49 protein-coding genes and 4 pseudogenes (1 of these 53 cut by a window edge) are annotated in these 55,806 nt (G+C 71.8%); 25 read left to right on the plus strand and 28 right to left on the minus strand.

Translation table 11 applies throughout. The features are described 5' to 3' along the window. A protein-coding gene (locus JGS22_RS24785; protein WP_211039919.1) for a carboxylate-amine ligase crosses the window boundary here: on the minus strand, window positions 1-287 show its beginning. 916 nt of this gene lie to the left of the window's left edge; only the first 287 of its 1,203 coding nucleotides appear in the window; its start codon is at window positions 285-287; the stop codon falls past the left edge of the window. Next, window positions 284-610 (minus strand): hypothetical protein, encoded by a 327-nt coding sequence (locus JGS22_RS24790; protein ID WP_211039920.1) that lies wholly within the window; start codon window positions 608-610, stop codon window positions 284-286. The genes JGS22_RS24785 and JGS22_RS24790 overlap by 4 nt, the downstream gene beginning before the upstream one ends. A gap of 422 nt (window positions 611-1,032) precedes the next feature. Between JGS22_RS24790 and JGS22_RS24795 the strand changes: the two genes are divergently transcribed. Then, window positions 1,033-2,274, plus strand: coding sequence for a PP2C family protein-serine/threonine phosphatase (locus JGS22_RS24795; RefSeq protein WP_211039921.1), 1,242 nt, complete (start codon window positions 1,033-1,035; stop codon window positions 2,272-2,274). Window positions 2,275-2,407: 133 nt separating this feature from the next. On the opposite strand, the gene JGS22_RS24800 is transcribed toward JGS22_RS24795, so the two are convergent. After that, entirely contained in the window at window positions 2,408-3,517 is a 1,110-nt protein-coding gene (locus JGS22_RS24800; protein WP_211039922.1) for an NAD-dependent epimerase/dehydratase family protein, read from the minus strand. 655 nt (window positions 3,518-4,172) lie between these two features. Here JGS22_RS24800 and JGS22_RS24805 point away from each other — a divergent pair. From JGS22_RS24805 to JGS22_RS24830, 6 genes are all read left to right on the plus strand, one after another. After that, window positions 4,173-4,610, plus strand: a complete 438-nt coding sequence (locus JGS22_RS24805; RefSeq protein ID WP_211039923.1) for a VOC family protein — start codon at window positions 4,173-4,175, stop codon at window positions 4,608-4,610. 902 nt (window positions 4,611-5,512) lie between these two features. Next, complete coding sequence (locus tag JGS22_RS24810) at window positions 5,513-6,274, plus strand: DeoR/GlpR family DNA-binding transcription regulator (RefSeq protein ID WP_211039924.1); 762 nt, start codon at window positions 5,513-5,515, stop codon at window positions 6,272-6,274. Between the two features lie 268 nt (window positions 6,275-6,542). After that, window positions 6,543-7,907 carry an ABC transporter substrate-binding protein gene (locus JGS22_RS24815; protein ID WP_211039925.1) on the plus strand — a complete coding sequence of 455 codons (1,365 nt, stop codon included), beginning with the start codon at window positions 6,543-6,545 and terminating at the stop codon, window positions 7,905-7,907. Beyond that, window positions 7,904-8,905, plus strand: coding sequence for a carbohydrate ABC transporter permease (locus tag JGS22_RS24820; RefSeq protein ID WP_211039926.1), 1,002 nt, complete (start codon window positions 7,904-7,906; stop codon window positions 8,903-8,905). Before JGS22_RS24815 ends, JGS22_RS24820 begins: the two co-directional genes overlap by 4 nt. Next, window positions 8,905-9,798 carry a carbohydrate ABC transporter permease gene (locus JGS22_RS24825; RefSeq protein WP_211039927.1) on the plus strand — a complete coding sequence of 298 codons (894 nt, stop codon included), beginning with the start codon at window positions 8,905-8,907 and terminating at the stop codon, window positions 9,796-9,798. Before JGS22_RS24820 ends, JGS22_RS24825 begins: the two co-directional genes overlap by 1 nt. Further along, window positions 9,795-10,784, plus strand: coding sequence for a zinc-dependent alcohol dehydrogenase family protein (locus JGS22_RS24830; RefSeq protein WP_211039928.1), 990 nt, complete (start codon window positions 9,795-9,797; stop codon window positions 10,782-10,784). Before JGS22_RS24825 ends, JGS22_RS24830 begins: the two co-directional genes overlap by 4 nt. A gap of 201 nt (window positions 10,785-10,985) precedes the next feature. Here JGS22_RS24830 and JGS22_RS24835 read toward each other — a convergent pair whose 3' ends face one another. Further along, a complete protein-coding gene (locus tag JGS22_RS24835; protein ID WP_211039929.1) occupies window positions 10,986-12,182 on the minus strand; it encodes a thiolase family protein in 1,197 nt (398 codons plus the stop codon). A 119-nt stretch (window positions 12,183-12,301) separates the two neighbouring features. Here JGS22_RS24835 and JGS22_RS24840 point away from each other — a divergent pair, with 119 nt between their 5' ends. The 4 genes from JGS22_RS24840 to JGS22_RS24855 all read left to right on the plus strand — a co-directional run bounded on the left by JGS22_RS24840 (window position 12,302) and on the right by JGS22_RS24855 (window position 15,691). Continuing rightward, on the plus strand, window positions 12,302-13,327 hold the full coding sequence (locus tag JGS22_RS24840; RefSeq protein ID WP_211039930.1) for an NAD-dependent epimerase/dehydratase family protein: 1,026 nt from the start codon (window positions 12,302-12,304) through the stop codon (window positions 13,325-13,327). A gap of 212 nt (window positions 13,328-13,539) precedes the next feature. Further along, the gene (locus JGS22_RS24845) at window positions 13,540-14,205 is read left to right on the plus strand and encodes a glycosyltransferase family 2 protein (protein ID WP_211039931.1); all 666 of its coding nucleotides are present in this window, start codon (window positions 13,540-13,542) and stop codon (window positions 14,203-14,205) included. Then, on the plus strand, window positions 14,202-14,996 hold the full coding sequence (locus JGS22_RS24850; RefSeq protein ID WP_211039932.1) for a TIGR04282 family arsenosugar biosynthesis glycosyltransferase: 795 nt from the start codon (window positions 14,202-14,204) through the stop codon (window positions 14,994-14,996). Before JGS22_RS24845 ends, JGS22_RS24850 begins: the two co-directional genes overlap by 4 nt. Continuing rightward, on the plus strand, window positions 14,993-15,691 hold the full coding sequence (locus tag JGS22_RS24855) for a class I SAM-dependent methyltransferase (protein WP_211039933.1): 699 nt from the start codon (window positions 14,993-14,995) through the stop codon (window positions 15,689-15,691). The genes JGS22_RS24850 and JGS22_RS24855 overlap by 4 nt, the downstream gene beginning before the upstream one ends. 182 nt (window positions 15,692-15,873) lie before the next feature. Here the strand turns inward: JGS22_RS24855 and JGS22_RS24860 are convergent, their stop codons facing one another. Together JGS22_RS24860 and JGS22_RS24865 are read right to left on the minus strand one after the other, a co-directional pair. Beyond that, entirely contained in the window at window positions 15,874-17,247 is a 1,374-nt protein-coding gene (locus JGS22_RS24860; RefSeq protein WP_372454357.1) for a hypothetical protein, read from the minus strand. Window positions 17,248-17,335: 88 nt separating this feature from the next. Beyond that, window positions 17,336-17,539 (minus strand): hypothetical protein, encoded by a 204-nt coding sequence (locus tag JGS22_RS24865; protein WP_211039934.1) that lies wholly within the window; start codon window positions 17,537-17,539, stop codon window positions 17,336-17,338. Between the two features lie 197 nt (window positions 17,540-17,736). Between JGS22_RS24865 and JGS22_RS24870 the strand changes: the two genes are divergently transcribed. Further along, entirely contained in the window at window positions 17,737-18,798 is a 1,062-nt protein-coding gene (locus JGS22_RS24870) for an MsnO8 family LLM class oxidoreductase (protein ID WP_211039935.1), read from the plus strand. Here the strand turns inward: JGS22_RS24870 and JGS22_RS24875 are convergent. The 6 genes from JGS22_RS24875 to xylB all read right to left on the minus strand — a co-directional run bounded on the left by JGS22_RS24875 (window position 18,738) and on the right by xylB (window position 26,700). Next, on the minus strand, window positions 18,738-20,099 hold the full coding sequence (locus JGS22_RS24875; RefSeq protein WP_211039936.1) for a carboxyl transferase domain-containing protein: 1,362 nt from the start codon (window positions 20,097-20,099) through the stop codon (window positions 18,738-18,740). The genes JGS22_RS24870 and JGS22_RS24875 overlap by 61 nt on opposite strands. Further along, window positions 20,096-21,547: an acyl-CoA synthetase gene (locus JGS22_RS24880; protein ID WP_211039937.1), complete on the minus strand. Its 1,452-nt coding sequence runs from the start codon at window positions 21,545-21,547 to the stop codon at window positions 20,096-20,098. The genes JGS22_RS24875 and JGS22_RS24880 overlap by 4 nt, the downstream gene beginning before the upstream one ends. 295 nt (window positions 21,548-21,842) lie before the next feature. Next, window positions 21,843-22,613: a bestrophin-like domain gene (locus JGS22_RS24885; protein ID WP_211039938.1), complete on the minus strand. Its 771-nt coding sequence runs from the start codon at window positions 22,611-22,613 to the stop codon at window positions 21,843-21,845. Window positions 22,614-22,776: 163 nt separating this feature from the next. Beyond that, window positions 22,777-23,352, minus strand: a complete 576-nt coding sequence (locus tag JGS22_RS24890) for a hypothetical protein (protein WP_211039945.1) — start codon at window positions 23,350-23,352, stop codon at window positions 22,777-22,779. Window positions 23,353-23,736: 384 nt separating this feature from the next. After that, on the minus strand, window positions 23,737-25,083 hold the full coding sequence (locus tag JGS22_RS24895) for an ROK family transcriptional regulator (RefSeq protein ID WP_211039939.1): 1,347 nt from the start codon (window positions 25,081-25,083) through the stop codon (window positions 23,737-23,739). A gap of 189 nt (window positions 25,084-25,272) precedes the next feature. Then, a complete protein-coding gene (gene xylB / locus JGS22_RS24900) occupies window positions 25,273-26,700 on the minus strand; it encodes a xylulokinase (RefSeq protein ID WP_211039940.1) in 1,428 nt (475 codons plus the stop codon). Window positions 26,701-26,832: 132 nt separating this feature from the next. Here xylB and xylA point away from each other — a divergent pair, with 132 nt between their 5' ends. The 4 genes from xylA to JGS22_RS24920 all read left to right on the plus strand — a co-directional run bounded on the left by xylA (window position 26,833) and on the right by JGS22_RS24920 (window position 31,099). Next, window positions 26,833-28,029 (plus strand): xylose isomerase, encoded by a 1,197-nt coding sequence (gene xylA, locus JGS22_RS24905; protein WP_211039944.1) that lies wholly within the window; start codon window positions 26,833-26,835, stop codon window positions 28,027-28,029. Window positions 28,030-28,400: 371 nt separating this feature from the next. Beyond that, on the plus strand, window positions 28,401-28,700 hold the full coding sequence (locus JGS22_RS24910; protein WP_211043865.1) for an SGM_3592 family protein: 300 nt from the start codon (window positions 28,401-28,403) through the stop codon (window positions 28,698-28,700). 442 nt (window positions 28,701-29,142) lie between these two features. Then, complete coding sequence (locus JGS22_RS24915; protein ID WP_216815157.1) at window positions 29,143-30,039, plus strand: septum formation family protein; 897 nt, start codon at window positions 29,143-29,145, stop codon at window positions 30,037-30,039. A gap of 262 nt (window positions 30,040-30,301) precedes the next feature. Beyond that, window positions 30,302-31,099, plus strand: a complete 798-nt coding sequence (locus tag JGS22_RS24920) for an SGNH/GDSL hydrolase family protein (RefSeq protein WP_211041084.1) — start codon at window positions 30,302-30,304, stop codon at window positions 31,097-31,099. Between the two features lie 263 nt (window positions 31,100-31,362). Here the strand turns inward: JGS22_RS24920 and JGS22_RS24925 are convergent, their stop codons facing one another. Both JGS22_RS24925 and JGS22_RS24930 read right to left on the minus strand, forming a co-directional pair. Beyond that, window positions 31,363-32,679: an SWIM zinc finger family protein gene (locus tag JGS22_RS24925; protein ID WP_211041085.1), complete on the minus strand. Its 1,317-nt coding sequence runs from the start codon at window positions 32,677-32,679 to the stop codon at window positions 31,363-31,365. Beyond that, entirely contained in the window at window positions 32,676-35,699 is a 3,024-nt protein-coding gene (locus JGS22_RS24930; protein WP_211041086.1) for an SCO1167/SCO6262 family helicase, read from the minus strand. The genes JGS22_RS24925 and JGS22_RS24930 overlap by 4 nt, the downstream gene beginning before the upstream one ends. A 319-nt stretch (window positions 35,700-36,018) precedes the next feature. Between JGS22_RS24930 and JGS22_RS24935 the strand changes: the two genes are divergently transcribed. Both JGS22_RS24935 and JGS22_RS24940 read left to right on the plus strand, forming a co-directional pair. Continuing rightward, the gene (locus tag JGS22_RS24935) at window positions 36,019-36,201 is read left to right on the plus strand and encodes a tail-anchor membrane protein (RefSeq protein ID WP_211041087.1); all 183 of its coding nucleotides are present in this window, start codon (window positions 36,019-36,021) and stop codon (window positions 36,199-36,201) included. Between the two features lie 82 nt (window positions 36,202-36,283). Further along, window positions 36,284-37,288: an oxygenase MpaB family protein gene (locus JGS22_RS24940; protein ID WP_211041088.1), complete on the plus strand. Its 1,005-nt coding sequence runs from the start codon at window positions 36,284-36,286 to the stop codon at window positions 37,286-37,288. A 72-nt stretch (window positions 37,289-37,360) separates the two neighbouring features. Here JGS22_RS24940 and JGS22_RS24945 read toward each other — a convergent pair whose 3' ends face one another. Continuing rightward, window positions 37,361-37,789: a PPOX class F420-dependent oxidoreductase gene (locus JGS22_RS24945; protein ID WP_211041089.1), complete on the minus strand. Its 429-nt coding sequence runs from the start codon at window positions 37,787-37,789 to the stop codon at window positions 37,361-37,363. A gap of 128 nt (window positions 37,790-37,917) precedes the next feature. Here JGS22_RS24945 and JGS22_RS24950 point away from each other — a divergent pair, with 128 nt between their 5' ends. After that, the gene (locus tag JGS22_RS24950; RefSeq protein ID WP_211041102.1) at window positions 37,918-38,310 is read left to right on the plus strand and encodes a roadblock/LC7 domain-containing protein; all 393 of its coding nucleotides are present in this window, start codon (window positions 37,918-37,920) and stop codon (window positions 38,308-38,310) included. Between the two features lie 791 nt (window positions 38,311-39,101). On the opposite strand, the gene JGS22_RS24955 is transcribed toward JGS22_RS24950, so the two are convergent. Beyond that, a complete protein-coding gene (locus tag JGS22_RS24955; protein WP_211041090.1) occupies window positions 39,102-41,615 on the minus strand; it encodes a DEAD/DEAH box helicase in 2,514 nt (837 codons plus the stop codon). 156 nt (window positions 41,616-41,771) lie between these two features. Between JGS22_RS24955 and JGS22_RS24960 the strand changes: the two genes are divergently transcribed. Continuing rightward, on the plus strand, window positions 41,772-42,566 hold the full coding sequence (locus tag JGS22_RS24960; protein ID WP_211041091.1) for a metal-dependent hydrolase: 795 nt from the start codon (window positions 41,772-41,774) through the stop codon (window positions 42,564-42,566). Window positions 42,567-42,745: 179 nt separating this feature from the next. On the opposite strand, the gene JGS22_RS24965 is transcribed toward JGS22_RS24960, so the two are convergent. Next, window positions 42,746-43,201, minus strand: a complete 456-nt coding sequence (locus JGS22_RS24965; RefSeq protein WP_211041092.1) for a MarR family winged helix-turn-helix transcriptional regulator — start codon at window positions 43,199-43,201, stop codon at window positions 42,746-42,748. Window positions 43,202-43,386: 185 nt separating this feature from the next. Between JGS22_RS24965 and JGS22_RS24970 the strand changes: the two genes are divergently transcribed. Continuing rightward, the gene (locus JGS22_RS24970; RefSeq protein WP_211041103.1) at window positions 43,387-45,228 is read left to right on the plus strand and encodes an ABC transporter ATP-binding protein; all 1,842 of its coding nucleotides are present in this window, start codon (window positions 43,387-43,389) and stop codon (window positions 45,226-45,228) included. A gap of 108 nt (window positions 45,229-45,336) precedes the next feature. On the opposite strand, the gene JGS22_RS24975 is transcribed toward JGS22_RS24970, so the two are convergent. Continuing rightward, on the minus strand, window positions 45,337-45,741 hold the full coding sequence (locus JGS22_RS24975) for an NUDIX hydrolase (protein WP_211041093.1): 405 nt from the start codon (window positions 45,739-45,741) through the stop codon (window positions 45,337-45,339). 194 nt (window positions 45,742-45,935) lie between these two features. Between JGS22_RS24975 and JGS22_RS24980 the strand changes: the two genes are divergently transcribed. Then, window positions 45,936-46,595, plus strand: a complete 660-nt coding sequence (locus JGS22_RS24980; RefSeq protein ID WP_236074335.1) for a nuclease-related domain-containing protein — start codon at window positions 45,936-45,938, stop codon at window positions 46,593-46,595. Between the two features lie 157 nt (window positions 46,596-46,752). On the opposite strand, the gene JGS22_RS24985 is transcribed toward JGS22_RS24980, so the two are convergent. Continuing rightward, entirely contained in the window at window positions 46,753-47,148 is a 396-nt protein-coding gene (locus tag JGS22_RS24985) for a VOC family protein (protein WP_211041095.1), read from the minus strand. Between the two features lie 410 nt (window positions 47,149-47,558). Between JGS22_RS24985 and JGS22_RS24990 the strand changes: the two are divergent. After that, window positions 47,559-48,101, plus strand: a pseudogene (locus JGS22_RS24990) (O-acetyl-ADP-ribose deacetylase). Window positions 48,102-48,186: 85 nt separating this feature from the next. Here the strand turns inward: JGS22_RS24990 and JGS22_RS24995 are convergent. From JGS22_RS24995 to JGS22_RS25005, 4 genes and pseudogenes are all read right to left on the minus strand, one after another. Beyond that, complete coding sequence (locus tag JGS22_RS24995) at window positions 48,187-48,483, minus strand: YiaA/YiaB family inner membrane protein (protein WP_211041096.1); 297 nt, start codon at window positions 48,481-48,483, stop codon at window positions 48,187-48,189. 255 nt (window positions 48,484-48,738) lie between these two features. After that, window positions 48,739-49,536 carry a maleylpyruvate isomerase N-terminal domain-containing protein gene (locus JGS22_RS25000; protein ID WP_211041097.1) on the minus strand — a complete coding sequence of 266 codons (798 nt, stop codon included), beginning with the start codon at window positions 49,534-49,536 and terminating at the stop codon, window positions 48,739-48,741. A 680-nt stretch (window positions 49,537-50,216) separates the two neighbouring features. After that, a complete protein-coding gene (locus tag JGS22_RS27615; RefSeq protein WP_505011424.1) occupies window positions 50,217-50,615 on the minus strand; it encodes a dCTP deaminase domain-containing protein in 399 nt (132 codons plus the stop codon). After that, a pseudogene (locus JGS22_RS25005) lies at window positions 50,521-51,627 on the minus strand (NAD(P)-binding domain-containing protein); the annotation flags it as partial. The pseudogene JGS22_RS25005 and the gene JGS22_RS27615, both read right to left, overlap by 95 nt. Before the next feature lie 59 nt (window positions 51,628-51,686). On the opposite strand from JGS22_RS25005, the gene JGS22_RS25010 reads away from it, so the two are divergent. Beyond that, window positions 51,687-52,109: a secondary thiamine-phosphate synthase enzyme YjbQ gene (locus JGS22_RS25010; RefSeq protein ID WP_211041099.1), complete on the plus strand. Its 423-nt coding sequence runs from the start codon at window positions 51,687-51,689 to the stop codon at window positions 52,107-52,109. Between the two features lie 171 nt (window positions 52,110-52,280). On the opposite strand, the gene JGS22_RS25015 is transcribed toward JGS22_RS25010, so the two are convergent. From JGS22_RS25015 to JGS22_RS25030, 5 genes and pseudogenes are all read right to left on the minus strand, one after another. After that, on the minus strand, window positions 52,281-53,048 hold the full coding sequence (locus tag JGS22_RS25015) for an SDR family NAD(P)-dependent oxidoreductase (RefSeq protein WP_211041100.1): 768 nt from the start codon (window positions 53,046-53,048) through the stop codon (window positions 52,281-52,283). After that, window positions 53,045-53,713, minus strand: a complete 669-nt coding sequence (locus JGS22_RS26650) for an MFS transporter (RefSeq protein WP_372454359.1) — start codon at window positions 53,711-53,713, stop codon at window positions 53,045-53,047. The genes JGS22_RS25015 and JGS22_RS26650 overlap by 4 nt, the downstream gene beginning before the upstream one ends. Continuing rightward, complete coding sequence (locus JGS22_RS26655; protein ID WP_236074336.1) at window positions 53,683-54,111, minus strand: MFS transporter; 429 nt, start codon at window positions 54,109-54,111, stop codon at window positions 53,683-53,685. The genes JGS22_RS26650 and JGS22_RS26655 overlap by 31 nt, the downstream gene beginning before the upstream one ends. A 127-nt stretch (window positions 54,112-54,238) precedes the next feature. Beyond that, a pseudogene (locus tag JGS22_RS27515) lies at window positions 54,239-54,780 on the minus strand (cyclophilin-like fold protein). Further along, window positions 54,777-55,496, minus strand: a complete 720-nt coding sequence (locus JGS22_RS25030) for an SDR family oxidoreductase (RefSeq protein ID WP_216815159.1) — start codon at window positions 55,494-55,496, stop codon at window positions 54,777-54,779. The pseudogene JGS22_RS27515 and the gene JGS22_RS25030 overlap by 4 nt, the downstream one beginning before the upstream one ends. On the opposite strand from JGS22_RS25030, the pseudogene JGS22_RS25035 reads away from it, so the two are divergent. After that, a pseudogene (locus JGS22_RS25035) lies at window positions 55,477-55,612 on the plus strand (glycerophosphodiester phosphodiesterase family protein); the annotation flags it as partial. The gene JGS22_RS25030 and the pseudogene JGS22_RS25035 sit on opposite strands and share 20 nt — an antisense overlap. Window positions 55,613-55,806 lie beyond the last annotated feature (194 nt).

Below are 55,806 nucleotides of genomic sequence, written 5' to 3' on the forward strand. Positions count from 1 at the left end.
GCCACTCCCGCACTCCGCGCGGCCTCCGCGAGGGCACGCCTGTTGTCCCACAACTGCCCGGCTGCCTCGGCGGTGTCCTCGCAGACGGCCGTGGTCGACTCCACCTGGCTGGTCAGCAGCTCTCGTTGGAAGCGGTCCGGGTCGCCGCCGGCCTGCCGCACCCGCTCCAGCACCTGCGCCGCCTTCCCACAGGGCCGACCGGTCTCCGGGTCCACCAGCAGGAACTCCTCCTCGACGCCGAGCGTCGGGCTTCCTGCCGGGGCCGCTGCCGGGCCTGCGGTCGTCATCGAGCCGTCTCGTGCGCACCGAGGGTCTTGTCGCCCCACGGCCGGATGTCGAACGCGATGCGTGCCGTCCCCAACGGGCCGCCGTCGGCCTCCAGTTCGAGCGTCTGAGGCCGATCGATGCGCCGTACGACCGTGCGGGAGGCGAACTCCTTCGGGCCGAGACGGAGGCTGTGTGCGAGGGAGGAGCCCTTCTCGGGCCAGTTGCCCTCGTCGGCGCGTGAATCCGAGGCGCCGACGACCCACCGGCCGTACGGGTGCTCGCCTTCCAGCACGGCCCACACGTCGGTGGGCGAAGGGTCGATGAGGTGCTTCCGTACGGCCATCGCGGTCTCGATTCCTGCGGTCGGGCGTGCCCTCGCTGCTGTGGCTCACCTGCCGGCGAGCCGGGGCCCACGGGTACCTGGCTCGCCGGCAGGTGAAACCACCCCGGCGCGAACGGCCTGCTCGTCGACCGGCGGGCAAGCGCACTCCGTCCAGCCGGCCCTTCGAACGCCGTACGGCCTTGCGCAGCGCCTCGGAGTCGGCCTCGAAGTCGTCCTCGGCGGGTCGAGGTCGAAGACCGGACGTGCGCCCGGCCCTTTCCTCGGGGGTACCGCACGCCGTTTCCCGCGCGCTCTCGCTCCGCGCCCGTGCGCCTTCTCGGCGGACTTGGGACGATGTACACGCTACGGAGCGCCTGCGGCGGTGACCGCTCTCGCCACGTCCGCCGGCAGGCCGCGGTTCCTTCTGAGGAGGTAGCGCGCAGATGAGCGAAGCCTCGACGAGCATGGCGCGATTGCTGGCGGCGGTGGAGCAGGCGCCGCCGGTCGACTCGGTGCTGGTGGTGGCCGGGTTGCTGGCCGAACAACTGCGTGCCACCGAAGTGTGCTTCCTGATCACCGACGTCGGGGGGAGCGTGGCCTGGCGGCTGCCGGCAGCGTGGGCCAACAGGCACACGGACGGCAACCCCGAGTCGTTGCGCGGAACGCTGTACGACGAGGTGATCCGCTCCCAGCAGCTGCGCGTCACGACCGAAGCGTCCCTCGGCGGCAGGGGGGAGGTGAGCCGGGCGGTGGCGCCGGTGACTGCCCGCGGCGACTCCATCGGGGTGCTGGAGTTGCTGATGCCCGGGAGGCCGAGCGTGCGGGACGAGCAGCACATCGCGCAGGCCGCTCACGCGCTGGCGTACGTGGTGACGAGCAATCGCCGCTTCACCGACCTGTACGAATGGGGCCGCCGCAGCGTGACTCCCACCCTGGCCGCCGAGATCCAGCAGAACCTCCTGCCTCCCGTACTGACCGTGGAGGCGGGTCAGGCAACGGTCGCCGCAGCGCTGGAGCCGTCCGCCGAGGTCGCGGGGGACACCTACGACTTCAGTCTGGACGAGGGCACACTGCACGTGGCCGTCACCGATGCCATGGGCCACAACGAGGACGCTGCCCTCCTCGCCACCCTGGTGACCGGCGCGCTGCGCCAGTCCCGCCGGTCCGGCGCCGCTTTGGCCGAGCAGGCCCGTGCCGCCCACCGGGCCCTCCTGGAGCACAGGCCGGACGCCACCGCCACCGGTCTGCTGCTGCGCCTCGACCTGACCACCGGCGGCGCACTCATGGTCAACGCCGGCCACCCGTGGCCGCTGCGCTTGCGCAACGGCAGATCGCAGGAGATCGAGCCCGAGGTCGACCTTCCTTTCGGCTCCCCCTGGGGCGGCGAGTACCGGACACAGGTGGTGGATCTGGAACCCGGCGATCGGCTGCTCCTGTTCACGGACGGCATGACCGAGCGCAACACCGAGGCTCTGGACCTGCCGGCTCTGCTGGAGCGAGATGCGCAGGTGCACCCCCGCGAAGCTGTCCGCTTCCTCGCCCGCGCACTGCGGGAGGCGACCGACGATCACATCATCGACGACGCCACCGTCGTCTGCCTGGACTACCACGGCCCCGGCTCCAGCCGGCGAGACAGCAGCACCGGCGTCGAGGAGAGGCAGGCGCCGGGCGGGCCCGGCGCCTGACGAGGTGCGCGGGCACTCGCGAGAGTTCCGCGCCGCTGCTCGGATCGACCTCCCGTCACGTCGGCCCACGAGGGCTCGGGCCGGCCCGAGCGCCGTCCTCCGCGAGGCTGCCGGCTCACGGAGACTCGCCGGCTCACGGCCGCTTGCCGACGCCGGTGGCGAACTCCCCCCAACGGCCACCGGGCGCGCGGGGAAGGAGCGGCGGTGTGGTTCCTCCAGCGCCCTCTCCGAGCCCTTCGAGCAGCTCGCCCACCGCCTCCGCGCCGCTGAACTGCGGGTGCCAGCCCAACTCTCGGGCGGCTCGGGCGGAGCTCATCAGGGGGAGCCGCAGCAGGGCGGAGAAGAGTTCCGGATCCGTCGGAACCAGTCGGAGCAGCCACGCCAGGCCCAGTGCCGCCCTGGCGGGGCGGACGGGGACGGGGATCGTTCGGGCGTCGAGCAGCAGGGCCAGTTCCCGGGCGCGTACGGTGCCCTCGCCGGCGAGGTTGAACGCGCCCCGGGCGCCCGCGTGCACCGCCCGTACGAAGGCATCTGCCACGTCGTCAGCGTGCACCGCCTGGAACCGCAGTCCCGGTATGTCCGGCACCACCGGTACGACTCCGCGGCGCACCAATCGGTTCGGCAACAGCGGTCCGGCGAACAGCCGCCGCTGTTCCATCGCCGCGGCGCGCTGGAAGATGAAGGAGGGCCGCATCCGGGCCACCCGGATCTCGGGATGCCGTGCGTCGAATCCGTCCAGAAGGCGCTCCACATAGGCCTTCTCGCGGCTGTAGGGGGCGGTCGGGCGTCCGTGGGTGGGCCACGACTCGCTCACCGGCGGGTCCTGGCCCGAGGTCGGGCCGGCGGAGTAGGCGGCCACCGAGGAGGCGTACACGAGCTGCGGAACGCGGGCGGCGGCCACCGCCCGCAGAACCCGCTCGCTGCCGAGCACGTTCGCGGCCCAGGTGGTGTGCGGGTCGCGACTCGGCTGGATCAGCCAAGCGAGATGGATCACGGCGTCGACGCCCCGGAAGGCCGCGGTGAGCCGGCTTTCCGATTCCGCTCTGCCGAGGTCGGTGGTGACCCAGGTGGTCTTGGGCGGGGCGGTGTCCGGAGCGCGCCGGGAGAGTCCGACGATCGTGTCGATACGAGGGTCGGCGCCGAGCGCGTTCACCACCCGTGTCCCCACGTTGCCGCTCGCGCCGGTCACCGCGACCCGCAACCCGGCGGAGGAACTGTTCTGAGGTGAGGGGGTGTCGACCATGGGGCCTCCTTGTGACGGTGTTCTGAAAATTCGGGGCTCACGCGTCTGCCCTCGCCGAGCGAGAGGGTCCTGCCGAGGAGCGGCGGCACCTCTGCGGGATGTGACTTCCTCGCGAGTACGTGCTGACACGTGCCGCACGCCGGCGCTGGCAGCAGGGGGCGTCGCGGGTGGGCGCCGTACCGGGCCGGTCGCAGCCTTGGATGCCCGGGCGTCATATGGACGTCCGGGGTCACGGCGCCGCGGACGCTCCTCGAGCTGGCGGCTCGGACGTACCCCGTCGGTTGGTGAACGTGCACCCGCCGCGTCCGGGCGCCGTGACGGGAGTCGGCGTCCTCGGTGTTTCTCCCCTCCACGGTGCCACCTCTGTTCTGTGCGCACCTCCCGACCACCATTGGTGGGCCGTGCGCGGCCGGGTTCTCGTCGCGGGGCGGTGATGTGCAGCGGGCAGGGGTTGGCGATGCCCTGGCCCGCCCGATCCGTGGCTCACCTCCGTGTCGGGGGCGTCGGCGTCGGAGGACGGCGGCAGGCAAGGGACCGTCGGTCGCGGCGGGCGGCGTCGGGGGTGACGGCGTGCCCGGCCAACTGGCCGGTGCGCCGGGGCGGTTCGGAGGTTTGCCCGGTTCTGGTCATGGGTGCGCTCGGTAGCATGCCGAGCATGGCCATCAGACTTGAGAATGTCGGTATCGCGGTGCGAGACATCGAAGCCGCGATCTCCTTCTTCACCGATCTCGGTCTCGAGGTCGTCGGCCGGGACACCGTCAGCGGCGAATGGGCCGACACCGCTGTCGGGCTCGACGGCAATCACGCGAAGATCGCGATGCTTCGTACGCCGGACGGCCACGGCGTTCTGGAGCTCTTCGAGTACATCCACCCCGAAGCCGTCGAGACGGAGCCCACGCGGCCCCACGAGATCGGCATGCACCGCGTCGCCTTCTCCGTCGACGACATCGACGAGGCGCTGGAGATCGCGGCAGGGCACGGATGTCGCCCGCTTCGAGGGGTGGCGAACTACGAGGAGGTGTACCGGCTCGCGTACGTCCGCGGACCCAGCGGGATCATCGTGATGCTCGCCGAGAACCTCGGGCGGAGCTGACCGCTCGCCGCCTGCCTGCCTCCTGCCTGCGCGAGGGACGTGCCCGAGACGGGTGGCGTCACGGCTCGGTGCGAGCGGCGGGGGGCTTTCGGGTGGCCGCCCGCCCGTTCCCGACTCCCCGAGACCTGCGCGCTCCCGGGCGTACGGGATTCGGAGTGCCGTGCGGGTGGACGCGGCAGGTTCGAGCGGGCCCGGCGGATCGGTGACCGCGGCGGGCAGGTCCGGCCGGAGTCCGGCTGCGCGACCGGCAGCGCTCCGCCCCTCCGCGGTGGTGTGGACGAGGCCTCCGGCGCTGTCGGCCGGGGCTCCGCTTGTGCGGCGGAAGTGTTGGCGCGTTGAGGCCCGAGGGAGGGTGGACCAACTCCGGTTCGGGGCGCGTCGATTCGGGCATGTCGGGACCGTGGGGCGCCGAAGCGTTGTCGAACCGTTGCCTGTGGCGCGACGGGCCCGGGGCGTCGCTCGGGGTGTGCCGGTGTGCGTCTTGTGCCCGGGCGGGCGGGTCGGTGCCCGCCTCGCGGGCAGGGAACGGGCGGCTGCGGATGGCTGAACGGGCGCTTCGCTGGAAGGGGTGTCGGATCGGGAGACCCTTGTCAGCGCTGGGTTTCTGCGGTTCGCGGCATTACTTGCTCGTACGGAAACGGGCACACTCGGGCATGATCGATCTCACTGTGTGTCTGGTGACGCCCGTCACTGCACGGTAAAACTCTGAGGCAAGGAGCCCGAACGGGCACGAACGGTCGAACGCGGCCCGTACGTGCCCCACCCGGCGACCGGCCGTACCGCGCACAGCGCCGGGCAGCGGCGGTCGCGGGCCGGTTGGGCGGTCGGACGGCGTCAGCACGCGGACCGGCCGAGCGACCGGCGGGCGCAACGAAAGTCGCGAAGAAAAACCGAGGTGGCCGGTGAGCGCGGAGGACAGACAGCGGGCGATCGTTGCCGCTGCACGCAGCGCCGGCTCAGTGGACGTCGGCGAGCTGGCGACCGAGCTGGGCGTCGCGAAGGAGACGGTCCGCCGCGATCTGCGGCTGCTGGAGGACCACGGGCTGGTACGCCGCACCCACGGCGGCGCCTACCCGGTGGAGAGTGCCGGATTCGAGACGACCCTCGCTTTCCGCACCACCATGAACGTCCCGGAGAAGCGCCGGATCGCCAGTGCCGCGGCCGGACTACTCGGCGATGCGGAGACCGTCTACATCGACGAGGGGTACACGCCCCAACTGATCGCCGAGGAACTGCCCGTCGGGCGCCCGCTGACCATCGTGACGACCTCGCTGGCGACGGCGGGCGTGCTCGCCGAGCGCGAGGAGTGCACTGTGCTGCTGCTCGGCGGTCGGGTGCGCGGCGGAACGTTGGCCACTGTCGAGCACTGGGCGGTGCGGATGCTCTCCGGCTTCGTCATCGACCTTGCCTTCCTCGGGGCCAACGGCATCTCCCGCGAACTGGGTCTGACCACTCCGGACCCGGCCGTCGGCGAGGTCAAGGCCCAGGCGATCAAGGTCTCCCGGCGCCGGGTCCTGGTCGGGATGCACACCAAGTTCGCCGCGGTGAGCTTCGCGAGGTTCGCGGAGGTCTCCGACTTCGAGGCGATCGTCACCAGCAGCGGCCTGTCCACCGCCGAGGCGCAGCGCTACTCCCTGCTGGGACCGCAGGTCATCCGAGTCTGAACCGGCCGGACGTCCGGGCCGCACCACCCCTCCGCGGCCCGGCGGACGTCCGACCGGTGAGCGCCCGGGCACCTCGTGCCGCAGATCCGGTGCGCCGGCACCCCACGCGCCGGCGACGTCCGCGCCGGACACCGCACCATCCGTACGAGAAGGCGTACCCGCAGTTTCACGACGACCCGTCCGGACGAGACCGGGTCGTCGGTCCGACTCCCCAGCCGGCAGACGGCGTTGTTCCGTCTGCCTGAGAGAAATGTGAACGGAGCTCTCGATGCGCAGTCAGAGCCGACATCGCAACCGCGCAGCACTCGCCCTCCTGACCGCCGGTGGGCTTGTGGTCGTCAGCGGCTGTGCGGGCGCGGGAGACCTGTTGGGCGGTGGTGGTGACACGATCAACGTGCTGATGGTCAACAACCCGCAGATGACCGACCTTCAGAAACTCACCGCCAAGCACTTCACGAAGAAGACCGGCATCAAGGTGCAGTTCACCGTGCTGCCGGAGAACGACGTGCGGGACAAGATCGGGCAGGACTTCGCCAACCAGGCGGGCCAGTACGACGTCGCGACGATCAGCAACTACGAGACGCCGATCTACGCCCGCAACGGCTGGCTGCACGAGCTGGACCCGTATCTGGGCAAGGACAAGAAGTACGACGAGAAGGACGTCCTCGATCCGATGCGCCAGTCCCTCACGGGGGACGACGGGAAGATGTACGCGCAGCCGTTCTACGGCGAGTCGTCGTTCCTCATGTACCGCAAGGACATCTTCGAGAAGGCCGGCCTGGAGATGCCGGACAAGCCCACCTGGAAGCAGGTCGCCGGTCTGGCGGCGGAGGTGGACGGCGAGCAGAAGGGCATGAAGGGCATCTGCCTGCGCGGGCTGCCCGGTTGGGGCGAGCTGACGGCGCCGCTGACGACGGTGGTCAACACCTTCGGCGGCACCTGGTTCGACGAGAACTGGGAGGCGCAGCTGACCTCGCCGGAGTTCACCAGGGCGACCGAGTTCTACGTCGACCTGCTGCGCAAGCACGGTCAGGCCGGCGCCGCGCAGTCCGGCTACGCCGAGTGCCTCAACAACATGACGCAGGGCAAGAGCGCGATGTGGTACGACGCGACCGCCGGCGCCGGTTCGCTGGAGGACGGCAAGTCCCCGGTCAAGGGCAAGATCGGTTATGTTCCCGCGCCGGTGGAGAAGACCGAGAGCTCGGGCTGGCTCTACACCTGGGCCTGGGCCATGCAGAAGGCGTCGAACAACAGCGACAAGGCGTGGAAGTTCATCTCCTGGGCGTCCAGCAAGGAGTACGAGGAGCTGGTCGGCAAGGAGCGCGGCTGGGCCAACGTACCGGCCGGCAAGCGTGCTTCGACGTATCGGAACGAGGAGTACAAGAAGGCCGCGGACGGGTTCTCCGAGGTGACCTTCCAGGCCATCAACCAGGCCAAACCGCGTGAGCCCGGAGTCCAGAAGCGTCCCGCCCCCGGCATCCAGTTCGTCGGAATCCCGGAGTTCACGGATCTGGGCACCAAGGTCTCGCAGGAGATCAGCGCGGCCATAGCCGGCCGGCAGTCCGTCGCCAGTGCGCTGAAGAAGTCGCAGGAGCTGGCCGACAAGGTGGGCAAGGAGTACCAGAACCGATGACAGCCACATCCACCTCCACCGAGGCCACCGATCCGGCACCCGAGTCGCCTCCGGGCGGCGGGAGTTCGGGACGCGGCCGCAAGAGCGCCGAGGGCGGGGGAGCCCGCCGGCTCAGCCGCTGGTCGACCAGGGCACCGCTGCTGCCCGCGCTGGTGTTCCTGATCGTGATGACCCAGCTGCCGTTCGTGGCGACGCTGGTCATCTCGCTCTTCGACTGGAACTCGCTCTATCCCGACGCCCGCGAGTTCAGCGGACTCGGCAACTACGGCACGGTGCTGAGCGACGAGGCCATGCGCGGCTCGGTCCTCAACACGGTGCTGCTCACCGCGACCGTCGTCATCGTCTCGCTGGCCCTCGGCCTGGCGATCGCGCTGCTGCTGGACCGCAAGTTCCGCGGCCGGGGCCTGGTGCGCACGATGATGATCGCGCCCTTCCTGATCGTCCCGGTCGCCGCGGCGCTGCTGTGGAAGCACGTGCTGTACAACCCGGAGTACGGGCTGTTCAACGGCGCCATCAACTGGCTGGCCTCGCTGGTCGGGGTCGAGGATCCGGTACAGCCCGACTGGGTCTCGGAAATGCCGCTGGTGGCGGTGCAGGCCTCGCTGATCTGGCAGTGGACGCCGTTCATGATGCTGATCCTGCTGGCCGGCCTCCAGAGCCGACCGCTGGACGTCATCGAGGCGGCCCGCATCGACGGCGCGAGCAACTGGCAGATCTTTCGCTACATCACCCTGCCGCATCTGCGCCGCTACCTGGAGCTCGGCGGACTGCTCGGCTCGATCTACGTCGTGCAGAACTTCGACGCCGTCTACACCATCACCCGCGGTGGCCTGGACACCGCGAACCTGCCCTACACCATCTACGAGACCTTCTACCAGGCGCACGAGTACGGACTGGCCTCCGCGGCGGGCGTACTGGTCGTCATCGGTTCGATCATCCTCGCCACCTTCGCGCTGCGAGTGGTTTCGTCCCTGTTCAGTGAGGAGGCGTCCCGGTGATGAGTACCGCGACAGTCACCCGTAAACCTCGCGGCGCGGACAAGGTCCGCCCCGACCTCCGGACCCGGTCCCAGCGCAGGCGCAACGCGGCGCTCGGTCTGCTGGCCTGGGCCGTGGCCCTGATGTTCTTCCTGCCCGTGGCGTGGATGGTGCTGACCTCCTTCCACGCCGAGGCGGACGCCGCGACCAACCCGCCCTCGCTGACCGCCCCGTTGACCCTGGACAGCTACCGGGAGTTCTTCGGCGCGGGCGGCGGTGCCAGCCCCTGGCCGCCGCTGCTGAACTCGGTCGGCGCCTCGCTCATCTCCACCGCCCTGGTGCTGCTGCTGGCCATCCCGGCGGCGTACGCGCTGGCGATCCGTCCGGTGGAGAAGTGGCGCGACGTCCTGTTCTTCTTCCTGTCCACCAAGATGCTGCCGGTGGTCGCCGGTCTGCTGCCGATCTACCTCTTCGCCCGCAACGCCGGGATGCTGGACAACATCTGGCTGCTCATCCTGCTCTACACCTCGATGAACCTGCCGATCGCGGTGTGGATGACGCACTCCTTCCTCGCGGAGGTGCCGGTGTCGCTGATCGAGGCCGCGCAGCTGGACGGTGCCAAGCTGTGGACGATCCTGCTCCGGGTCATCGCGCCCATCGCCGGCCCTGGCATCGCTGCGACGGCGCTGATCTGCTTCATCTTCAGCTGGAACGAGATGCTGTTCGCGCGGGTGCTGACCGGTGTCACCGCCCAGACCGCGCCGGCCTTCCTGACGATGTTCATCACCAGTCAGGGGCTCTTCCTCGCGCAGCTGTGCGCAGCCTCGTTCATCATCTCCCTGCCGGTGCTCGCCGCGGGGTTCGCCGCCCAGGACAAGCTGGTCCAGGGCCTGTCGCTTGGAGCCGTGAAATGAAAGCCGCCCTCATCGAAGCCCCTGGCGTCGTCACCGTCACCGAGGTGCCCGACCCGACGCCCGGTCCGAGAGAGGTGGTCGTCAAGGTCGCCTCCTGCGGGCTGTGCGGGACCGATCTCCACATCATGGAGGGCGAGTTCGCGCCGACCCTGCCGGTCGTACCGGGCCACGAGTTCGCCGGCGAGGTCGCGGCGGTCGGCACCGGGGTGACCGAGCTGGCGGTCGGCGACCGGGTCGCGGTGGACCCCTCGCTGTACTGCCACGAGTGCCGCTACTGCCGTGAGGGCCACAACAACCTCTGCGACCGCTGGAACGCCATCGGCGTGACCACCGCGGGCGGGGCGGCCGAGTACGCCGTCGCGCCGGTGGCCAACTGCGTGCGCCTGCCCGACCACGTCGGCCTCCAGGACGCCGCGCTGATCGAGCCGCTCTCCTGCGCGGTGCGCGGCTACGACATCCTGTCGGCCAAGATGGCCTCCAAGGTGCTGATCTACGGATCGGGAACCATGGGCCTGATGATGCTGGAGCTGGCCAAGCGCACCGGCGCGGCCTCGGTCGAGATGGTCGACATCAACGCCGAACGCCTCACCACCGCCGAGAAGTTGGGGTGCAGCGCCAGCGCGACCAGCGCAGACGAGCTGGACCGGCCCAACGGCTGGGACATCGTCATCGACGCCACCGGCAACGCCAAGGCCATCCAGGACGGTCTCGGCCGAGTGGCGAAGGCGGGCACCTTCCTCCAGTTCGGTGTCTCCGACTACGCCACGACCGCCACCATCGAGCCGTACAAGATCTACAACCAGGAGATCACCATCACCGGCTCGATGGCGGTCCTGCACAGCTACGAGCGGGCGGCCGAGCTGTTCGCGACCGGGGTCATCGACCCGAAGGTCTTCATCAGCGACCGCATTCCGCTGGCCGAGTACCCGCGGGCGATCGACCAGTTCAAGGCCGGTATCGGCCGCAAGGTGCTGGTGGTGCCGTGAACCGTCGCCGCCCTGCCGCAGGGTGGGCAGCGAGCAGGTGAACGGGGAGCGGGACCCGGTCGGCGCATGTCGACCGGGGCCCGCTCCTCGTTTCCGCGAGGGGTGGGCAGCCGTTCCGCGACGGGCTTCCGCGACGGGCTTCCGCGACGGGCCCGCTCCTTGTCCCGCACGAGGGCTGTTCGGCGTTGTCCGCGGGCGGGTTCAGCGTTCCAGTACGAGGGCCTGGCCCTGGCCCACGCCGATGCACAGGGCGGCCAGACCGGTGCCCGAGCCGGCAGCGGCGAGCTGGTGCGCGACCGCGCCCGCGATGCGCGCACCCGAGGCACCGAGCGGGTGGCCGAGAGCCAGCGCACCGCCGCGCGGATTGACCGACTCCGGGTCCAGCTCGGGCCATTCGGCGAGACAGCCCAGCACCTGCGCGGCGAACGCCTCGTTGAGCTCCACGGTGGTCAGCGCGGCGAAGTCGGTGTGCGCCCGCGCCAGCGCGCGCCGTACCGCCTCCACCGGGCCGAGCCCGAAGAGCTGCGGCTCGACACCGGTGGTGGCCGAGGCACGGATCCGAGCCAGCGGCTCTCGCCCGGTGGCGGCGAGCCCGTCCTCGTCGGTCAGCAGAAGCGCCGCCGCGCCGTCGTTGAGCGGTGAGGAGTTGCCCGCGGTGACGGTGCCGTTCTCCTTGCGGAAGACCGGCTTCAGCCTGCCGAGGGCCTGCGGGGTGCTGCCGTCGCGCACGCTCTCGTCGCGCGGCAGCTCCACTCCCGGCAGCGCCACCGTCTCCGCGTCGTACAGCCCCTCCTGCCATGCCCGCACCGCTTTGCGGTGGCTGGCGGCGGCGTACGCGTCCTGCTGCGCACGGGTGATCGAGTGGCGGTCGGCGACGAGCTCGGCCCCCTCGCCCAGGGAGACCGTCCACTCCGGCGGCATCGCCGGGTTGGTCATCCGCCAGCCCAGCGTGGTGGAGTGCATCTGCGGGGCGGCAGCCGGAAACGCCCGTTCTGGCTTGGGCACCACCCAGGGGGCGCGGCTCATCGACTCCACTCCGCCCGCGACCACCACGGACGCGTCGCCGCAGGCCACCGTACGGGCCGCCTGGATCACGGCCTCCATCCCGGAGGCGCAGAGCCGGTTGACCGTCACTCCGGGAACGGAGACGGGCAGCCCCGCGAGCAGCACCGCCATGCGTCCGACGTTGCGGTTCTCCTCGCCCGCGCCGTTGGCGTTGCCGAACACCACATCGTCGATCCGGCCCGGGTCCAGGTCGGGGGTCCGGTCCACCAGGGACCGCAGTACGTGCGCGGCCAGATCGTCGGGCCGCACCCCCGACAGCGCGCCGCCGTACTTGCCCACCGGGGTGCGGACGGCGTCGACTACATAGACATCGCGAAGACGGTCGTTGGTCATGGAACCGGATCGTGTCAGCAGCGGGAGGAGTTGACCAGACGCCCTGGTGGAAACGCACCGGGCGACGGAGCACCCGCGCGCTTCCCGGCGCAGCGGGCGCGCGGTCCTAGCGTGGAGCGATGGACGTACTGGTCACCGGAGGAGCGGGCTTCATCGGCTCGCACATCGTCAACGCACTGCGAGAGGCAGGCCATCGCACCGTCGTACTGGATCTGCGGCCCTCGCCGCCGGACGCGCGCGCCGATCGCGAGGTGAGCGGGGACGTGCGCGATCCGGACACCGTCCGCAGGGCGCTGGAAGGCGTCGACGCCGTCTGCCACCAGGCCGCGAAAGTGGGGTTGGGCAAGGGGCTCTCGGACGCCGCGGACTATGTGTCGACCAACGACCTGGGCACCGCTGTACTGCTGGAGCGGCTGGCGGACGGGCAGCCGCGCCCGCTGGTGCTCGCCGGATCGATGGTGGTGTACGGGGAGGGGCGCTACGAGTGCGCCGAACACGGCGTACAGCGTCCCGGGCCGCGTCCTGAACAGGCTCTGAGCCGGGGGGAGTTCGAGCCTGCCTGCCCGCGCTGCTCGGCGCCGTTGAGCCCCGGACTGGTCGGCGAGGGTGCCCCGGTGGACCCGCGCAACGTGTACGCCACCACCAAGCTCGCCCAGGAGCACCTGGCAGCCGCCTGGGCGCGTTTCACCGGCGGCGGCGCGATCAGCCTGCGCTACCACAACGTCTACGGCCCGCGCATGCCCAGGGACACCCCGTACGCCGGCGTCGCCTCCTTCTTCCGGTCGGCGCTTGCCCGCGGCGAGGCGCCCACGGTCTTCGAGGACGGCGGCCAGCGGCGGGACTTCGTCCACGTCGCGGACATCGCCCGCGCCAACGTCGCGGCCCTGGAGGAACTGGTGGCCGGCGGCGCGGGCGGGCTGCGCGCGTACAACGCCGGCAGCGGCGATCCGCACACCGTGGGGGAGATGGCGACCGCGCTCGCCGAAGCCCACGGTGGCCCCGCCCCGGTGGTGACCGGCGAGTACCGGCTCGGCGACGTACGGCACATCACCGCGGACTCCGCCCGGTTGCGCCAGGAGCTGGGTTGGCGGCCCGAAGTGGGCTTCCGCGAGGGGATGGAGGACTTCGCGGCGGCGCGGCACTGAACGGATTCGGTACACCCGCAGCCCTCCGCGGGTCGCGCGCAGACTGCGTGCCACCCGCCCGCGCCGCAGGTCCGGGCGGGCCCGGTTCGGTGCACCGGAGGCCCGACGGGGCGACCCGGGAGGAGCCGGTAGGCGCTGTGCGGGCGGCCCGTCCGCGTTTTGCACGCCCTTACGTCCTGATTATGACGTTGTGTCCTCGTACTCTGAGGGAGATGAACACCACGCCAACACCCCGAGGAAATCTGGTGCTGCCGTGCTTGGACGAGGCGGCGGCGCTGCCCTGGGTCCTGGCGCGGGTGCCGGTCGACTGGCAGGCGATCGTCGTCGACAACGGTTCGACCGACGGCTCCGCGCGGATCGCCGCCGAGCTGGGCGCCACTGTCGTCCACGAGTCCAGACGCGGTTTCGGCGCGGCCTGCCACGCCGGGCTGCTGGCGGCCAAGGCCGAGCTGGTCGCGTTCTGCGACTGCGACGGTTCACTCGATCCGAGTGAGGTGAACCGGGTCGCCGAACCGGTCGCCGCGGGCCGTGCCGATCTCGTACTCGCCCGGCGCAGGCCCACCGGGCGCGGCGCGTGGCCGGTGCACGCCCGCGCCGGAAACCTGGCGCTCTCCCGCATGGTCCGAAGGCGCACCGGAGTACGGCTGCACGACCTGGGCCCGCTGCGTGCCGCCCGGCGGCTCGAACTGCTGGAGCTGGGGCTGAACGACAGGCGCAGCGGCTACCCGCTGGAGATGGTCGTACGCGCCGCCGACCGGGGCTGGCGGATCAGCGAGACCGCCGTGCCCTATCGGCCGCGAACCGGCCGTTCGAAGGTCACCGGGACCTGGCGCGGGACGTACCACGCGGTGCGCGACATGCGGGCGGTGCTGCGATGACCTCCCCTCCGCCGCACCACCGCACCGGGCCCGTACCGCACGCCCCGTTGTCTGCACGCCGCGCGGGCGAGGGCGAGGGCCTGACGGTGCTGGTCATCGCCAAGGAACCGGTGCCGGGCCGGGTGAAGACCCGCCTCACCCCGTGTTTCACCGCGGAACAGGCTGCGCTGCTCGCCCGCGCCGCCCTGGCCGACACCCTGGCCACCGTGCGCGCACTGCCGTGCACCCACCGCATCGTGGCACTCCAGGGGCGGCCCGGCCCCTGGCTGCCGGACGGCTTCGACGTGGTGCCGCAGGGCACCGGCGGACTCGACGAACGCATCGAGCGCGCCTTCGCCCGCTGCACCGGGCCGACCCTGCTGCTCGGCATGGACACCCCACAGCTGCACGCCGGGCACCTCGCCCCGCTGCTGGCCGCCAACGCCTGGGAGCACTGCGACGCCTGGTACGGGCCGGCCACCGACGGCGGGTTCTGGGCGTTGGCCCTGCGGGAGCCGCGCCCCGGCCTGGTGATCGGCGTACCGATGTCGCGGCCGGACACGGGCGCGCACCAGCGGTCGCGGCTGACCGGGCACGGGCTGCGCGTCGCGGACCTGCCGGCGCTCACCGACGTCGACACCGCGGCCGACGCGGCCGACGTCGCACCCTTGTGCGCGGGCGAGTTCGCCGCTGTGCACCGTGCGCTGCTCGCCGACAGTCCCGGCGCTCCCGGACCCGAGCAGCCGGCCAACCGTTCCACCCGGGCCAAAGCCCCGCACCCAGCCGGCGAGACCACCTCGGAGACCCGATGACCGCCACCTCGCCGCAGCAGCCGGGCGACGAACTCTCCTGGCGCACCGACCCCTACTCCGACGCCTTGCGCGAGGGGCGGGGCCCGCTGTACCTGCGCCGTACCGACGGCTGGCTGCTGCCGCTGGAGGTCGAGCGCTGGTGCGGGGGTGCGGACGCCGCCGACATGACGGTCCTGCGACGCTGCCGCGGATCGGTGGTCGACCTGGGCTGCGGGCCCGGACGGCTGGTCGCCGCGCTCGCCGCGCTCGGTCACCCCGCACTCGGCATCGATGCCTCACCGGCCGCGGTGCACAGGGCGAGGCGCCGGGGAGGTGCCGCGCTGTGCCGTTCCGTATTCGATCCGCTGCCGGCCGAGGGCGGTTGGGGCAGCGCGATCCTCCTGGACGGGAACATCGGTATCGGCGGCGACCCCGAGGCGCTGCTCGGGCGGGTGCGCGACATCCTCGCGCCGGAGGGCACCCTGCTGGCGGAGGCGGCTCCCACCGAGGTCGAGGAGCGCGTCGAGGTGCGTCTGGACGACGGCAACGGAGGCAGCGGGCCGGTCTTCCCGTGGGCCCGAATCGGCGTACCGGCTCTTCGCAAGCGCGCGCTCGCGGCGGGCTGGGAGGTACTGGAGGAGTGGTCCTGCCGCGAGCGGTACTTCTTCAACCTCCGGCCGCTCGACGACGCCGGGGGCGCGGCCGAACCCGGGTGACCGCCGCGGAGCCGTCCGGGAGCCCGCACCGCACGGGCTCCCGGACGGCTCCGGGCCACGGCGGAGGTCGTCGGGGGCCCGGGGCCTGCCGACGTACGGCGCCTGACCCTCCCGGTCCCGACTCGGACTCGCCGGGACTCAACAGTGCAGCCCTTGCCGTCCGCTGTGCTCGGGCCGGGGTCTCACCAGCCGGTGAACAGCAGATGGTTGACCGCCAGGGCGAGGGCCGCTTGCGCCGCCAGCCACCAGCGGTGGTCGCGGCGCGGTAGCAGGGCTGCCGCGGGCAGCAGCCACAGCGCGAACGGCAGCCAGATCCGTTCGGTCTCCGCCTTGCTCATGCCGGAGAGGTCGGCCGCCAGCATGGTGCACAGCGCTCCGGCGAGCAGTACCACCAGCGGCAGCGCTCTGCGCCAGGACGTGCGGGTCACGGCCCGCCGCAGGCCCGCGACCGTCGCCAGTCCGACGACGACGACCTGCGCGGCGAGGTTGGCCCACACGTAGTAACCGTACGGCCGTACCCTCGCGGCGCCCTGGTAGTACCGCTCGACAAGAGTGAAGTACCCCTCGAACCACCAGAACTCGGCCAGGGCGAACGCCAGCACCACCGGAAGCGCGCCGAGCACCACCCAGCCGACGGGCCGCAGCGTACGGGCGATCCACAGCACGGCCGCGACCAGCAGCACCAACAGGCCCAGCCCGTAGGAGAGATGGAGCACCCAGCCGAAGAGCAGTCCCGACCCGAGCGCGGCCCACCGGGGGCGGCGGGCGGTGCGGGTCGCGGCGAGCGCGAGCAGGGCGACCGCCCACGCCGCGACCGCGGTGAAGTAGCCGTCGGCCGAGACGCCGATCCACACCGCGGCGGGGGCCAGCACGAGGAACGGGGCGGCACGCCTGGCCAGTTGCTCTCCGTCCAGCGCCTCCGGGCCCGGAGGCGGCCGGTGGTTGCCGAGCGCTCGCAGGGTGACCAGGACCGCCGCGGTCGCCGTCGCACCGAGCGTGATGCACCAGACCCCGCCCCAGGCGCCGCCACCCAGTCCGACGCGGTCCAGCCAGACGAAGGTGAGCAGCGCGCCCGGCGGGTGACCGGCCACGTGCGGGGGCCAGTTGTCCGGAGCGTCCATCAGGATGCGCGAGGTGAACTCCCGCAGCATCGCCGGGATGTCGTCGACGCCGCCGACGGACTGGAGGTACTCGTAGCTGGTCGTCAGCCGCCGGGCGACGCCTCGGTGCCAGCCGTCGACGAGCGCCAGCGACCAGATCCACGCCATCGACCCCAGCCAGCTCGCCCACAGCAGCGCGCGCCAGCTCAGCCGCCGGGCGACGGTGGGACCGTACGCCACGACCAGTGCGGCGACGATCAGCGCGGCGGGCGTGCCGGGCCCCACATGGGGGTCGGCGTAGGCGTACAGCGGCGGCCAGTGCAGCCGCAGCGTTCCGTGGTCGTTCTCCAGTGCGTGGCCGACGAGCGCGGCGACGACGAACAGCAGTACGGCCCCGGTGGCCGCCAGCAGATCGGCGACCACCGCGCGGCGGCGGCGGTGGGGAGCGGGCTTCACCCGCCCAAGGTAGGACCGGAGAGCCGTTGGGTCCGGGAGCTCGGGCCGCCGGGGCTGTCGGCGGCGATCCGCGCGAGTGCGTACGCCCTCAGCCGCGGACCCGGTCGGACGCCGTCGCAACCCCCAGCGCCGCCGTCAGCAGCAGCGCCGCGACCAGCACCTCGTGTCCCTCGACGAACGGCAGGTGGTGGGCGAGGGGCATCAGATCGAACCAGCCGACGAAACGGTGCACCAACAGACCGGCCCCCTGCAGAAACAGCACGAGCGCGAGGAACTCCATGATCTTCTTCATGGGACCGAACGGTAGAGAGCGGCGACGGGCCCGGCGTCGGCACAAAGTCGCCGTCGGCGACCGACTTTCGTCGCGCGCCGACCCTGCCCGGCAGGCATGTACCGCGGTCCGTACGGCCACGCAGGCCCGAGAGGTCCGTACTGCGGGGTCGGCCGGTGCGGGGAATGAGAGGAGCCGGTCCCGGCGTTGTGCCGGGCATGACTGGGACGGACGCAGGAGGGGGCCCGCGGCCCGGGTGTGCCTCTTCACCGGGCCTCGCCTCGGCACGGCTTTCGGTGCTGGACCGTTCGCTGGTGCGGGCGGGCAGGTCGCCGGCGCAGGCGGTGCGCGGGACCGTGGCCTTCGCCCGGGAGATCGAGGCGCTGGGGTACCACCGCTTCTGGGTCTCGGAGCACCACGGCGTCCCGGGGGTGGCGGGCTCCGCTCCGACGGTGCTGGCGAGCGCGGTCGCGGCGGCGACCTCGCGCATCCGGGTCGGTACCGCAGGAGTGATGCTGCCCAACCACCAACCCCTCGTGGTCGCCGAGCAGTTCGGCGTGCTGGAGGCGCTCCACCCTGGGCGGGTGGACATGGGGCTGGGGCGCTCGGTCGGCTTCACCGAAGAGGTGCGCAGAGCGCTGCGCACCGACCGCGCCGCCGCCGAGGAGTTCGAGCCGGCGATCAGGGAGCTGCTCGGCTACTTCGACGGCGTCCACCCGGTCCCGGCGCTGCCCGCCGAGGGTGCGCGGGTGCCGGCGTTCGTACTGGCGACCGGTGCCGGAGCGGGGGTCGCGGGGCGGCTGGGGCTGCCCGTCGTCGTCGGCGGGCCCGACCGGGAGACGGTCCTGGCGGCCGTGGAGCGGTACCGCGCGGCCTTCGTTCCGTCCTCCCGGACCGCGGAGCCGTTCGTGGTGGTCGCGGTGAACGCCGCGGTCGGCGCGACCGAGCGCGAGGCCGCGCTCTTGCAGATCCCGGAGGCGTGGGCGATGACGGAGTCCCGCGTACGGGGCGTCTTCCCTCCGCTGCTGTCGCCCGCGCAGGTGCTGGAGCAGCCGCGCGGCGAGCGCGCCGAGCGGTACTTCCGGCAGGCCAGACGCGGCCAGGTGCACGGAACGGCGGAGCAGGTGGTCGAGGAGCTGGACGGTCTGGCGCGGGCCGCCGGCGCCGACGAGCTGATGCTCACGCTCAACACCCACGACCCGGCCGAGCGGCTGGACTCCTACCGGCGGCTGGCGGCGCTCACCACACCTCTCGCCACGCCCAGCTCCACGAGGTCCTGAGGGCGCAGCCGCAGCCGGTCGGCCAGCCGGGGCACCTCCTCCGGCGACAGCTTGAGGATGGCGGCGGCCGACTCCGGGGCGATGACGGAGAAGTAACTGTCGGGCGTCACCCAGGTGTTGCCCGGTGCGGCGAGCGCCAGTGCGCCACCGGACCCGCCCTCGCCCACCACCAGCGTGGTCAGCGGCACGCTCGCCTCGGCGACGGCCGCGAAGCAGTCCGCGATGGCCGCCCCCGCGCCCAGCCGCTCCGCCTCCGCGTCGTTGGCGGCGCCCGGAGTGTCGACAAGGGTGAGCACGGGCAGCCGCAGCCGGTCCGCCAGCCGCAGGAGCCGCGCGGCGGTGCGGAAGCCGGCCGGGGTGTTGGCGGTGCCGCACTGTGCGGCGTAGGCGACCGTACGACCCTCGTGGCGGCCGAAGCCGCAGCGCATACCGGGGTCGATGCCGCCGCTGCGGTCGCCGCTGATCTCGACCCGGTCGGTGAAGTGGGCGTCCAGATACGCTTCGGCGCGCGGCCGGTGCGGAGCGCGGGCTCCGGTGAGCGCCTGCCATCCGTCCGCGGGCAGCGTCTGCCCACCGAGCGCGGCGGGCGGTGGGACCGGTGCCGGTTCGGGGCAGGCCCGATCGCGGACGGCCGGGCCCAGCAGCGAGAGCCACCGGCCCAGCACTTCGGGAAGCTCCTCCTGCGAGACGATCCGGTCCAACTGCCCGGCCCGGTGCCGGCTCTCGGCGAGGTAGGCGAGCGGATCGGCGTCTGCCGGGCGCACCCGGCTGCCGGCGAAGGCGACCTGGGCACCCGGCAGGGCCAGCGTCACATCAGAACCGGCGCCGAGCGTCGCCCAGCCGCCGCCGGTGGCCGGGTCCCGCAGCACCGCGAGCTGCGCCAGGCCGGCGGCCCTGGTGCGGGCCGACTCGGCTGCCACGCGCTGGAGTTGGCCGAGCGCCCGCATGCCTTCCTGCATACGGCTTCCGCCGGTCGCGATGAGCGAGACCACCGGGAGCCGTTCGGCTCTGGCCGTCCGGTGCGCGGCGGCGAGCCGGTGGCCGGTGCGCTCGCCGAGCGAGCCGCCGAGCCAGCCGAACTCGAAAGCGATCAGCACGGTCCGTACCCCGCCGACGGTGGCGACGCCGCAGAGGACCGATTCGCTCTCGCCGGTGCGCTCGGCGGCACGTGCACGCGCGGCGTCGTAACCGGGCCAGCCGAGCGGCCCGTCGGCGGGCTGGGGGAAGGAGTCGACGGGCAGCTCGGTGAACTGCTCGGTCAGCGAGCGCACCAGGCCACGCGCGCCCGTACGTTCGCTCACCGCAGCTCCCGCTTGAGCACCTTGCCCATGTCGTTGCGCGGCAGGCTGTCCAGCAGGCGCACCTCGCGGGGACGCTTGTGCGGCGAGAGCGCACCCGCGACCAGCTCCACCAACTCGGTCGCGGAGACCGGGGCTTCGGCATCCGCGGGGACCACCCAGGCGATGACCCGCTCGCCCAGGTCCGGGTCCGGCTCGCCGGTGACGGCCGCCTCCGCCACTCCGGGGTGCTGGAGGAGCACGTTCTCGATCTCACCGGCGCCGATCTTGAAGCCGCCGCTCTTGATCAGGTCCGTGGAACCGCGCCCGACGATCCGGTAGAAGCCCTCCGTGTTCCTGGTCGCCATGTCGCCAGTGCGGAACCAGCCGCCGGCGAACGCGGCGTCGGTCGCCTCGGGACGGCCCAGGTACTCGGTGAACAACTGCGGGCCGCGGACCTGGATCTCACCGATCGTCACCCCGTCGGACGCCTCGATGCGCTGCCCCTCCTCGTCCACCAGGCGTACGTCGACGCTGGGCAGCGGCAACCCGACACTGCCCGGCAGGTAGGGGCCGCGGGCATGGACGCTGGTGTTCATCAGGGTCTCGGTCATCCCGTAGCGCTCCACCACGTGCCGGCCGGTCGCCGCGGTGATCCGCTCGTGGTCCGACTCCGGCAGCGCGGCCGAGCCGGACACCAGCAGCCGCGCCCCGCGCAGTGCGCGCACCAGCGTGGGCTCGCTGTCCAGCGATTCGGCGATGCGGTGGTACATGGTCGGTACGCCGAAGAGCATCGTGCCGCCGCCGTCCAGTCCGGCGGACACGGCCTCGGTGGAGAACCGGCCCAGATGGTGCACCGTGCCACCGCGCCGCAGCGGTCCCAGCACACCGAGGATCAGCCCGTGCACGTGGTAGAGCGGCAGGGCATGGACCAGTGTGTCGTCCTCCGTCCACTCCCACACCTCGGCGAGGTCGTCCAGCGACGCGGCGATCGCCTCCTGGGACAGCACCACTCCCTTGGGCGCGCCGGTCGTCCCCGAGGTGTACACGATCAGGGCGGGTGTGGCGGAGGCGGCGGCAGCGCCGAACTCCCGGTGGGAAACCGCCTCTTCGGGGCTCACCCGCACCTCCACGTCGACCCTGGAGAGCTCGGCGAGCGGCGCCGGCAGCTGGTCGTCGGCAGCGGCGAGGATCAGCCCCGGCGCGCTGTCGTTGACGAGGTGCGCCAGCTCCTGCTCGCCGGAGCGGGGGTTGATCGGTACGGCGGGCACCCCGGCCAGCAGCGAGGCCACCACCGCGACGACCGTCTCCAGCGACGGGGTCGCCCAGACCGCGACCCTCGCCGGATAGGTGAGGCTGCCGGCCAGAGTCCGCGCGGCGGCGGCGAGTTCGGAGTAGTCCAGTGCCCGGTCCCCGACGCGCACGGCGGTCCTGGCTGGCTCGGTCTCCAGAGTGGGCAGCAGGTGTGACACCTGGACTCCTTCGCTGGTGGTCAGTGTCGCGATGGCTGTGCGTCACGATCTCATCAGCGAGTGCCCGGCGGGGGCAAGGGCCGTCCGTCGCCGGTCGGGCCCCTGCCTTCGCCTGCTCGGGACCCGCGCCGGATCGCCGGGTCCGGCACGGGCCGAACCCGCTCCCGGCGCAGGGAAGGTGCGGGCCCGGGTGTTCGGGTAGGCGTCCCGCGGTGCCTCGGCGGTCCGTCGCCAGCCGCCCGTTGCGTCGGCCTCCGGTCGCCTCAGCCTCCCGTCATGTCGCCCTCCGGTCGCTTCAGCCGCCCGTCACGTCCGGGAAGAGGGTGTGGAACGCCTCGGCCGGATCTGCCAGCCCACGCGCGTACGGCTCGTCGAAGACCCAGATGAGGAAGAGCAGGAAGGCGATGAGCGCGCTGAAGAGGCCGGCGAGCACCAACTCCCGCGCGGAGCGGCGGATCTGGAGCGCGAAGACCATGCCCACGGTCACCACCGCCCCGACCACCAGACCGAACCAGACCACGGCGGGCAGGGTGGGTTCCACGCTCTGCCCGCGCCCGATCCTGGCCTGTTCGGCCGCGGTGATCTGGTCGACCATGCCCTGGTACGCGTGGGACTGGAGCGTCGTACGCGGCTCGAAACCGCTGACGTGGGAACGCACGGCTGTGATCAACTCGTCGCCGCGTGCGGTGAGTTCACCGTCCTCCACCATCCGGGACCACTCGGTGTCCACGACGTGCTCGACGTAGCGGTCGACGTCGCCGCGGATGTCCTCGCGCACCTGCGCCGGGTAGACCTCGGCACGCGCGCTGACCTCGTGCAGCGCCTGTGCCTCCCGTACGACCAGGTCCTCGGCGGCGTTGCGCTCCTCCCAGACGCCGGCGATGGCCAGTCCGAGGACGATCGCGTAGACGACACCGATCATCATGGTGATGTACTCGATCACGTCCGGGGTCTGGGAGGTGTCCTCCTCGGCGTCGCCCAGCCTGCGTTGACGCAGCAGCGCCACGCTCAGTACGACCGCGCAGGAGGCGGTCATGGCCAGTGCGAGGACAAGCCACTCGGACACGGGGGCTCCTTGTCGGCAGGGGAGTGCGCCGGCGCGGGGGCGCCGGGGCCGGTGCGGCGAAGCGGGTGGCGGATGTGCGGTGCGGCAGCGGCGGTGTGGTGGGCTGCCGGAGGACCGCGGAGCCGCGCAACCCGTCACGGCTGAGGGCGGCTGAGGGCGGGGCTCAGGACGACGACGAGCCGCCGCCGCGTGGTTTGAGCGCGGCGGCAGCCAGCACGGCCGGCGCCAGGATCAGCAGCATCCGCCCCATGAGTGAACTCCCCTGCTGCGCCGGCTTGTTCTCCACCGGTGCGTGCAGCGGTGCGGCAAGCGGTGAGGGCGAGCGGCTCGGCGGGGGAGTGGAGGGCGTGGAGGGCGTGGGGCGGACGGTCGGCCTGCTCGCCGAAGGGGTCGGCGCCGGAGTGGTGGCCGGCGGCGGTTCAGGAGGCGGCGGAGGCGGGGTGAGTGCGGGAGGCGCCGGTGGCGTGGGCGTGGGCGCGGGTGGTGTCGGCGGTGTCGGACGTGGCGGTGTGGGCTCCGGTGGCGCCTGCCGGCAGAGCCGGCCCACGGGCTCACCGCTCAGGGCCCGCTCCATCAGCTCCTTGACGGAGCGGTCCGAGTCGGCGAACGCGCAGGCCTCGTGGGGTGCCGCGAACGCCTGTGGGGCGGAGGTGAGGGCGAGGGCGGCCCCGAACACCGCGCCGGCCAGGAGCGTTCCCGGCCGGATCTGCCGCCCGGCTCGCCTCGCACTTGGGGTCATGTGGCTGACCCTGCTCGGTGCGCCGGCGGTTCATGAGGACGATCGGCACTGTTCGCCGGATCCGGTGAAATCACCGCGGAGAGGTGGGAGTTGACCGTGCGGTGGGTACCTACCCGCCTTTGCGGCGGCCGGCTGAGCAGAACGCGTCGGATCAGCGCTGCTTCCGGTCGCTCGTATCGGCGCCCGATCCGACGCCGCGCGCCCGCGTACGCGCCCTCGCGCTCCGGTGGCTCCGGGAAGGTCGCCGGCTCCGGGTGCGCCTCGCGGCGCGTACGGCTCAACGAGGGCGCCTCAACGAGGGCACCACGACGGGGGCACCACGACGAAGGCACCACGACGGAAACGTCCCAGCCGCCTGTCCGCGCCTCGGCGGGCGACTACGGCTCAGCTCTCCTCGGCGACGAGCGGCCTTCGGGTGGCGGTGCCCAGCGGATCGTCCAGGACGGCCCGTACCACCGCGTGTGCGGCGCCGAGCAGCGGTCCGTCCGCGCCGAGCCGGGCGACCGCGACCACCGATCCTCCCGCTGGGCCGCGTGCCAACTCCTCCTCCAGCGAGGGCAGCAGCCACGGCGCCAACCGGGCCATGGCGCCGCCCAGCACGATCGTCCGCGGATCCAGCAGGCTCGCGGCGCCGCTGAGCGCAACTCCCAGATCGCCGCCCGCCGCCCGCAACGCCCTGAGAACCTGGCGGTCGCCGCTCTCGGCCCGGCGCGCGAGCATCTCCACCCGGCCGCCGGGGCCGGGGTGTTCGGCCAGTGCACGGGCGGGGTCCAATCCCACGGCGCGCAGCACCGCCTCCTCGCCGGCGTACTGCTCCAGGCAGCCGTTCCGGCCACATCCGCAGGGACGACCGCGGCGGCGCACGGGTACGTGCCCCAGCTCGCCGGCGAACCCCCGTGAGCCGCGCAGCAGTTCACCATCGACCAGGACGGCCGCACCGATACCGACCTCCGCCGAGACGTGCAGGATCTCGCCCGGCGTCTCCTGCGAGGTGGCCGGTGCCGGGAGCTCCTCCGGGCTCGCGGCGCGCGGCGCGGCCCCGTCGGGGCCTTCGGTCTCGCCGTCGCCGGGGGACCCGGTCCAGACCTCGGCCCGGGCGCCGAGGCGCGCCTCGTTGTCGACGAAGAAGTACGGCGTCCTGCGCTGGGCGGCCGACAGCCCCAACTCCCGGTCCAGCTCCGCGAACCACGGAGCCAGATCGACGTCCTGCCAGCCCAGGTTGGGGGCGCGGACCACCCGCGTCGTTCTGCGTGCCACCAGGCCCGGAACGGCGACGCAGACGCCCGCGGGCCGCAGCCCCTGTGAGGCCGTTTCCTTGGCCAGCCGCGCGGTCAGACCGGCCAGTCTGCGCAGCACCAGCTCCGGTGAGCTCTCCCGGTTGGCGGCGTCCACGGCCGTGCGCGCCCTCACTCGGCCCCGCAGGTCCACCGCGCAGACCGCGAGGTGGTCGACGCCGATCTCGGCGCCGACCCCGCACGGTCCGCGTTCGCTCAGGCCCAGTACGGTCCCGGGTCGACCGACCGTGCCCGACCGGCCGGGTCCCTGCTCCTCCAGCAGAGCGGCCGTCAGCAGCTCGTCCACCAGCGTCGAGACAGCGGCGCGGGTCAGGCCGATCCTCGCAGCGACGCTCGCCCGGGACGCGGGGCCCGCGTCCGCCACGGCGTACAGGACGGCCGCGAGGTTGCGGCGGCGCATGTCCTGCTGGGTGTGGAGCCTGGGCGCGACGGCCATCGGGTGGCTCCCCTTCCTCGGATTCCATGGGGCGTGCTCGGGCTGTTCGGCGGGTTCGGGTGGCCGACCTGTTCGCTTCGTGGCCCCGGCAAGGCCCGTCGGGCGCCCGTCGGGTGTCGGGCCCGCGGGCGAGCGGTGTTCGCCGAGCGGCCCGCCCGCAGCGTCTGACGACAGGCCGTGGCTCCGCGGTCACTGCCGGCGCAGCAGCGTATCCGCGTCGGCGAGAGTGGTGGCGAGCCGGTCGAGAGTGGCACGGTCGGTCTCCACCGCCGGGTGGTACGGACCGTCGGCCGTGCCCCAGCTGCGCGCCAGCGCCGCGGGGTCTTCGCCGAGCACGAGTCCGGCGGCTTGTGCAGCCGCCCCGAGCGCCACCAACTCCTGCGCGTGCGGCACCTGTACGGGCCTGCCGGACAGTCGGCGCACGGTCTCCCGCCAGGCGGTTCCCCGGGCGCCGCCGCCGATCAGCAGGATCGGGGCGTCGGAGGGGCTGTCCGGGTCGAGGACCAGCTCGACGGCGCGCAGCAGCGCGTAGACCGCGCCGTCGTAGGCGGACTGGAGGATCTGGCCGCCGGTGGTGTCGTGGGTCAGCCCGTACAGCAGGCCACCGGCGTAGGGCAGGGCCGGGGTGCGTTCGCCGTCCAGGAACGGCAGGACCGTCGCGCTGCCGCCGGGCTCCACCTCCTCGCGGCCCCGGCCGAGGAGCGCCGCGATGCGGTCGACCGCCAGCGTGCAGTTGAGGGTGCAGGCGAGTGGCAGCCAGCCGTCGAGCGCGTCCGCGAAGCCCGCGACTGTCCCGGAGGGGTCGACGGGGCGCTGACGGCCGACGGCGTAGACCGTTCCGGAGGTGCCGAGGGAGAGCACCGGTTGGCCCGGGCGCAGTCCCAGACCGAGTGCTGCGGCCATGTTGTCCCCGGTCCCGCCGGCGACCAACGCCCCGGCGGGCACGGGCAGTCCGAGCCCGCCCCGTACGGTCCCCGCGGCCTCGCCGCGGCCCACCACGCGGGGCAGCATCGTCCGGTCCAGGCCGAGATGGGCCAGCACCTCGCTGTCGTAGTCGCCGCTCTCGCTCGACCACCAGCCCGTGCCGGAGACATCGCCGCGGTCGGTGGTCGCCGCGCCGGTGAGGCGGCCCGTCAGGTAGTCGTGCGGCAGCCGCACCGAGGCGGTCCGGGCCACGGACTCCGGCTCGTGCTCCGCCAGCCACAGCCACTTGGAGGCGGTGAAGGAGGGGGCGGGCACCAGTCCGGTGCGCCGGGCCCACGCCTGCGGCCCGCCCAACTCTCCCGCCAGCCGCTCGGCCTGGGGCGCCGAGCGCACGTCGTTCCACAGCAGCGCCGGGCGTACGGGGTCGCCGTTCTCGTCGAGGGTGACCAGACCGTGCTGCTGTCCGGCCACCGAGATCGCGGCGGCGCTCTGCGCATGGGGCCCGCACTGCTCGATCGCCGAGACGAGCGCCCGCCACCACTGCTCCGGATCGCTCTCGTGGGTGGCCCCGACCGTGTGCGCGGCCCGGCCCTGGGCCAGCACCTCGCCGGTCGAGGCGTCCACCGCCAGCGCCTTGGTCGACTGGGTCGAACTGTCGACACCGATGACCACGGGGCCCTGCGGTTCGGCCATGCCTGCTCCTTCTTCTGCCTCTTGTGCCACTTGTGCCGCGACGGAGGCCGTCGCGGGGTTTCCTCAGGATGCCTCGCATACTAATTTGTTAACGCCGATGACGAAATAAGCAGAGAGAAGGGCAGCATGCCGATGGCGACGACGGCAGCACACAGCGACTACGTGCCCGTCCCCGAGGACCGGTTCAGCTTCGGGCTGTGGACGGTGGGATGGCAGGGCAGGGACCCCTTCGGTGAGGCCACGCGGCCCGCGCTCGACGCCGTCGAAGCCGTCCACCGGCTCGCCGAACTCGGCGCCTGGGGCATCACCTTCCACGACGACGACCTGATCCCCTTCGGCGCCTCGCACCAGGAGCGGGAGACGCAGCTCGGCCGCTTCCGCAAGGCGCTGGCCGCCACCGGGCTCACCGTGCCGATGGCAACGACCAACCTCTTCGCCCACCCGGTCTTCAAGGACGGTGCCTTCACCGCGAACGACCGCGATGTGCGCCGCTACGCGCTGCGCAAGACCATGCGCAACATCGACCTGGCAGCCGAGCTGGGCGCGCAGACCTACGTCGCCTGGGGCGGCCGGGAGGGCGCCGAGTCCGGCGCGTCCAAGGACATCCGGCTCGCCCTGGACCGGATGAAGGAGGCCTTCGACCTGCTCGGCGAGTACGTCCACGAGCAGGGCTACCCGCTGCGGTTCGCCGTCGAGCCCAAGCCCAACGAGCCGCGCGGCGACCTGCTGCTGCCGACCGTCGGCCACGCACTGGCGTTCATCGAACGGCTGGAGCGGCCGGAGCTCTTCGGCGTCAACCCCGAGGTCGGCCACGAGCAGATGGCGGGGCTCAACTTCCCGCACGGAGCGGCCCAGGCGCTGTGGGCGGGCAAGCTCTTCCACATCGACCTCAACGGCCAGAACGGGGTGAAGTACGACCAGGACCTGCGCTTCGGAGCCGGGGATCTGCGCGCCGCCTTCTGGCTGGTGGACCTGTTGGAGACCGCCGGCTACACCGGGCCGCGGCACTTCGACTTCAAGCCGCCGAGGACCGAGGACGTCGACGGCGTGTGGCAGTCCGCCGCCGGCTGCATGCGCAACTACCTGATCCTGCGTGACCGCGCAGCCTCCTTCCGGGCCGACCCGGATGTCGTCCAGGCGCTGGCGGACTCCCGGCTCGACCAACTCGCCAGGCCCACGCTGGAGCCCGACGAGACGCCCGCCCAACTCCTCGCCGACACCAGCGCCTTCGAGCAGTTCGACCCGGATGCGGCGGCCGAGCGAGGAATGGCCTTCGAGCGGCTCGACCAGCTCGCGATGGATCACCTGCTGGGTGTCCGGGGCGCGTAGCGACCGGCGGCTGCCGCCGGCGGTACGGGGGCGGGCGGTACGGGCGGTACGAGCCCGTACCGCCCGTACCGCCGTGGCCTTTCGTACCGCCGGCCGGCCTGCCGCCCAGCAGTTCCGTGTTCGCCGTGGGCCGGGGCGCCGAGGTCAGCGAGCCCGCCGCGCGTACCCGGATGCTGCCGGTCCTGCCACCTGCTCGTCACTCCCTTCGAAGCCACCCGAGATAGTTTGTTGCTCTCAGCAACTGTACGGGCGGGGGCGGTGGGGACGCGGGCGCCGCGGACCGTGTAGGCCCCCTCTGTGGCGGGAACCATCACGGTGCGCCACACGTTGAAACAGTGTGCGGAAGCCGTGATCGGCGACGGGAGGCTGGAGTGGGCACCGAGCCGCGAGACCAGGGCGACGATGAGAGCTCCGGCGGTGCCGGGGGCAGAGGCGACAGCGCCGACTGGGACGATCTGGTTCTGGACGAGAACTTCATCCGGGGCGCCGAGGTCAGCGAGCCCGCCGCGCGTACCCGGATGCTGCAGGAGCGTTGGCGGAATCAGCCTCCCGAGCCCCAGCCCTGGCGAGCCGACGAGCCGCCCGCGGGCTGGTTCTTCAGCAAGAGCAGACGCAAGGCCCGCAAGACGCGCGGAAGGCGCCGCTGGAGGCGTCGTAAGGACGAGGACTGAGCCCTGAGGGTTCGCTTCGGTTCGCGGTCCTGGGTTGTCGAGGCTCTGCCGCTTCGTCCTGGGGCGGGTGGGAGTCGCTTCGTTGCGTTGCCGGGCCGGTTCGGTCGTTCACCGTCGCCTCGGCGTTACAGGATGCGGCGAACGCTGCGTGCGGTGGGGTGCCTGCGCCCAGCGCTGCTGTTCCGCCGCTGTCCCGTGCACGAGCCCCGTGCAACCGCGTCCGGGCGCCGCGAAGGGACGGCCGCGGTCCAGCGGCGCCGCGGCGCGGGCAATCGGCACGAATGCCAACAAATCGATGTGCGGGGCCCGTTCGTCGCCGTGCGGTCAGAGCCGGAAGCGTCCCGGAGCCTGCTCCACAAGATCCACCGATGATGACACTCTTGTAGCAGAGCTGTGAGGACCTCGATTCCTGCGCCCGTTGGGAACATGACAGAGTTGGCGCATGACGATTCCACCCCCAGGTCAGCAGCCCCCGGCCGGTGGCCCGCCGGGCCCCGGCGGCTTCGGCCCGCCCCAAGGTTATGGATACCCCGGCCCGCCGCAGCCGGGCGGTTTCGGCCCACCCGGCCCGCAGGTGCCGCCCGGCCCGCCCGGCGGTGGCCAGGGTGGTTTCGGTCCGCCGCCGGGCGGCGGCCAGGGCGGCGGTTACGGCCCTCCCGGCCCTCCCGGCCCGCCGTCCGGCGGTTGGCAGCAACCTCCCTCCGGTGGTGACGGCAGCAACCGCAAGGCGGTGATCATCGCCCTGGTTTCGGTGGTGGTCGCGGGTGCGCTGATCATCGGCGGCGCCTTCCTGCTCACCGGTAGTGACGGCGACAAGGACGACGAGTCGAAGAACTCGCCCTCCGCGACGGCGACCAGCGAGTCGCCCACCCCGACTCCCAGCGAGTCGGAGACGGATGACGAGGAGTCGGACGAGCCCTGGGTCGACCCCTCCGAGACCGAGACGGACCTGCCGGACTTCGATCCGGAGGACCGCCCGACCCCGAGCACCGGGCCCCGGCCCGCGTACCAGCTCAAGGTCGGTGAGTGCTTCGACATGTCGGAGAGCCAGGAGGGCTACAACGAGAAGCTCGGCTGCTCCAAGTCGCACGACGGCGAGGTCGTCCACCGCGAGAAGCTGAAGGAGAAGGAGTACGCCTCCGACTCCGCGCTCCAGACGGAGGCGAACAGCATCTGCAAGAGCAAGCTCGAGGCCAAGGCGCGCAAGCAGGCCGCCGGTACCAAGTTCCGTACCCTCTCGCAGTTCCCGAAGCGCACCGGCTACCTGACGGGGCTGCGCACGGTCACGTGCAGCCTGGTGGCCGAGGAGGGCGAGAAGCTCAGCTCGAAGCTGAACTAGGCACGCCAAGGCGGTTGTCGGGCCTGGGGCGTCGGCGCTGACGGTGCGTGGAATCTCATTCCCGCAGTCGCACGGAGCGACGCGGGCAGATGGGGCGGGTGAGGTCACCTCACCCGCCCCATTGGTGTGCAAGAGGATCAATCAGCCCAATCCCAGGGGTCGTTGCACGGAACAACCGGCAGTACTACTTCTCGAAACCGCTGGTTGTTGCTAGAACAAGGGACCACAGCAGTTCTTCTTGACCCCCCACAAGGGAGATCCTGTGCGACCCTCCAGATTCATCAAGGCAACCGCGGTCTTCGCGGCGCTCGTCACGCTGCCACTGGCGAGCAGCGGCACCGCGCTCGCGGACGAGCGTGCGGCCGAGTCCTACGTCGCCGTCGGCGACTCCTACTCCTCGGGCGTGGGCGCGGGCGACTACCAGGACAGCGGCTGCAAGCGCAGCAACAACGCGTACCCCGTGCTGTGGAGCAACGCCAACTCGCCCAGCTCCTTCGACTTCACCGCCTGCTCCGGCGCGACGACCGACGACGTCGTCAACAACCAGCTGGGCCCACTCAGCGGCAGCACCAGCCTGGTCAGCATCAGTGCGGGCGGCAACGACGCCGGGTTCGCCGGCGTCATGACCACCTGCGTCCTGCAGGGCGAGAGCGCCTGCATCAGCGCCGCGGAGGAGGCCCGCGGCTACATCAACAACACGCTGCCCGGGAAGCTCGACACGGCCTACAACGCGATCAGCGCCAAGGCGCCGAACGCCAAGGTCGTCGTGCTCGGCTACTCGCGCCTCTACGAGCTCAACGGCAGCTGCTCCGTCGGCATCAGCGAGGCCGCCCGCGCGGCGCTCAACAAGGTGGCCGACGAGCTGAACGAGGTCACCAACAAGCGTGCCGCCGACCACGGTTTCAGCTTCGGTGACGTGCGCTCGTCCTTCACCGGCCACGAGATCTGCTCCAGCGACTCCTGGCTGCACAGCGTGACCTTCCCGCTGGGCGACTCCTACCACCCGACCGCCGCCGGCCAGTCCGGTGGCTACCTGCCGGTGTTCAAGTCGGCGGTCTGACCGGGAACGTCCGCACAGCGGCGCGGCGGGCGCCCACACGGTGAACCCGCCCTCCGCCACACGGCGTTGAAGTGCCCCGCGACCGGCTCCATGCGGTCGCGGGGCACTTGCGTGTTCTGCCGAAAGCGGCAGAGGGCGGAGTCGGCCGCCGGCTCGGACCAGCGCACCCGACCTGCACCCGACCACCGCACGTAGCCGCCGGAGCCCGCGGGTCACTCGCCACGCCCTGCGAGCCCCCGACTCCCCGCGGGCCACGACTGGGGTCAGTACGGCCGGAGGCCGTCGAGCTCGGCGAGCAGCACCGCCGGATCGTGGCCGGCGGGCCCGCTGAGGAGCCAGCGTTCCCCGTCCCACCGAAGGGGCCACCAGCGGCCGTCGGCCCCACAGCGGAGCTGGACCCCCGCCCCACGGAGAGTCCAGCGGTTGCCCTCCTCGCTGAACTCCGGCATCCGCTCGCCCTCGCCCCACGCCGAGACCAACCTGCTGCGTGCGCGCGCGAGTTGCGCCTCATCGGCCTCCTGCGCGGAGTCCTCCTGCACGCGCAACCCGTCCCGGCCGCCGACCCGCCACGCGTGTACCGCCGTCGCGAACGCAGGCCCGTCGAAACCTCCCTCCGCGAGAATCCTCCGCCGCACCGCATCGGTGCACACCGGGCGTGCCGCGAGCCGCACCGCGTCCTCCCGCATCTCGACCGCAGGCGACGGCGCGCTTGTCGCATGGTCGGGGGAGAGCGCCTCCGTCAGCGCCTCACGAGCCCGCCGGGCGGCGTCCCACACCAGCAGTCCGAGGGCGTCGACATCCAGCCCGGGCGCCGACGGCCCCTCCCGGCGTGCCCACTCGGGCAGCTCCGCGGACTCCCGCACGGCGTCCGGGGGCGCGGGCATCTCCCAGGGCGCCGTACGCGCGTAGGCCTCGGCCGCGGGAACGGTGCCGAACTCGCCGACCGCGCGGGGGCTCGACTCCCGTTCCTCCGTGGAGAGTTCACCCGTCGCCCGGGCGAAGCCCAGCTCGCGCAGCTCCGCCAGGATCCTGTGCTCGCCCCGGCCCAGAAGCAGCAGCAGGATCATCGGATCCTCGTCCAGCAGCCGGGCGAGCTGGTAGCAGACCGCCGCGGTGTGCGTGCAGTGGTCCCACTCGCCGCAGTCGCAGCTGGGCTGGAGATCGCCCATACCGGGCAGCAGCTGGACCTGTACGGCGTCGGCCTCCTCCACCAGTTCCGGCGGCAGCTCCCCGTCGAGCAGCGCGGCCAAATGCCCGGCGGTGCGCGAGATGACCTCGAGCAGCCGCTCCCAGGCGGCGTCGTCCAGCCGGGGCGCCAGCACATCGGCGCGGTGGACCTCGCCGCCCGACTCGCGCACCATCGCGGTGATCCGGCCGGGACGCACCGCGACGGCGCCCACCGCACCCGACCTCGCGTACCGTCGGCCCTTGCGCAACTGACCCGAGTCCAGGGCCGATTCCTCCAGGGCGCGCTGCCACGCGGCGCCCCACGGGGTACGGGCGAAGCCCCGGGTGCGCACCGGTGCGAGCGCCTCGAAGACCCGCTCGACCTCCGTCTCCTGCGTGCCGTCCTCACTCACCCGTGGGCTCCCTTCAGGCTGACCAGCTCCGCCAGCTCACGGTCGTTCAGCTCGGTCAGGGCGGCCTCGCCCGACTCCAGAACCGAATCGGACAGCGCCTGTTTGCGCGCGAGCAGCGCCGCGATGCGGTCCTCGACGGTGCCCTCGGTGATCAACCGGTGGACCTGCACCGGGCGTTGCTGCCCGATACGGTGTGCGCGGTCGGTGGCCTGGGCCTCCACGGCCGGGTTCCACCAGCGGTCGAAGTGGATCACATGCTCTGCCCGGGTCAGGTTGAGACCGGTGCCGGCGGCCTTGAGCGACAGCAGGAAGACCGGCGCCCGGCCCTCCTGGAAATCGCGCACCAGCTGTTCCCGGCGGCGTACCGGCGTTCCGCCGTGCAGCAGCAGCCCGGGCACGCCGCGCTCGGCGAGGTGCCGCTCCAGCAGCCGTGCGAGCTGGACGTACTGGGTGAAGACCAGTACGGAGGCGTCCTCGGCCAGCAGCGTGTCCAGCAGCTCGTCGAACAGCTCCCACTTGCCGGACCTCCCGACCAGAACCGGATCCTCCTCCTTCAGGAACTGTGCCGGGTGGTTGCAGATCTGCTTGAGCGAGGTGAGCAGCTTGATCACCAGTCCGCGTCTGGCCGGCCCGTCCGCGCCGGCGACCTCTGCCAGGCCCTCGCGCACGGTCGCCTCGTAGAGCGCGGCCTGCTCGCGGGTGAGCGAGACGGCCCGGTCGGTCTCCGTCTTGGGCGGCAGCTCCGGCGCCACGCCCGGGTCGCTCTTGCGTCGGCGCAGCAGGAACGGCCGTACCAGACGACCGAGTTGGTCCGCTGCCGCGGCGCTGTCGGGATGCTCAGCCCCGGCCTCGACGAGGTCCGCCCAGCGACGGCGGAAGGCGGTGAGACCGCCGAGGAGCCCCGGCGTCGCCCAGTCCAGGATCGCCCACAGCTCGGTGAGGTTGTTCTCCACCGGGGTCCCGGTCAGCGCCACCCGGGAGCGTGCCGGAACAGTGCGCAACGCTTTGGCGGTCGCGGAGAACGGGTTCTTCACGTGCTGCGCCTCGTCGGCCGCGACCAGCCCCCAGTCGGTGGCGTCCGCGAGCTTCGCCGCGTCCAGGCGCATCGTCCCGTAGGTGGTCAGCACGAACTCGTCCGCGGCCAGCCGGTCCAGGCTGCGCCCCGGGCCGTGGAAGCGCCGTACGGGCGTGCCGGGGGCGAAGCGCTCGATCTCGCGCTGCCAGTTGCCGAGCAGTGAGGCGGGGCAGACGACCAGCGTCGGGCCCGCAGCGCCGTCGGCGAGGGACTGACGGTGCAGATGGAAGGCGATCAGAGTGATCGTCTTGCCCAGGCCCATGTCGTCGGCGAGGCAGCAGCCGAGCCCCCACGAGGTCAGCTGGTGCAGCCAGTTCAGGCCGCGCAGCTGGTAGTCGCGCAACGACGCCCGGAGGAGGTCCGGTTGGGGTACGGGCGGAGCCTCCTCGGGCGACCGGCCCAACTGCTCCCGCAGCTGGGCCGGCCAGCCGCGTGCGGTCACCTCCACCCGCTCGCCGCCGTTCTCCACCTCGCCACTGAGCAGACCGCGCAGCGCCTCGACGGGGGCCACCGAGTGGGCCTTGCGCTCCGCAGCCCGGCGCACCTCCCGCGGATCCAGCAGCACCCACTGGTCGCGCAGCCGTACCAGCGGCCGATCCGCCTCGGCGAGACGGTCCAACTCGGCCCGGGTCAGCTCCAGATCACCCACCGCGAAGCGCCAGTCGAAGCTCAGCAGCGCGTCGGGCCCGAGCAGCGAGGGCATCGCCGACTCCGGGCCCGCTCGGCGGCCCCGGTCGTCGTCGGGGCCCACCACCGCGCGGGTGGTCAGCCGTCGCACCAGGCCCTTGGGCCAGTGCACCCGCATCCCCGCAGCCGTCAGCGCCGCCGTGACCGACGGCGCGAGGAGACCGGCCAGATCCTCGGGGCCGAGTTCCACGCCGTCCGGCACCGTGGCGGCGAGCAGCGGCGACAGCGGCTCCCACACCGCTGCGGCGCGACGCAGCGCGACCAGCACCTCTGGCTGGGCACGGGTCCCGAAGGTGCGCAGCGCGGGGCCGCCCGCCAGCCACAGCTCACGTGCGTCCACCACCACCGAGGGGTCGGAGACGCTGTGCACCTGGAGGACCGCGCTCATCCCGTGGGCCGCAGGAGCGCCGGGCCCCCTCGCTTTCACGGCGGAGCTGTCCGCCCTGCCCCGTGCTCCGTCTGCTCCGTCTGCTCCGTCTGTTCCGTCTGTTCCGTCTGTTCCCGGGGCGCCGAGCAGGGCAGGTGCCTCGATGCGCAGGGAGAGGCGCACCGCGTTGTCGTGGCGTGCCACCACCTCTTCCGCCCACTGCCGCACCGCGGGCGCCCTGCGTACGGCGGGGGAGGCGTAGGCGGGGGAACCCACGGCGAGAGCGGCGGCGGGGGTGCGCGGCAGCCCGTCGGCCACGGCAGCAAGGAACTGTCGCAGCAGCGACTCGGGCTCTGCCAGCTCGACCGCCCCGCCGTCGGCGAGGTCGCGGTCGTTCTCGGGCGTCACGGGGACGGCGTGTGCGAACGGCGGCATGGTCTGCGCGAGTTCCTGGACGCGGCGGAGGTCCTCGGGGTCGAGCGGGGCGAGCCGCCAGACGTCGTGGTCCTCGGCGTCGATCGCGGGCAGCAGCCGTCCGCGCGCGGCGAGTTGGAGCGCGAGAACGGCCGCCGCGCCCCAGTGGGCCGCTGCGGGATGCGCGCCGGACAGGGAGCCGGCCGCCGCAGCTCGGGCTCTGGTCAGCACCGGTACCGCCGCCGCCACCGGCATCCGCAGGGCCGACGTCTCCCGCACCACGATCCCACCCGTGCCGTCCGGGAGGGCCACGGCGAGCGGCGGAGTGCCGCCCATCGCCCCCACCTCCGCGGGCAGCTCCCCGTCCGGATGCCAGAAGGCGATCTGCGAGGTGCGCGGTGGATCGCCGGGCAGCAGTACGGCCGCACACTGAGCGAGAGCGGTGATCTGGGCGGGGGTGGCCCGGGGCGACGACACGGCGCTTCGACTCTCCTCAAATTTGACTATCAGGGGCGCGGGTCGCCGAGGGTACAGCAGCGGACGACGTGAATCACATGGCGTCCTCTCCGCTCCGACCAGGGATTTCTGCGCAGACGGGCCAGGGGCGCTCAGGAGGGGTCGGCCGCCGTGATGCGGGAGCCTCCGGAAGCCGGGAGGTCACGGTCGTGATTCGGTGGGCGCGACGGGGTTGGCGCGACCCCTCGTGCGGGAACGCGAAAGGTGCTGACGGCGTTCAATGGAGGGAGCGGCGCCGGACCGACCGGTCACGGCCCGCGCGCACTGGGAGGCGGAAAGCATGAGCACACAGGGGAAAGTCGCCATCGGAGGCGTCGCGATCGGGCTTCTGCTGCTGATCTGGCTGCCGTTGTGGGCGGTTCTGCTGATCGTCTTCGGCGTGCCGGCGATCGCGTACCTCACTCTCGACCCCTCGCAGCGTTCGAGGCTCAAGCGCGTCTCGCGCAAGCAGATCGGAAGCTGAAGCCTGCTGAAGCAGGACGGCGGGCGAGGGCGGGAAGGTAGCCTTCGTCCGTCCCACTGTGCTGTGCAAAGGAGTTGAGCGGATGCGGCGCTACGACCGGCTCAGGCACATCCTTCGGCTGGACCCGGTCGAGGACTGTGAGGAGATCTTCCGCCTCATCGTCACCCGCGAGTTCCCCTGGGACACCGCGCGCGCCCTGGAGTTCGCGCTCTACCGCACCTACGCCGTGCCCAGCATCGGCCGGCTGCTCGCCGAGACCGCGGAGCTGACCGAGCGCAGCCAGAAGCGGTACGACGACACCGCGCTGCTGCTCGACGCGCTGATCGAGCACGGCCATTCCTCGGAAGAGGGACGGACCGCGATCCGCCGAGTCAACCGGATGCACCGCGCCTACGACATCTCCGACGACGACATGCGGTACGTGCTGTGCACCTTCGTCGTCGTCCCCGTGCGCTGGCTGGAGAGCTACGGCTGGCGCGCCCTCACCGCGCACGAGCGCACCGCGGTGGCGACGGTGTACCGGCAGCTGGGCAAGCTGATGGGCATCCGCGAAGTCCCCGAGGACTACGAGGGCTTCGCGCGCTTCCTGGACGAGTACGAGACCGCGCACTTCGGCTACGACGAGGGCGGTCGCGCGGTCTCCGACGCGACACTCGATCTGATGGCCTCCTGGTACCCGAAGCCCCTCGCGCCGTTCGCCCGCCGAGCCGCCCTCGCCCTGATGGACGAGCCGCTGCTGCGTGCCTTCGACTACCGCACTCCGCCTGGGTGGCTGCGCCGTACCGCGCGCGGTGCGCTGAGGCTGCGCGGCCGAGCAGTCCGCCTTGCGCTGCCGCCCCGCCGCCGCCCCCACTACGCCCGGCAGAAGTCCCAGATCAGGGGTTACCCGAACGGGTACGCGCTGGCCGAGCTCGGCACCTTCCCGGGGGTGTGCCCGGTGCCGCACCCGGCATCCGCCGCCGATCGGGAGGACCGCGCCGTTGGCGAGGACCGCGCCGAGCGCCTCGGTGGGCCCGGGGGCACGAGCCGTGCCGCCGGTTCGGGCGGCGCCGTGGCGACCGGCGGCAGCGAGCACGAGGAGCAGTGACCGCCGCCGCCCTTCGGTGAGGCGCTTGCGCCGGCCCGGACCGCACCCGAGCGGGCCGGCCCGGACTGCCGCTCAGTCGGCGAGGCCGGCCAGCGCCACTGCCTTGTCGATGCGCAGCCGGACGAGGAGCTCGCCGGGTACGCCGTTGCGCGCGCCGAACTCCTCCGCCCGATCCTCGCCCATGTAACGCGCCGCGATGCGCGTCGCCCAGTGGCGCACCTCCTCGAGGTCCTCCACCAGCTCGGCCCGCCCGGTCACCACCGCGAAGGAGAAGGGCGGGGCGTCGTCGTCCACGCACAGGCTCGCCCGCCCGTCGCGGGCGAGATTGCGGCCCTTGACCGTGTCCGCACCGGTGTTGAAGACGATGTCCGCGCCGTCGAGCACGAACCACACGGGCGCGACATGGGGGCTGCCGTCCGCGCGGACCGTCGCGAGCTTGCCGGTCCTGGTTCCCTCGGAGAGGAAGGAACGCAACTGATCCTCGGTCATCTGCTGTGCCATGCGCCCATCCTTGGCCTCTGTCCCAGGTGCCGCAACCGGCACCCCGCACGCCTCAATTGGTTGGACAGGCTTATGAGATGGGTAGGTGAGCCACGGCGGTTGCCATGAGATGGAACGAAGGGGACGGGATGGCGCTGAGCGCGAGCCTTGACTGGCTGCTCGACGACCTGAAGCAGCGCATGTCCAGTGTGCGGCATGCGTTGGTGCTCTCCACCGACGGTCTGGTGACCAGCTCCGATGCGGAGCTGGACCGCGGTGACAGTGAGCATTTGGCGGCGGTGGCCTCGGGGTTGCACAGCCTTGCCTGCGGCGTCGGTACACATTTCGACGCGGGGCGGGTCCAGCAGACGATGATCGAGTTCGAGGAGGGTCTGCTCTTTGTGACGGCTGCGGGGCAGGGGAGTTGCCTGTGCGTGCTGACCGGCGCGCACGCGGACGTCGGGCAGATCGCGTACGAGATGACGCTCCTGGTCAATCGCGTCGGAGAGCATCTGGGAGTGGAGGCGCGCCAGGAACCGTGAGGTGCACGGCCTGCCCCCCGCGCCCGAGTCCCTCCGTCGGGACAGGCGCGGCGGGGCAGGCTGCGCTGGTGAGTGCGGTGGTGCGCCGCGTCGGTCTCGTGCGTGGGTGCGGGTGCGTCTGCGGGTGCGGATGTCGGGCTCGGCCCTGCCCGGCGGCCCGGGCCGGTCGCGTCTGCAGTGGAGCGGTCTCGTCGGCGCGTGGCGGCGGGTGGCGCCGGTGGGCGGAAGCGGCGCGGTGTGGCGTGAGGTGCGGGCCGGTGGAGCGATGTGCCTAGAAGTTTCCGAAGAGACTGGGCAGCGTGAACAGGCCGTGTGGCAAGGCCGGTTTCGGAGTTGTCCACAGGCCCGTGACGGGAAGTTGCGGATTCGGATAGCGTTGCTCTCCAAGGTGCTCTTTCCGCTGTGGAGGTGTCCGACCGTGTCCGCGACCTCGTACCGGTGCGTGTCCCCGTGTGTCTTCCCGTGGCGTGATCGTGCGATGTGTTCCCCGGTTGCTCCCGGTGGTCGGGAGGAGTCGGGGCGCGCCGCGTCCTGCCCGCCGCACGCTGCCCGATCGGTGCATGCGCCGGTGCGAGTACTGGCGCCCGTGTCGGCACCCGCGGGGCGGCGGTGTGCGGGCTCCCGGGCCGGCCGGGGAGAGGAGGGCAAAAGACACCGAGCTGCCTTCTCCCGGCCGCAGTCGGCGGGCCGTACCACCGGCCAGGAAGCCGGAGTTCGGGCCGCCACCGCCACCGCCACCGCCACCGCCACCGCTACTCACCGGGCGCGGCGACGGTGGCAGTCGGGCGGTGCTAGAGGGGCCCGACGCCGGTGACCTGCAGGACCGCGCGGCCCTCTTCGTCCGAGGCGGCGAGGTCCACCTCGGCCGAGATGCCCCAGTCGTGGTCTCCGCGCGGGTCGTCGAAGGTCTGCCGCACCCGCCACAGCCGGTCCTCGGGCACCTCCTCGATCCGCAGGAGCTTGGGGCCGCGCGCGTCGGGGCCGGAGCCGAGCTCGTCGTACTCCTCCCAGTAGGCGTCCATCGCGGCGGCCCAGGCGTCGGAGTCCCAGCCCGATTCGCCGTCCAGCGCACCGAGTTCGTGGACCCGGTCCATCGCGGCCAGCTCGACCCGCCGGAAGAGTGCGTTGCGCACCAGGACCCGGAAGGCGCGGGCGTTTCCCGTGACGGGGCGCACCTGGTCGGCCCGCGCCTGCGCCTCCTCTGCGGTCTCCTCGGCCGGGTTGGCCAGCTGCTCCCACTCGTCGAGCAGGCTGGAGTCGACCTGGCGGACCATCTCGCCCAGCCACGCCACGATGTCCTGGTAGTCCTCGGACTTCAGATCGTCGGGGACGGTGTTCTCGAGTGCCTTGTACGCGCTGGCGAGGTAGCGCAGCACGATGCCCTCGGTCCGGGCGAGTTCGTAGTGGGAGACGAACTCCGAGAAGGACATGGCATGTTCGTACATGTCCCGCACCACGGACTTCGGCGAGAGCGGGTGATCGCTGACCCACGGGTGCGAGCGGCGGTAGAGGTCGTAGGCGTGCCAGAGCAGTTCGTCCAGCGGCTTGGGGTAGCTGATGTCCATCAGCCGCTCCATCCGCTCCTCGTACTCGATACCGTCCGCCTTCATCTCGCCCACGGCCTCGCCCCTGGCCTTGTTCTGCTGAGCGGCGAGGATCTGGCGCGGATCGTCCAGGGTCGACTCCACGACCGAGACCATGTCCAGTGCGTAGGAGGGGGATTCGGGGTCCAGCAGATCGAAGGCGGCCAGGGCGAAGGTGGAGAGCGGCTGGTTGAGTGCGAAGTTCTCCTGGAGGTCCACGGTCAGTCGCACGGTGCGGCCCTGCGCGTCCGGTTCTGCGAGCCGCTCCACCACGCCGCCGTCGAGCAGGGAGCGGAAGATCGCGATGGCCCGCCGGATGTGGCGGAGCTGGGAGCGCCGGTCCTCGTGGTTGTCCTCCAGCAGCCGGCGCATCGAGACGAACGGATCGCCGGGCCGCGCGATGACCGACAGCAGCATTGCGTGGGTGACCCGGAAGCGCGAGTTGAGCGGTTCCGGCTCGGCGGCGATCAGCTTCTCGAAGGTGTTCTGCCCCCAGCCGACGAACCCCTCGGGGGCCTTCTTGCGCACCACCTTCCGGCGCTTCTTCGGGTCGTCGCCCGCCTTCGCCAGCGCCTTCTCGTTCTCCACCACGTGCTCGGGGGCCTGGGCGACGACCAAGCCGGAAGTGTCGAAGCCCGCACGCCCCGCGCGCCCCGCGATCTGGTGGAACTCGCGGGCGCGAAGCACCCGCACCCGGGTCCCGTCGTACTTCGCAAGCGCGGTGAACAGCACGGTGCGGATGGGGACGTTGACGCCCACGCCGAGCGTGTCGGTGCCGCAGATGACCTTGAGCAGGCCGGCCTGTGCCAGCCGTTCGACGAGCCTGCGGTACTTCGGGAGCATGCCCGCGTGGTGCACCCCGATGCCGTGCCGGACATAGCGGGAGAGGTTGCGGCCGAATCGTGTGGTGAAGCGGAAGTTGCCGATCACCTGCGCGATCTCGTCCTTCTCGGCGCGGCTGCACATGTTGATGCTCATCAGCGCCTGCGCCCGTTCCACCGCCTGCGCCTGGGTGAAGTGGACGATGTAGACCGGGGCCTGGTGGGTCTGGAGGAGTTCTGTCAGCGTCTCGGTGAGCGTCGTGGTGCGGTACTCGTAGCTCAGCGGCACCGGCCGCGTGGCCGAGCGCACCACCGCGGTGTCGCGCCCGGTGCGCCGGGTGAGGTCGTCCTTGAAACGAGTGACGTCGCCGAGCGTGGCGGACATCAGCACGAACTGCGCCTGCGGGAGCTCGAGCAGGGGGATCTGCCACGCCCAGCCGCGGTCCGGCTCCGCGTAGAAGTGGAATTCGTCCATCACCACCTGGCCGATGTCGGCGTGCCTGCCGTCGCGCAGCGCGATCGAGGCGAGCACCTCCGCGGTGCAGCAGATCACCGGTGCGTCGCTGTTGACAGAGGCGTCGCCAGTCAGCATGCCGACGTTCTCGGTGCCGAAGATCTTGCAGAGATCGAAGAACTTCTCCGACACCAGGGCCTTGATGGGTGCTGTGTAGAAGGTGACCTTGTCCTGTGCGAGGGCCGCGAAGTGGGCCCCTGCCGCCACCAGAGACTTCCCCGAGCCGGTCGGGGTCGAGAGGATCACGTTCGCCCCGGACACGACCTCGATCAGGGCCTCCTCCTGCGCGGGGTAGAGGCTGATGCCCCGCTCTTCGGCCCAGGACGAGAAAGCGTCGAAGAGGGCGTCGGGGTCTGCGGGCCGGGGGATCTGATCGATAAGGGTCACGGTCCCCATACTGCCCTCCCGAAGCTCCGGGACGGGAACCGGCGGGGAAGGCCGAGAGCGGAGGCGAGGGAGGGGACAAGATCACGCAGCAGTACGCTGTGGCGCCGGCCACGTGTTCGGGGCGGCTCAACTACACAGCGATGGGGTGGAGTACAGATGATGGGACCGGCGCACTCTCTGTCAGGGGCAGCGGCCTGGCTGGGAGCGGGGGCAGTGGCGGCGGCGCTCGATCGCCCCATGCCCTGGACCGTGTTGGTGGTCGGCGCCCTGATCTGTGCCGGTGCGGCTCTCGCGCCCGATCTCGACCACAGGTCGGCGACGATATCCCGGGCGTTCGGGCCCTTCTCGAAGATCCTGTGCGGGGTGGTCGACAAGCTCTCGTCCGCCGTGTTCAACGCGACCAGGGGCAAGGCCGAGCGGAAGCGGTCCGGCGGCCACCGCACCCTCACCCACACCTGGATATGGGCGGTGATGGTCGGTGCGGGCTTCTCCGCGGCAGCGGTGACCGGTGGCCGCTGGGCGGTTCTGGTGATCCTCTTCATCCACATGGTGCTCGCTGTGGAGGGCTTGCTGTGGCGGATGGCGCGGGTCTCCAGCGACGTCCTGGTCTGGCTGCTGGGGGCGGCAACCGCCTGGATTCTGGCGGAGGTTCTGGACCAGCCGGGGAACGGTTCCAACTGGCTGTTCGGTGCCGAGGGTCAGGAGTACATGTGGCTGGGGCTGCCGATCGTGCTGGGTGCGATCGTGCACACCATCGGTGACTCGATCACGATCTCGGGCTGCCCGATGCTGTGGCCGCTGCCCATAGCGCGCAAGCGGTGGTACCCGCTGGGCACTCCGCGCTTCATGCGCTTTCGGGCCGGCACCTGGGTCGAGACGCGCGTGCTGATGCCCGCCTTCGGTGTCATAGGCATCGGCAGCACGCTGATAGCTCTCGGCGTGGTCGGCTGAGCGAGCCGATCCGAAGGTCTGCCCGCGCCAGGGTCGCGGGTGCCGAGAGGCGAAGGACAGGCCGCAAGGTACGGCCGAGAGGTGGGACGAGCGCCGGTCGGGCGAGGCTGATCGACCGCCGCGGTCTGCCAGACGCCGGCAACTCCGTCCCGCGGCGCCCGGCCCCGGTGGCCTCTGGCTCAACGACCGGACGAGGTCGGGGCGTTGGCCGTCCCGGGCTCGAGTGCGGAGAGCAGCGCGCTCAGCTCTTCCTGCTCGGCTCCGCTGAGCGGGGCGAGCAGTTCCCGCACTGCGGAGCGCCGAGCTTCTCGGAGCTGCCGCAGCAGCCCCGTCCCTTCCTCGGTGATCTCGATCCGGGTGACCCGCCGGGAGGTCGCGTCCGGGGCCCGGCGTACGGCGCCGTGCTGCTCGAGCGCGTCCACGAGGCTGGTGATCGCGCGCGGCACGACATCCATCAGTGCGGCGAGGTCGGCCATGCGCGGCGGCGAGCCGCAGCGCTCGAGGGTGCGCAGCAGCCGGGCCTGGGCCGGGGTCACGCCGAGCGGCTCCAGTCGACGCCGCTGTGCGCGGTGCAACCGACGTGTGAGATCGGCCAGTTGGTCGGCCAGTCGGCCGGAGGAGTCGACGGAACTCATGACGGGAGCATAACAGGACTCACTACATTGTGAACATAGGTAACTGTGTCCTATGCTCGGTGACGCGGGAGCGTCCGGCACTCTGTCCTGCGTGCGCCTGCCCGAAGGGGCGGGCCGTACGACGGACCGCGTCGTCGACGGAGTGCGTCGTCCCGTACCGAGGAGGTCAACCCGTGCAGAACGACGTGCTGCCCAGCCCGCCGACCACCCCCGCGCCGCAGCAGGCCACCGACCACGACCAGGAGACCCGCCCGGGGCAACTGCGCCGCATCCTGGTGCTGTTCCGTCCCTACCGGGCCCGGCTCGCGCTCGTCGGGGTACTGGTCGCGGCAGCCTCCCTGGTGTCGGTGGCGACGCCGTTCCTGCTGCGGGAGATCCTCGACGTGGCGATCCCCGAGCAGCGCACCGGGCTGCTGACGCTCCTCGCGCTCGGCATGATCGCCGCCGCCGTGCTCACGAGCATCTTCGGCGTTCTCCAGACCTTGATCTCCACCACCGTTGGGCAGCGTGTCATGCACGATCTGCGCACCGGCGTCTACTCGAAGCTCCAGCGGATGCCGCTGGAGTTCTTCACCAGGACGAAGACCGGAGAGGTCCAGTCCCGCATCGCGGGCGACATCGGCAGCATGCAGGCGACCGTCACCTCGACTGCGACCTCCCTGGTCTCCAACGCCACCAGCGTGATCGCGACGACCGTGGCGATGCTCGCGCTGGACTGGCGACTGACCCTGGTCTCGCTCGCGCTGCTCCCGCTGTTCGTCTGGATCAGCCGCCGGGTCGGACGTGAGCGCAAGCGGATCACTGCCGAGCGGCAGAAGCAGATGGCCACCATGGCCGCCATGGTCACCGAGTCGCTCTCGGTCAGCGGCATCCTGCTCGGCCGCACCATGGGCCGCAGCGAGTCGCTCAGCCGGGACTTCGCCGAGGAGTCCCGGCGCCTGGCCGATCTGGAGGTCCGCTCCAGCATGGCCGGGCGGTGGCGGATGGCCACCATCGGCATCATCATGGCCGCGCTCCCGGCCCTGCTCTACTGGGCGGCGGGCGCGATGCTGCTCATCGGCGGGCCCGCGCTGTCGATCGGCACACTCGTCGCCTTCGTCACGCTCCAGCAGGGGCTGCTTCGCCCTGCCACCTCGCTGCTCAACACGGGCGTGGACATACAGGCATCCCTCGCCCTCTTCCACCGGATCTTCGAATACCTGGACCTGCCGGTGACCATCACCGAGTCCGCGGACCCGCACCGCCTGCACCGCGCCCGCGGTGAGGTCCGCTTCGAGAACGTCACCTTCGGCTACGAACCCTCCGGACGCCCCACGCTCAGCGAGGTCGAGCTGATCGTTCCGGCCGGCACCAGCCTGGCTGTCGTCGGCGCCACCGGCGCGGGCAAGAGCACCCTCAGCTACCTGGTGCCCCGGCTCTACGACGTGAGCGACGGCCGCGTCACCCTCGACGGCGTCGACGTGCGCGACCTGGACTTCGCCTCGCTCGCGGCGGCGGTGGGCGTCGTCTCCCAGGAGACCTACCTCCTGCACGCCTCGGTCGCAGCGAACCTGCGCTTCGCCAAACCCACCGCCACCGACGCCGAATTGGTCGCGGCGGCCGAAGCGGCCCAGATCCACGACCACATCGCAGCCCTCCCGGAAGGCTACGAGACCGTGGTCGGAGAGCGCGGCTACCGCTTCTCCGGCGGTGAGAAGCAGCGCCTCGCCCTGGCCCGGACGATCCTGCGCGATCCGCCCGTCCTCATCCTCGACGAGGCGACCAGCGCGCTGGACACCCGGACCGAGCACGCGGTGCAGCAGGCGATCGACGCGCTGTCCGCAGGCCGCACCACGCTGACCATCGCGCACCGTCTCTCCACGGTCCGGCAGGCGGACCAGATCGTCGTCCTGCACGAGGGCCGCATCGTCGAACGCGGCACACACGAGGAGTTGCTGCGCCGCGACGACAGATACGCGGCACTGGTGCGTCGCGAGGCGGGTGGCCGGGAGCCGGCGGAAGCGACGATCGGCAAGAGCCCGGCGTAGCGGACGTCCCGGGCGGCCTCGCACCATAGGCACGCTCAGCGCCGGGCTCCTTCTGCGCCTCGGCCCGTGCGCTCCGAGAGCGTCAACCTCGCCCGAGGCTGCGGGCGTTCATCTCTCGATCCAGCCGCGAGCCAACAGTTCGTCGAATACCAGCCGGTCCACGGGCGGGGTGCGGAAGCGTTCCGCGTACCCCAGCCAGGCCATCTCCTCGATCTCCGCCGAGGGTTCCGGCTCCCCGGCGAAGGCCGCCGTGTAGCAGGCCATCCGTACGCGGGGGACGGGCGAGTGCGGACCTGCCGGGGCTTCGTAGGTGCCGAAGTGGCGTGCGGTGTCCGGGTCCAGTCGCACCGTCAGCTCTTCGCGGGTCTCCCGGACGAGCGTGTCCAGATCGCTCTCTCCGGGGTTGCGCTTGCCGCCGGGAATGAAGAACAGCTCCTTGCCGTGTGACCTGGTGCCCAGCACCAGTCCGCCGCGCAGGTGGATCCAGGCGACAGTGTCGATCAACTTGTTCATTCCAGGTGGCTCCGGTGGCTCGTCGGTCGGCGCGGAGGCGGTCCGTGCACCGCGGCACGCCGGTTCGCGGGGACGGCGCGTCCCGTTCCCACGGCGCGTCGTGCCTTGGCCCGCCAAATGCCTGCTTTCCCCGGCCTGTTGGCCGTGACGGGCAGCCATGCTGTCATGTGCGGGGGCCGGGAGAGGGGGCGCAGTTGCGCGGAACGCCCGAGGACGGCCGACTCTGGCTGCATCCGGATGACGACCTCGCCCCGAACCGGCCCGGAGAGTCGCTCCACCGTCCGGGGGAGTCGGTGCAGCGCGGGGCCCTCGCCCGGTCGATCGCGCGGCTGCTGGGACGTCCGCTGCCCGAACGCGACACCGCGAGCGCGCTGCTCGCTGCCGAACGGGTCGCCGACGAGCTGGAGCAACTCGAACTCGGCGGCTGGTACGTCCTGCACTCGCTGCCGCTGCCCGACGGCACCGAACTCGGTCATCTGCTGATCGGCCCCGGCGGCACGTACACGGTGTCCTCGCGCTGGTACCCGGCCGCCCGCGCGGAGGTGCGGGACGGGGACACGGTGCACGGGGCCGCGCTGCCGCTGCCGCTGGTGCGCCACTGCCGCCGCGGCGCGGTCCAGGCCGCCCACGTGCTGTCCCGCGCGGCGGGAACCGAAGTGCCCGTGACCGCCGTACTGGTGCTGGTCGGCGCGCACCGCGTAGTGCGCTCGGCGGCAGCCGCGGACGATGTCGCGGTCCTCAGCGACGGCAACGTCCGGGGTCACTTCCTGCGGTGTGGGGGAGTGCTCGGCCCGGCCTGGGCGGCCGGGCTGCACGCGTTGGCCCGCGACCGCCGCACCTGGCGGGCGGGCTGAGCCGGCCCCTGCACGGGCCCGTGCAGGGGCCGCCCCGGTACCGGTTCGTCCTCGCAGGTGCGGCGAACGCAAGTAGGCGGCAGGCGCCACCCCGTGCACCCCGGGGCAGCCGCCGTGGTGCACGAGTTGCGCCCCGGAGTTGCCGCGAGCCACACCGTCAGCGTGGCCGCAGGCGGATGACCGGGCGGCTCGGCCTGTCGGGTGCGAACACGTGGAACTCGTTGCCCTCGGGGTCGGCCATCACGTCCCAACAGTGCTCGGCGTCCCCGCGGCGGACCATCGTCGCCCCGAGCTCCAGCAGATCCTCGGTGCGGCCCCACACGTCGAGATGCATACGGTTCTGCGCGGACTTGGCCTCCGACGCCGGGTTGATCCAGATGACCGGCCCCCGCCCGCGGGGATCGTGGATCGGGACCGGGTACTCCGGCCTCGACTCCTCGCCGCCGGCAGGAGCCTGCCTGCGGGTGTATCCGAGCACGCGGCACCACCAGTCGGCGAGCGCCTGGTGGTCCGTCGCATCCAGCGCCAAATCCTTGAATTCCGCTACACCCATGGGCAAATCGTACGCAGAGTGGGGAGTCCAATCGACGGCTGCACGCCGTGAGTCGCAACGGCACCCACCCGAGGCCGCACCGGTGCAGTTCGAAAGGCCTGATGGCTCGTCAACGCAGTCGTGGCCAGGGCCGGTTGCCACCCTCGGAGTCTCGCCGCTGCTGCGGCCGGCGTCGCGAACCGCCCAGCGCCTCGTATCCTCGCGGGCTGCTGCGGTGCTCCGCTGCCGCCCCGCAGGTACCCAACTGCCCGCCGACTGCACCGTTCAGCCTGCATCCGCTCGTCCCGCGTCGCTGAATCCGCCCCGACCGGCCCCGTGCGGGTCAGCACCCCACCGTTGGGCACCACACCGCACCGCACTGCCCGGGAATGCGCCGACCGGGCGCAGGCACCCCGCCCTATTCTGTTCGTATGCCAGAGATCCGGATGCTCCTCGGTGACATCACGGGACAGCACGTCGACGTGATCGTCAAGGCGGCCAACTCCTCGTTGCTCGGCGGAGGGGGCGTGGACGGTGCGATCCACCGCAAGGGCGGGCCCGAGATCCTCGCCGACTGTCGGGCGCTGCGCGCGGGGCACTACGGCGGCGGGCTGCCGACCGGCCGTGCCGTGGCCACCACCGCAGGACGACTGCCGGCCCGGTGGGTCGTGCACACGGTCGGGCCGGTGCACGGGCCCGGCGCCGACGGGCGGGAACTCGCTTCCTGCTACCGGGAGTCCCTGCTCGTCGCGGACGAGCTGGGTGCCCGGCCCGCACCGTCGCGTTCCCGGCGATCTCCACCGGGGCCTACCGCTGGCCCTTGCAGGAGGCCGCGCGCATCGCGGTACGGACCGTGAGCACTGCGAGCACCGCGGTGGAACAGGTGAACCTTCGTACTCTTCGACGACCGGGCCCACGACGCATTCGAAGCGGAGCTTGCCGCGGTGCACCGCGGCAAGCCCGAAGCCCGCTGACGCCCGCGGTCGTTGGGGCACCGCAGCCCCGCCCGTGGACCGGGCCCGGCCGTACGACCACCTCAGCACTCCAGGCCTGTCCGGATCAGAGGTTCTTCACATCGAACGGATCGTGCTCACTGATGAGCTTGTCCAGCCGCGCCTTGTCGACGCGGGTGGTCACCTGTGAGTGCTCCTGTCTGTCCCGCACGCATTTGGCGAGAGTGAAGGACGAGGAGACGAGGAAGAGAACGCCGATGGCGAGGAAGCCGCGCTCCCACGCTCCCATCGGCATATAGGCGACACCGATCGTGACGGCGGCGAGCGCCACTGCGAAGGAGAGTGCCGCCTGGAGGAAGTAGGCCGCGGTCATCTGGGGTCGTACGGGCGCGTTGTTCGTCATGGACACAGAGTGCGGCAGCCCGACCGCTGCCGCCTGAGTACGGATACTCAACTCAGCACCTGTCGCGTGCGCGTCGATTGACGAGTACACCTGCGCAGCTCACCAGCTGCCCCCGTGCACCTCCCACCGCCCGCCTGTCCCGGCCGCTCTTCCTCCGGGGGCCTGCCGCTCCTGGGGGTCGGTGCTCGCCCGCTCACCGTCTCGGCCCTACCCACTTCTCGCTCCGCGCCTGCCCCGCGCGGAACGGTCCGCAGGTCAGCCGCCGAAGGAGACCCTCGCCAACCACGCCTCCAGCAGCTCCACATCGCCTCGGACCTCCACCAGCTCGCTTGCCGGGGGCAGTCGGCGGTAGAAGACTCTGAGCACCTCGTCCAGCGGGCCGCTCAGGACCACATCGGCCTCCTTCCGCCCGCCGCGCTGCCACTGCACCCCGTCCGAGCCCAGCTCGATCAGCCACTCGGCGTCGACCCCCTCCGCGGCGTCGGTGGCGGCCAACCGCAGTGAGGCGCCGGCCCATTGGGCCAGCTCACGGACTTCCTCGTCCTCCTCCCACGTGGCCCGCGAGCACACCAGGGTGAGCCATTCGTCGATGGTGTCGGCCGCGACGCTCGGTGCGGTGGTGAAGGGCACCTCGGCGGCGAGGCAGGCGTCAGCGCGGTGCACGACGGTCTCGTGAGTCATCCGGCGCGCCCAGAAGCCTGCTGTCTGATCGGTGAACCACGACCACACGCGGGCATCCTCGCCCGCCTCCTCCAACGCCCGGGAGAGAAGCGCGGCGCCCTCGGCCAGCCATTCGGTCAACTCCCGGACGCCGCCGCCCTCCGGGGGCGTGAACGCGGGCACCTCTTCGTCCGCCACCTCCTCGGTGGCACGGGTGCGCACTATTCGGTCCGCCCAACGGTGGGCCTGGCCCACATGGACCGCCAACTGCTCCAGCGACCAGTCCGGGCAACTGGGCACCTGCGCGCGGAGATCGGCTGACTCCAGCAGCTCGCACAACTCGGCGGTCTCGGAGGTGATGCTCTTTTGATACTCGTGGAATTTCAGGGGCACATGCGCACCGTACGCAGCAACTGCGACACAGCACCATGCGGTTTCCCGCAGGAACGCGGCGACGCCGCTCCTCCCTGGGACGAGGAGGAGCGGCGCCGCGACGAACAGGGTCCGGCCTCAGCGGGCCGACCTGTCGTCCGTCAGACGAGCCAACCCACGAAGTGGATGACACCGGCGAGCAGGTTGGTGATGAGGTCCATCTGTACGTTCTCCTTGTGTGTTGCTCGGGACAGCTCCGTCGTGTCATGGGATTCGCGACGGAGGTGCGGTCGCGGTATGCATCCCGTCGATCGCACAAAGTAATCATCAGCTCTGATGCGGGGTTTCGGCAGCCATATTCCGCACCATCACCCCCACGAGCGAGTGCTCGCGCGAGTGTCCACCCAGAACCCCACCCAACCCGCGAGCGGACCTCGACTCCACCCCCGACCTCAACTCCACCCGTCACGCTCTCGGGCGCCGCAACGTCTCGACGCCGCCCGGTGGCGGGTTCACCTCGAGTCGAGCGCCACCGTCCGCCCCCGAGCAGTCATTTCGACCCGTCGATGGTGCAGCCCTCCAGTATCGACGTACGCCTCGACCGCACCTCCGTCGCGAATCCCATGACACGACGGAGCTGTCCCGAGCAACACACAAGGAGAACGTACAGATGGACCTCATCACCAACCTGCTCGCCGGTGTCATCCACTTCGTGGGTTGGCTCGTCTGACGGACGACAGGTCGGCCCGCTGAGGCCGGACCCTGTTCGTCGCGGCGCCGCGACGAACAGGGTCCGGCCTCAGCGGGCCGACCTGTCGTCCGTCAGACGAGCCAACCCACGAAGTGGATGACACCGGCGAGCAGGTTGGTGATGAGGTCCATCTGTACGTTCTCCTTGTGTGTTGCTCGGGACAGCTCCGTCGTGTCATGGGATTCGCGACGGAGGTGCGGTCGAGGCGTACGTCGATACTGGAGGGCTGCACCATCGACGGGTCGTACGGGTCGATCCGCACCCGCCCCGCGTCGATCTCGGCCCGGATGTCCTTGTCTGAGAGAAGCACGGGACGAGCGTACGCGCACGACAGCGGCCCGGCCGGCACGGTTCGCCCCGATGGTGCTCGCCGAGGGCCCGTACCCCACCAGGTGCACTCGCGGGTCCCGAACCGACCGGGTGCCCTCCAGGCGTACGCCGCCCCCGGGCTCCCTGAGCCCCAGCGGGGCCAGATGCCCGATCGCGGGACGGAAACCGGTCGCCCACACGATCGCGTCCGCCGCGAACGCGCTGCCGTCGGGCCAGCGCACGCCCTCCGCGGTCACCCGCTCGAACATCGGCCTGCGCACCAGCACACCCCGCGCGCGGGCCGCGCGCATCGCCTCGGTCATCGGCAGGCCCGTCACCGACACCACGCTGCGCGGGGGCAGCCCCTCCCGTACGCGCTCCTCCACCCGCGCCACGGCTGCCCTGCCCAGCTCCGAGTCGAACGGCCCCGCCCGAAACTCGGGCGGGCGCCGCGTCACCCAGGCTGTTTCGGCAGCAACCTCGGATATCTCCAACAGATGCTGAACCGCGGAGGTGCCACCGCCCACGACCACCACACGCCGGCCGCGGAACACCTCCGGGCCCGGATAGCGCGAGGTGTGCCACTGCGACCCCGAGAACCGGCTTTGGCCGGGCACGCGCGGCCAGAACGGGCGGTCCCAGGTTCCGGTGGCGTTGATCAAGGCCCGGGTGTGCCACACGCCGACGTCGGTCTCCACTCTCAGCAGCCCGCGCCTCACCTCCCGCTCTTTCCGCACGGCACGCACATCCACCGGCCGACGGATCGGCAGCTCGAAGGTGCTCTCGTAGGACGCGAAGTACTCGCCGATCACCTCGGAGGACGGCCGGTCCGGGTCGGCGCCCGTCAGCTCCATGCCGGGCAGCGCGTGCATCCCGTGCACCCGCCCGTACGTCAGGGTCGGCCAGCGGAACTGCCACGCTCCGCCGGGAGCCGGCGAGTGGTCCAGCACCAGGAAGTCCCGCCACGGTACGAACCCGACCCGCCGCAGGTGGTAGGCGGCGGACAGGCCCGCCTGGCCCGCGCCGATCACCAGCACCGACACCTCGTTCATGTACGGCTCAACAGCGCCGGTCTCCCGAATCTTCCCGCCGCCGGCGCCACAATGGGGGCATGAGCGACCGATTCGACACCTGCATCCTCGACATCACCACGGGCGGCAGCGAGACCGTCGCCGACCTCACCCGCGACTGCGAGACGTACCTCGGGGACGTCGCCCGCGGACGCGACGGGCTGCTCAACGTCTTCGTCCCGCACGCCACCGCGGGCATCGCGATCCTGGAGACCGGCGCCGGCAGCGACGACGATCTGCTCTCCGCGCTGCACGAGCTGCTGCCCGCCGACCACCCCTGGCGCCACCGCCACGGCACTCCCGGCCACGGCCGCGACCATGTGCTCCCCGCCCTCGTCGCCCCGCACGCCACCCTTCCGGTGGTCAACGGCCGCCTCGAACTCGGCACTTGGCAGTCCGTCTGCCTCGTCGACACGAATGTGGATAATCCAGACCGTCAGGTGCGGTTGAGCTTCCTGAGCTGAACAAGGTCGTCCTGGACCGGACCGGCCGGTAGATCTCCGTTCGCCGGACGGTGTCCCGGCCGCCGACGACCTGCGCTCCCCGGAGGGACCCTGAAGCACCGGAATGGGACGAGGGCGAGGTATGAGCCCGATGTTCGGCAGCTCTGTGGTGCCGGACCGAGTAGTGCCTGGCTACTGGGCGGTGTAGCCGCCGTCGACTGGAAGGGCGATGCCGGTGACGTAGCTGGCGCCGTCGCTGCACAGCCACAGGACGGCCTGGGCGATCTCCTCGGCGGTGCCGAGCCGGTCGATGGCCTGGCCCGCTTCGGCCTGGGAGCGGTCGAGCTCTCCGCCTTCGACCATGGCGTCGACCATCGGGGTGCTGATCGTGCCGGGGCAGACGGCGTTGATCCGTACCCCGCGGGCGCCGTATTCGAGGGCGACGCTCTTCGTCAGGCCGATCACGCCGTGCTTGGTGGCATGGTAGGCGGCGCGGCCGGGGTTGCCGACGAGGCCGCCGAGGGAGGAGCAGTTGACGATCGCGCCGCTGCCCTGCTCCCGCATGTGGCGCAGTTCGTGCTTCGTGCTTGCCCAGATGCCGCGGAGGTTGATGCCTTGGACGCGGTCGAACTGCTCGGCGCTCTCGTCGGCGGCGTCGGTGGGTGGGGGCATGATCCCGGCGTTGTTGTAGGCCATGTCGAGGCGTCCGAAGGTTTCGACGGTGCGATCGACGGCGGCGGCGACCTGGTCCTCGTCGGTGACGTCGCAGATCAGGGCGAGGGCCTTATGGCCGGCGTCGGTGAGTTGCTTGGTGGCGGCGTTGACGGCGTCCTCGTTGATGTCGGCGAGGGCGACGGCCGCGCCTGCTTGGGCGAAGGCGCGGGCGGTGGCCAGGCCCATGCCGGAGGAGGCGCCGGTGACGAAGGCGACGTGGCCGGTGAAGTCGTAGGTGGGGTTCATGATGGTTGCTCCCAACGAGGTTGTACGGGCGTGGTGTTCAGCGTGCGGTCGCGTCGGAGGCGTCGGCCGTCTCCGGTTCGGCGGCCGTGTCGGTGGGGTGGTGGGCGACGACCCGGGGAAGGGCCGTTGGTGCCGCGCAGCGCGGGGGCGATCAGGGGCAGCAGGGTGAGCGCGGCGAAGACCGCGCCGACCAGGACCGGGCCGGTCAGGCCGAGCGAGGAGTCCAGGGCCCGGCCCGCGACGAGGGAGCCGGCGGCGATGCCGGTGTTGTAGCCGGAGGTGGTCAGCGCCGAGGTCAGGGTGGGGGCGTCGCTGGCGAAGCGGACAGCGAGGGAGGTGGCGACCGGGTTGACGGTCAACCCTGCCAGCGCCGTGCCGAAGACCAGGACCACGGCGGCCACCGGGCTGTTCGAGGCGGGGATCATGGCCAGCAGGATGAGGGAGGTCGCTGCCGACGCGGTGATCGTGGTGGCCATCGGGCGGTGGTCGCCGAGACGGCAGCCGATCGCGGTGCCGCCCAGCACCCCGACACCGAAGGCGATCAGCACCAGCGGTACGGCACCGGCCGGAATGCCCGCCCGGTCGGTCAGCAGCGGCGTGATGAAGGTGTACATCGCCAGGACCCCACCCATGATCAGCACGGCCGCGCCGAGGGCCAGCCACAGCCGCCCCTGGCGAAGGGCCCGGACCTCGGCCCGGACGGAGACCTCGGCCCGCCGACCGCGCGGGTGGGCCGGGCCGGGCCCGCGGTGGTGGTGGCGATGACGAAGCCGACGGCCCAGAAAGCTCCGGTGGCCAGGGCGGTCACCACGCGGGCGGTGAGCACGACGGTGAAGAAGGGGCTGAGCGCGGCGACGGCGTGGCCGAGGGCGAAGACGGCGAGGGCGCCGATGAGGGTGTGGCGCTGCGGCAGGCGCAGGGTGGCCAGGGCCATGGCGGGTCCGCCGACGATCATCCCGACGGCGAACGCGGTGACCAGGAGGCCGGCGTGGGACACGCTGACATTCAGGTCGGCGGCCATCTCGGGCAGCAGTCCGGCGATGACGAACTCGGTGGTGCCCATCAGGAACGTGCGGCGGCGAGCACCCAGACGACGAGGGCAGCTTGCCGGAGGCGGACCCGGTGGCGGAGGGCATGCGAAAACTACTTCCCGTATGAGGAGGCGGGCGGATTTCAGGCGGAGGGCGCGGTCAGGGGGCGGCCTCGATGGTGATCCGGTCGGCCCCGGCGAGCTGGTCGCCATCCGCGTCGATGTGGCCGAGGACCAGCAGGTCTTCCGAGGCGGAGGGGCCGTCCTTGTAGAAGATGGCGAGGTTGCCCCAGGGGGCGTAGTTGGTGAGGTCACCGGTCTTCGGCGCCTGCGGTTCGGGCGCGTTCTCGGTGGTCAGCTTCCTCGGCGGATCGGCGACCGCTCGGTTCCGTGGAAGTCCTCCAGGTCCAGGGTGAGCGGGAGCAGGGAGGCCAGGTCGCGTGCGGCGGGGCTGTCGTTCAGGGTCGCCTCGACCTCCTGCCCGTCGATGGTGACGCGGATGTCCATCGGAGTGCTCCTGTCTGATCCGGACGGGTTCGCGGATGCCGACCTCGGCGGTTCCCCGGATGCCGGGGCGGACGACGAGGCGGTGGTGGTGGGGGCCCGCTCGGCGGACGAGTCGTCGGAGCAGGCGGTCGCGGCCAGCAGCACGCCGACAACGGCTGAGGTGGTCAGAGCGCGGCGAAGGGTAAGGGCGATCATGAGATGCCGTCCTGCGGGTCGGGCATGGGCTCGGCGTAGCGACGGAAGCCTGTGCGGTCGGTGTGCAGGCCGTACAGCAGCTCGGCCAGCTTCTCAGGGCTGGGGGTCGTGGAGTCGGGGCTGATCGCCCCGGGCACGATGAGCTGGGCTGCGTGGATGTTCTCCTCGGCGAGCGCGGTGTGGAGCATCTGCGCGTACGCGCACTCGGCGGCGAACGCGATCGAGGTACCGGCGACCTTGGGGTTCGGGCGTACCGCGCTGCCGCCGTTGACGAACAGCAGGCTGCCCCGGCCCAGCTCCCGCATCCCGGGCAGGACCGCGTTCACGCAGGTGAGCGGGCCCTTGACCGAGAACGCCAGCGGGTCGTCCAGATCGGCCGCCGAGGTGTCCAGGACCGGCTTCATGAAGTCGCTCCGGGGCACCGGGCTGAACTGGAGGATCTCGACAGGCCCCAGAGTGTCCGCAGCTTCGTGCAGGGCCGTGGTGAGGGAGGCGGGGTCGAGGACATCGGCGGTGAACCCGCGAGCCTGGATGTCCTCCTGCGCCAGCTCGTACACCAGGTTGTCCTGGTGCTGGATGCTGCGCGAGAGAAGGGCGACGGTGTGGCCCGCCTTGCCGAAGCGGCGGGCGGCGGCCAGGCCCAAACCGGGGCCGGCGCCGACGAGAGCGGGTGCACGAAAGTGGCACGATGACGCAGTGCGCCCCCTTTCCGTCATCGCCCATCGAGGGGCGTCCGAGGACGCTCCCGAGCACACTCTGGCCGCCTACCGCAAAGCCATCGAGGATGGCGCCCACGCGCTGGAGTGCGACGTCCGCCTCACCGCCGATGTCCTCGACCCCGCCTCCCTCACCACGGCCCTGCACGAAGCTGCGGACACTCTGGGGCCTGTCGAGATCCTCCAGTTCAGCCCGGTGCCCCGGAGCGACTTCATGAAGCCGGTCCTGGACACCTCGGCGGCCGATCTGGACGACCCGCTGGCGTTCTCGGACGCCCCTCGATGGGCGATGACGGAAAGGGGGCGCACC

Origin of the sequence: Streptomyces tardus (assembly GCF_018101125.2) — a bacterium.
Taxonomy (GTDB): Bacteria; Actinomycetota; Actinomycetes; order Streptomycetales; family Streptomycetaceae; genus Streptomyces; species Streptomyces tardus.

Excerpts from the sequence above, each read along its gene's own strand:
- JGS22_RS24790 (WP_211039920.1), bottom strand. The coding sequence starts at position 610 with ATGGCCGTACGGAAGCACCTCATCGACCCTTCGCCCACCGACGTGTGG.
- JGS22_RS24795 (WP_211039921.1), top strand. The coding sequence starts at position 1,033 with ATGAGCGAAGCCTCGACGAGCATGGCGCGATTGCTGGCGGCGGTGGAG.
- JGS22_RS24800 (WP_211039922.1), bottom strand. The coding sequence starts at position 3,517 with ATGGTCGACACCCCCTCACCTCAGAACAGTTCCTCCGCCGGGTTGCGG.
- JGS22_RS24805 (WP_211039923.1), top strand. The coding sequence starts at position 4,173 with ATGGCCATCAGACTTGAGAATGTCGGTATCGCGGTGCGAGACATCGAA.
- JGS22_RS24815 (WP_211039925.1), top strand. The coding sequence starts at position 6,543 with ATGCGCAGTCAGAGCCGACATCGCAACCGCGCAGCACTCGCCCTCCTG.
- JGS22_RS24820 (WP_211039926.1), top strand. The coding sequence starts at position 7,904 with ATGACAGCCACATCCACCTCCACCGAGGCCACCGATCCGGCACCCGAG.
- JGS22_RS24825 (WP_211039927.1), top strand. The coding sequence starts at position 8,905 with ATGAGTACCGCGACAGTCACCCGTAAACCTCGCGGCGCGGACAAGGTC.
- JGS22_RS24830 (WP_211039928.1), top strand. The coding sequence starts at position 9,795 with ATGAAAGCCGCCCTCATCGAAGCCCCTGGCGTCGTCACCGTCACCGAG.
- JGS22_RS24835 (WP_211039929.1), bottom strand. The coding sequence starts at position 12,182 with ATGACCAACGACCGTCTTCGCGATGTCTATGTAGTCGACGCCGTCCGC.
- JGS22_RS24840 (WP_211039930.1), top strand. The coding sequence starts at position 12,302 with ATGGACGTACTGGTCACCGGAGGAGCGGGCTTCATCGGCTCGCACATC.
- JGS22_RS24845 (WP_211039931.1), top strand. The coding sequence starts at position 13,540 with ATGAACACCACGCCAACACCCCGAGGAAATCTGGTGCTGCCGTGCTTG.
- JGS22_RS24850 (WP_211039932.1), top strand. The coding sequence starts at position 14,202 with ATGACCTCCCCTCCGCCGCACCACCGCACCGGGCCCGTACCGCACGCC.
- JGS22_RS24855 (WP_211039933.1), top strand. The coding sequence starts at position 14,993 with ATGACCGCCACCTCGCCGCAGCAGCCGGGCGACGAACTCTCCTGGCGC.
- JGS22_RS24865 (WP_211039934.1), bottom strand. The coding sequence starts at position 17,539 with ATGAAGAAGATCATGGAGTTCCTCGCGCTCGTGCTGTTTCTGCAGGGG.
- JGS22_RS24870 (WP_211039935.1), top strand. The coding sequence starts at position 17,737 with ATGACTGGGACGGACGCAGGAGGGGGCCCGCGGCCCGGGTGTGCCTCT.
- JGS22_RS24890 (WP_211039945.1), bottom strand. The coding sequence starts at position 23,352 with ATGACCCCAAGTGCGAGGCGAGCCGGGCGGCAGATCCGGCCGGGAACG.
- JGS22_RS24895 (WP_211039939.1), bottom strand. The coding sequence starts at position 25,083 with ATGGCCGTCGCGCCCAGGCTCCACACCCAGCAGGACATGCGCCGCCGC.
- xylB (WP_211039940.1), bottom strand. The coding sequence starts at position 26,700 with ATGGCCGAACCGCAGGGCCCCGTGGTCATCGGTGTCGACAGTTCGACC.
- xylA (WP_211039944.1), top strand. The coding sequence starts at position 26,833 with ATGGCGACGACGGCAGCACACAGCGACTACGTGCCCGTCCCCGAGGAC.
- JGS22_RS24915 (WP_216815157.1), top strand. The coding sequence starts at position 29,143 with ATGACGATTCCACCCCCAGGTCAGCAGCCCCCGGCCGGTGGCCCGCCG.
- JGS22_RS24935 (WP_211041087.1), top strand. The coding sequence starts at position 36,019 with ATGAGCACACAGGGGAAAGTCGCCATCGGAGGCGTCGCGATCGGGCTT.
- JGS22_RS24940 (WP_211041088.1), top strand. The coding sequence starts at position 36,284 with ATGCGGCGCTACGACCGGCTCAGGCACATCCTTCGGCTGGACCCGGTC.
- JGS22_RS24945 (WP_211041089.1), bottom strand. The coding sequence starts at position 37,789 with ATGGCACAGCAGATGACCGAGGATCAGTTGCGTTCCTTCCTCTCCGAG.
- JGS22_RS24950 (WP_211041102.1), top strand. The coding sequence starts at position 37,918 with ATGGCGCTGAGCGCGAGCCTTGACTGGCTGCTCGACGACCTGAAGCAG.
- JGS22_RS24960 (WP_211041091.1), top strand. The coding sequence starts at position 41,772 with ATGATGGGACCGGCGCACTCTCTGTCAGGGGCAGCGGCCTGGCTGGGA.
- JGS22_RS24965 (WP_211041092.1), bottom strand. The coding sequence starts at position 43,201 with ATGAGTTCCGTCGACTCCTCCGGCCGACTGGCCGACCAACTGGCCGAT.
- JGS22_RS24975 (WP_211041093.1), bottom strand. The coding sequence starts at position 45,741 with ATGAACAAGTTGATCGACACTGTCGCCTGGATCCACCTGCGCGGCGGA.
- JGS22_RS24985 (WP_211041095.1), bottom strand. The coding sequence starts at position 47,148 with ATGGGTGTAGCGGAATTCAAGGATTTGGCGCTGGATGCGACGGACCAC.
- JGS22_RS24995 (WP_211041096.1), bottom strand. The coding sequence starts at position 48,483 with ATGACGAACAACGCGCCCGTACGACCCCAGATGACCGCGGCCTACTTC.
- JGS22_RS25010 (WP_211041099.1), top strand. The coding sequence starts at position 51,687 with ATGAGCGACCGATTCGACACCTGCATCCTCGACATCACCACGGGCGGC.
- JGS22_RS25015 (WP_211041100.1), bottom strand. The coding sequence starts at position 53,048 with ATGAACCCCACCTACGACTTCACCGGCCACGTCGCCTTCGTCACCGGC.
- JGS22_RS26655 (WP_236074336.1), bottom strand. The coding sequence starts at position 54,111 with ATGGGCACCACCGAGTTCGTCATCGCCGGACTGCTGCCCGAGATGGCC.
- JGS22_RS25030 (WP_216815159.1), bottom strand. The coding sequence starts at position 55,496 with ATGACGGAAAGGGGGCGCACTGCGTCATCGTGCCACTTTCGTGCACCC.